50 protein-coding genes and 4 pseudogenes (2 of these 54 only partly in view) are annotated in these 55,780 nt (G+C 69.1%); 25 read left to right on the top strand and 29 right to left on the bottom strand.

Translation table 11 applies throughout. The features are described 5' to 3' along the window. A protein-coding gene (locus G3I78_RS07840) for a LysR family transcriptional regulator (RefSeq protein ID WP_164422055.1) crosses the window boundary here: on the bottom strand, window positions 1-712 show its 5' portion. 242 nt of this gene lie to the left of the window's left edge; the window shows 712 of its 954 coding nt (coding positions 1-712); it begins with the start codon at window positions 710-712; the stop codon falls past the left edge of the window. A gap of 50 nt (window positions 713-762) precedes the next feature. Between G3I78_RS07840 and G3I78_RS07835 the strand changes: the two genes are divergently transcribed. Continuing rightward, entirely contained in the window at window positions 763-1,458 is a 696-nt protein-coding gene (locus tag G3I78_RS07835) for a type 1 glutamine amidotransferase domain-containing protein (RefSeq protein WP_164422054.1), read from the top strand. A 420-nt stretch (window positions 1,459-1,878) separates the two neighbouring features. On the opposite strand, the gene G3I78_RS07830 is transcribed toward G3I78_RS07835, so the two are convergent. Further along, window positions 1,879-2,472 (bottom strand): TetR/AcrR family transcriptional regulator, encoded by a 594-nt coding sequence (locus tag G3I78_RS07830; protein WP_164422053.1) that lies wholly within the window; start codon window positions 2,470-2,472, stop codon window positions 1,879-1,881. Between the two features lie 64 nt (window positions 2,473-2,536). Between G3I78_RS07830 and G3I78_RS07825 the strand changes: the two genes are divergently transcribed. After that, window positions 2,537-3,379, top strand: a complete 843-nt coding sequence (locus G3I78_RS07825; protein ID WP_164422052.1) for an SDR family oxidoreductase — start codon at window positions 2,537-2,539, stop codon at window positions 3,377-3,379. Between the two features lie 46 nt (window positions 3,380-3,425). On the opposite strand, the gene G3I78_RS07820 is transcribed toward G3I78_RS07825, so the two are convergent. After that, on the bottom strand, window positions 3,426-4,040 hold the full coding sequence (locus tag G3I78_RS07820; RefSeq protein ID WP_164422051.1) for a TetR/AcrR family transcriptional regulator: 615 nt from the start codon (window positions 4,038-4,040) through the stop codon (window positions 3,426-3,428). 177 nt (window positions 4,041-4,217) lie between these two features. Here G3I78_RS07820 and G3I78_RS07815 point away from each other — a divergent pair, with 177 nt between their 5' ends. The 3 genes from G3I78_RS07815 to G3I78_RS07805 all read left to right on the top strand — a co-directional run bounded on the left by G3I78_RS07815 (window position 4,218) and on the right by G3I78_RS07805 (window position 8,426). Beyond that, window positions 4,218-4,823, top strand: a complete 606-nt coding sequence (locus G3I78_RS07815; RefSeq protein WP_164422050.1) for a TetR/AcrR family transcriptional regulator — start codon at window positions 4,218-4,220, stop codon at window positions 4,821-4,823. A 74-nt stretch (window positions 4,824-4,897) separates the two neighbouring features. Then, window positions 4,898-5,233, top strand: coding sequence for a hypothetical protein (locus G3I78_RS07810; protein ID WP_164422049.1), 336 nt, complete (start codon window positions 4,898-4,900; stop codon window positions 5,231-5,233). A 214-nt stretch (window positions 5,234-5,447) separates the two neighbouring features. Continuing rightward, the gene (locus tag G3I78_RS07805) at window positions 5,448-8,426 is read left to right on the top strand and encodes a carbohydrate binding domain-containing protein (protein WP_164422048.1); all 2,979 of its coding nucleotides are present in this window, start codon (window positions 5,448-5,450) and stop codon (window positions 8,424-8,426) included. A 60-nt stretch (window positions 8,427-8,486) separates the two neighbouring features. Here the strand turns inward: G3I78_RS07805 and G3I78_RS07800 are convergent, their stop codons facing one another. Further along, entirely contained in the window at window positions 8,487-8,864 is a 378-nt protein-coding gene (locus G3I78_RS07800; RefSeq protein ID WP_239157647.1) for a hypothetical protein, read from the bottom strand. On the opposite strand from G3I78_RS07800, the gene G3I78_RS07795 reads away from it, so the two are divergent. After that, window positions 8,854-9,261 carry an ATP-binding cassette domain-containing protein gene (locus G3I78_RS07795; protein WP_239157646.1) on the top strand — a complete coding sequence of 136 codons (408 nt, stop codon included), beginning with the start codon at window positions 8,854-8,856 and terminating at the stop codon, window positions 9,259-9,261. The two genes, G3I78_RS07800 and G3I78_RS07795, sit on opposite strands and share 11 nt — an antisense overlap. A 154-nt stretch (window positions 9,262-9,415) precedes the next feature. Further along, window positions 9,416-10,438, top strand: coding sequence for a WD40 repeat domain-containing protein (locus tag G3I78_RS07790; protein WP_164422047.1), 1,023 nt, complete (start codon window positions 9,416-9,418; stop codon window positions 10,436-10,438). A 99-nt stretch (window positions 10,439-10,537) separates the two neighbouring features. On the opposite strand, the gene G3I78_RS07785 is transcribed toward G3I78_RS07790, so the two are convergent. The 6 genes from G3I78_RS07785 to G3I78_RS07760 form a co-directional block, all read right to left on the bottom strand. Beyond that, a complete protein-coding gene (locus G3I78_RS07785; RefSeq protein WP_164422046.1) occupies window positions 10,538-12,181 on the bottom strand; it encodes a carboxylesterase family protein in 1,644 nt (547 codons plus the stop codon). A gap of 308 nt (window positions 12,182-12,489) precedes the next feature. Further along, a complete protein-coding gene (locus G3I78_RS07780; RefSeq protein ID WP_164422045.1) occupies window positions 12,490-13,512 on the bottom strand; it encodes a macro domain-containing protein in 1,023 nt (340 codons plus the stop codon). A 25-nt stretch (window positions 13,513-13,537) separates the two neighbouring features. Continuing rightward, the gene (locus G3I78_RS07775) at window positions 13,538-13,861 is read right to left on the bottom strand and encodes a hypothetical protein (protein ID WP_164422044.1); all 324 of its coding nucleotides are present in this window, start codon (window positions 13,859-13,861) and stop codon (window positions 13,538-13,540) included. Between the two features lie 80 nt (window positions 13,862-13,941). Further along, a complete protein-coding gene (locus G3I78_RS07770; RefSeq protein ID WP_164422043.1) occupies window positions 13,942-14,703 on the bottom strand; it encodes a nuclear transport factor 2 family protein in 762 nt (253 codons plus the stop codon). A 212-nt stretch (window positions 14,704-14,915) separates the two neighbouring features. Then, complete coding sequence (locus G3I78_RS07765; protein WP_164422042.1) at window positions 14,916-15,809, bottom strand: SDR family oxidoreductase; 894 nt, start codon at window positions 15,807-15,809, stop codon at window positions 14,916-14,918. Window positions 15,810-15,975: 166 nt separating this feature from the next. Continuing rightward, a complete protein-coding gene (locus G3I78_RS07760; protein ID WP_164422041.1) occupies window positions 15,976-16,845 on the bottom strand; it encodes an NAD-dependent protein deacetylase of SIR2 family in 870 nt (289 codons plus the stop codon). A 157-nt stretch (window positions 16,846-17,002) separates the two neighbouring features. Here G3I78_RS07760 and G3I78_RS07755 point away from each other — a divergent pair, with 157 nt between their 5' ends. The 7 genes from G3I78_RS07755 (at window position 17,003) to G3I78_RS07725 (ending at window position 23,497) form a co-directional block, all read left to right on the top strand. Beyond that, a complete protein-coding gene (locus tag G3I78_RS07755; protein ID WP_203614468.1) occupies window positions 17,003-17,932 on the top strand; it encodes an AraC family transcriptional regulator in 930 nt (309 codons plus the stop codon). A gap of 162 nt (window positions 17,933-18,094) precedes the next feature. Continuing rightward, a complete protein-coding gene (locus tag G3I78_RS07750) occupies window positions 18,095-18,601 on the top strand; it encodes a SigE family RNA polymerase sigma factor (protein WP_164422040.1) in 507 nt (168 codons plus the stop codon). An 11-nt stretch (window positions 18,602-18,612) separates the two neighbouring features. Then, window positions 18,613-19,137 carry a hypothetical protein gene (locus G3I78_RS07745; protein WP_164422039.1) on the top strand — a complete coding sequence of 175 codons (525 nt, stop codon included), beginning with the start codon at window positions 18,613-18,615 and terminating at the stop codon, window positions 19,135-19,137. A 165-nt stretch (window positions 19,138-19,302) separates the two neighbouring features. Then, window positions 19,303-20,541 (top strand): glycosyltransferase, encoded by a 1,239-nt coding sequence (locus G3I78_RS07740; RefSeq protein ID WP_164422038.1) that lies wholly within the window; start codon window positions 19,303-19,305, stop codon window positions 20,539-20,541. A 77-nt stretch (window positions 20,542-20,618) separates the two neighbouring features. Next, complete coding sequence (locus G3I78_RS07735) at window positions 20,619-21,797, top strand: glycosyltransferase family 39 protein (RefSeq protein WP_203614691.1); 1,179 nt, start codon at window positions 20,619-20,621, stop codon at window positions 21,795-21,797. A 118-nt stretch (window positions 21,798-21,915) separates the two neighbouring features. Beyond that, window positions 21,916-22,755 (top strand): RNA polymerase sigma factor SigF, encoded by an 840-nt coding sequence (locus G3I78_RS07730; RefSeq protein WP_164422037.1) that lies wholly within the window; start codon window positions 21,916-21,918, stop codon window positions 22,753-22,755. Between the two features lie 139 nt (window positions 22,756-22,894). Beyond that, on the top strand, window positions 22,895-23,497 hold the full coding sequence (locus G3I78_RS07725; protein ID WP_164422036.1) for a PASTA domain-containing protein: 603 nt from the start codon (window positions 22,895-22,897) through the stop codon (window positions 23,495-23,497). Between the two features lie 34 nt (window positions 23,498-23,531). Here the strand turns inward: G3I78_RS07725 and G3I78_RS07720 are convergent, their stop codons facing one another. The 5 genes and pseudogenes from G3I78_RS07720 to G3I78_RS51760 form a co-directional block, all read right to left on the bottom strand. Then, complete coding sequence (locus tag G3I78_RS07720) at window positions 23,532-24,188, bottom strand: PD40 domain-containing protein (RefSeq protein ID WP_164422140.1); 657 nt, start codon at window positions 24,186-24,188, stop codon at window positions 23,532-23,534. A 93-nt stretch (window positions 24,189-24,281) separates the two neighbouring features. Then, window positions 24,282-24,433, bottom strand: a pseudogene (locus tag G3I78_RS53135) (endonuclease/exonuclease/phosphatase family protein); the annotation flags it as partial. Between the two features lie 287 nt (window positions 24,434-24,720). Next, window positions 24,721-25,947 (bottom strand): metallophosphoesterase, encoded by a 1,227-nt coding sequence (locus tag G3I78_RS07715; RefSeq protein ID WP_164422035.1) that lies wholly within the window; start codon window positions 25,945-25,947, stop codon window positions 24,721-24,723. A 148-nt stretch (window positions 25,948-26,095) separates the two neighbouring features. Next, window positions 26,096-27,313 carry a PucR family transcriptional regulator gene (locus tag G3I78_RS07710; RefSeq protein ID WP_164422034.1) on the bottom strand — a complete coding sequence of 406 codons (1,218 nt, stop codon included), beginning with the start codon at window positions 27,311-27,313 and terminating at the stop codon, window positions 26,096-26,098. Between the two features lie 228 nt (window positions 27,314-27,541). Then, window positions 27,542-27,670 (bottom strand): annotated as a pseudogene (locus G3I78_RS51760) (ABC transporter ATP-binding protein); the annotation flags it as partial. On the opposite strand from G3I78_RS51760, the pseudogene G3I78_RS51755 reads away from it, so the two are divergent. Beyond that, window positions 27,668-27,790: pseudogene (locus G3I78_RS51755) on the top strand (DNA-binding response regulator); the annotation flags it as partial. The pseudogenes G3I78_RS51760 and G3I78_RS51755 overlap by 3 nt on opposite strands. 86 nt (window positions 27,791-27,876) lie before the next feature. Here G3I78_RS51755 and G3I78_RS07695 read toward each other — a convergent pair. The 4 genes from G3I78_RS07695 to G3I78_RS07680 form a co-directional block, all read right to left on the bottom strand. Next, on the bottom strand, window positions 27,877-28,812 hold the full coding sequence (locus tag G3I78_RS07695; protein WP_164422033.1) for an NADP-dependent oxidoreductase: 936 nt from the start codon (window positions 28,810-28,812) through the stop codon (window positions 27,877-27,879). 89 nt (window positions 28,813-28,901) lie between these two features. Beyond that, window positions 28,902-30,488, bottom strand: a complete 1,587-nt coding sequence (locus G3I78_RS07690) for a Na+/H+ antiporter (protein ID WP_164422032.1) — start codon at window positions 30,486-30,488, stop codon at window positions 28,902-28,904. 42 nt (window positions 30,489-30,530) lie between these two features. Continuing rightward, window positions 30,531-30,905 carry a DUF2255 family protein gene (locus G3I78_RS07685; protein WP_164422031.1) on the bottom strand — a complete coding sequence of 125 codons (375 nt, stop codon included), beginning with the start codon at window positions 30,903-30,905 and terminating at the stop codon, window positions 30,531-30,533. Window positions 30,906-30,936: 31 nt separating this feature from the next. Beyond that, entirely contained in the window at window positions 30,937-31,953 is a 1,017-nt protein-coding gene (locus tag G3I78_RS07680; protein WP_164422030.1) for a zinc-dependent alcohol dehydrogenase family protein, read from the bottom strand. 160 nt (window positions 31,954-32,113) lie between these two features. Between G3I78_RS07680 and G3I78_RS07675 the strand changes: the two genes are divergently transcribed. The 7 genes from G3I78_RS07675 to G3I78_RS07645 all read left to right on the top strand — a co-directional run bounded on the left by G3I78_RS07675 (window position 32,114) and on the right by G3I78_RS07645 (window position 38,177). Next, window positions 32,114-32,971, top strand: a complete 858-nt coding sequence (locus tag G3I78_RS07675; RefSeq protein ID WP_164422029.1) for a helix-turn-helix transcriptional regulator — start codon at window positions 32,114-32,116, stop codon at window positions 32,969-32,971. 198 nt (window positions 32,972-33,169) lie between these two features. Further along, on the top strand, window positions 33,170-33,559 hold the full coding sequence (locus G3I78_RS07670; RefSeq protein ID WP_164422028.1) for a nuclear transport factor 2 family protein: 390 nt from the start codon (window positions 33,170-33,172) through the stop codon (window positions 33,557-33,559). Window positions 33,560-33,586: 27 nt separating this feature from the next. Next, entirely contained in the window at window positions 33,587-34,288 is a 702-nt protein-coding gene (locus tag G3I78_RS07665) for a type 1 glutamine amidotransferase domain-containing protein (protein ID WP_164422027.1), read from the top strand. Window positions 34,289-34,327: 39 nt separating this feature from the next. After that, window positions 34,328-34,666 (top strand): MoaF N-terminal domain-containing protein, encoded by a 339-nt coding sequence (locus tag G3I78_RS07660; RefSeq protein ID WP_164422026.1) that lies wholly within the window; start codon window positions 34,328-34,330, stop codon window positions 34,664-34,666. A gap of 99 nt (window positions 34,667-34,765) precedes the next feature. Next, window positions 34,766-35,635 (top strand): helix-turn-helix transcriptional regulator, encoded by an 870-nt coding sequence (locus tag G3I78_RS07655; RefSeq protein ID WP_164422025.1) that lies wholly within the window; start codon window positions 34,766-34,768, stop codon window positions 35,633-35,635. Between the two features lie 178 nt (window positions 35,636-35,813). Continuing rightward, complete coding sequence (locus tag G3I78_RS07650) at window positions 35,814-36,353, top strand: hypothetical protein (protein WP_164422024.1); 540 nt, start codon at window positions 35,814-35,816, stop codon at window positions 36,351-36,353. Window positions 36,354-36,731: 378 nt separating this feature from the next. Further along, window positions 36,732-38,177 carry an MFS transporter gene (locus tag G3I78_RS07645; protein ID WP_164422023.1) on the top strand — a complete coding sequence of 482 codons (1,446 nt, stop codon included), beginning with the start codon at window positions 36,732-36,734 and terminating at the stop codon, window positions 38,175-38,177. Window positions 38,178-38,231: 54 nt separating this feature from the next. Here the strand turns inward: G3I78_RS07645 and G3I78_RS07640 are convergent, their stop codons facing one another. Genes G3I78_RS07640 through G3I78_RS07625 form a run of 4 tightly spaced genes read right to left on the bottom strand, consistent with a single transcriptional unit; the run spans window position 38,232 to window position 43,417 of the window. Beyond that, entirely contained in the window at window positions 38,232-40,232 is a 2,001-nt protein-coding gene (locus tag G3I78_RS07640; protein ID WP_164422022.1) for a beta-galactosidase, read from the bottom strand. A gap of 28 nt (window positions 40,233-40,260) precedes the next feature. Then, entirely contained in the window at window positions 40,261-41,142 is an 882-nt protein-coding gene (locus G3I78_RS07635; RefSeq protein ID WP_164422021.1) for a carbohydrate ABC transporter permease, read from the bottom strand. Further along, window positions 41,139-42,116, bottom strand: coding sequence for a sugar ABC transporter permease (locus G3I78_RS07630; RefSeq protein WP_164422020.1), 978 nt, complete (start codon window positions 42,114-42,116; stop codon window positions 41,139-41,141). Before G3I78_RS07630 ends, G3I78_RS07635 begins: the two co-directional genes overlap by 4 nt. Then, the gene (locus G3I78_RS07625) at window positions 42,113-43,417 is read right to left on the bottom strand and encodes an ABC transporter substrate-binding protein (protein WP_164422019.1); all 1,305 of its coding nucleotides are present in this window, start codon (window positions 43,415-43,417) and stop codon (window positions 42,113-42,115) included. Before G3I78_RS07625 ends, G3I78_RS07630 begins: the two co-directional genes overlap by 4 nt. A 416-nt stretch (window positions 43,418-43,833) precedes the next feature. On the opposite strand from G3I78_RS07625, the gene G3I78_RS07620 reads away from it, so the two are divergent. The 3 genes from G3I78_RS07620 (at window position 43,834) to G3I78_RS07610 (ending at window position 47,972) form a co-directional block, all read left to right on the top strand. Then, window positions 43,834-44,910 carry a LacI family DNA-binding transcriptional regulator gene (locus G3I78_RS07620; RefSeq protein WP_164422018.1) on the top strand — a complete coding sequence of 359 codons (1,077 nt, stop codon included), beginning with the start codon at window positions 43,834-43,836 and terminating at the stop codon, window positions 44,908-44,910. 111 nt (window positions 44,911-45,021) lie between these two features. Further along, window positions 45,022-47,070, top strand: a complete 2,049-nt coding sequence (locus tag G3I78_RS07615) for an RICIN domain-containing protein (RefSeq protein ID WP_164422017.1) — start codon at window positions 45,022-45,024, stop codon at window positions 47,068-47,070. Window positions 47,071-47,294: 224 nt separating this feature from the next. Then, window positions 47,295-47,972 carry a hypothetical protein gene (locus G3I78_RS07610; protein ID WP_164422016.1) on the top strand — a complete coding sequence of 226 codons (678 nt, stop codon included), beginning with the start codon at window positions 47,295-47,297 and terminating at the stop codon, window positions 47,970-47,972. Between the two features lie 69 nt (window positions 47,973-48,041). On the opposite strand, the gene G3I78_RS07605 is transcribed toward G3I78_RS07610, so the two are convergent. The 6 genes and pseudogenes from G3I78_RS07605 to G3I78_RS07580 form a co-directional block, all read right to left on the bottom strand. Next, window positions 48,042-48,962, bottom strand: a complete 921-nt coding sequence (locus tag G3I78_RS07605; RefSeq protein WP_164422015.1) for an NADP-dependent oxidoreductase — start codon at window positions 48,960-48,962, stop codon at window positions 48,042-48,044. Between the two features lie 228 nt (window positions 48,963-49,190). Beyond that, entirely contained in the window at window positions 49,191-50,174 is a 984-nt protein-coding gene (locus tag G3I78_RS07600; RefSeq protein WP_164422014.1) for a GNAT family N-acetyltransferase, read from the bottom strand. A gap of 42 nt (window positions 50,175-50,216) precedes the next feature. Beyond that, window positions 50,217-51,281 (bottom strand): annotated as a pseudogene (locus G3I78_RS07595) (IS256 family transposase). A 170-nt stretch (window positions 51,282-51,451) separates the two neighbouring features. Then, complete coding sequence (locus tag G3I78_RS07590; RefSeq protein ID WP_164422013.1) at window positions 51,452-52,639, bottom strand: fructose-specific PTS transporter subunit EIIC; 1,188 nt, start codon at window positions 52,637-52,639, stop codon at window positions 51,452-51,454. 182 nt (window positions 52,640-52,821) lie between these two features. Next, a complete protein-coding gene (locus tag G3I78_RS07585) occupies window positions 52,822-54,054 on the bottom strand; it encodes a hypothetical protein (protein WP_164422012.1) in 1,233 nt (410 codons plus the stop codon). Between the two features lie 368 nt (window positions 54,055-54,422). Next, window positions 54,423-55,780 carry the 3' portion of a LuxR C-terminal-related transcriptional regulator gene (locus G3I78_RS07580; RefSeq protein ID WP_164422139.1) on the bottom strand. It continues 907 nt past the right edge of the window, so the window shows 1,358 of its 2,265 coding nt (coding positions 908-2,265); its start codon lies off the right edge, out of view — the gene reads right to left on this strand; its stop codon occupies window positions 54,423-54,425.

Genomic DNA, 55,780 nt, shown 5'->3' with positions numbered 1-55,780 from the left:
GCTGCCGTACCAGGCGCCGGCCGAAGACGTGCCGCCAGTACCGGCGCACGATCGGAAGGTCGTCGGCATAGGCGACCAGCGGGACGCCGTGCAGCGCGGCCGCCATCTGCGCCGGTGCGCCGATCCGCTCCGCCCAGGCGGGGGAGGCGACCAGCACGAACTCCTCGTCATTGAGGGGAAGGGCGGTGAGGGCGCGGCCACGGGGCCGGAACGTGGCGATCACCAGGTCATGGCGGCCCGCGCGCAGATCCTCCAGGAGCGGTTCGGTCAGACCCGGTGTGATGCGCAGTCGTACGCCTCGCTCCACCAGGGGCGCGAGACCGGGCAGCACGCAGCGGGAGAGGAGTTCGGCGGGGCCCGCGAGATGCACCGGCTCGGCCGCGGAACCGTCGCCGTTCCCGGCCGGTCCGGCGACCGCGGCGAGCGAGTCCAGCGGCTCCACGATCCGTGCGGCCAGCTCGTCCGCGTACGGCGCCGGAGTCACGCCCCGGGCCTGGCGCTCGAACAGCTCGCGGCCCAACTGCCGTTCCAGGGACCGGATCTGCGTGGTGACCGTGGGCTGGGAGAGGCCCAGCAGACGGGCGGCGGCGGTGAAGGAACCGGTGCGGTACACCGTCAGGAACGTCCGCAGCAGGTTCAGGTCCAGCGAGGCCGCGCCGGTCTGACCCGGCCCGTCGGACCTATCGGACCCATTGGAACCCCTATCCCTCATATGCTTGAGCCTATTGGATTTCTATGAATGGCCGGGACTACGGTTTCACCATGTCGAAGATCCTCTTTGTGCTGACCGGCGCCGACCACTGGACCCTGGCCGACGGTACCCGCCACCCCACCGGCTTCTGGGCCGAGGAGGCCGTCGCCCCGTACGAGGCCTTCAAGGCCGCCGGACACGAGATCGTCGTGGCCACCCCGGGCGGTGTCGTGCCGCCCCTGGACAAGGGCAGCCTCGCGGCCGAGCTCAACGGCGGCCAGGAGAACGCCGACCGCATTGCCGGGGTGCTCGACTCGGCGGCCGAATTCCAGCAGCCGGTGCGGCTGTCGGACGTGAACCTCGACGACTACGACGCCGTCTTCTACCCCGGCGGCCACGGGCCGATGGAGGACCTCGCGGTCGACGCCGACTCCGGCCGACTGCTCACCCGCGCGCTGGCGAGCGGCAAGCCCCTCGGCGTGGTCTGCCACGGCCCGGCGGCCCTGCTCGCGGCGACCGGGGCCGACGGCACGAACGCCTTCGCGGGGCGCCGGGTGGCCGCCTTCACCAACGCCGAGGAGACCCAGGCGGGCTTCGCCGACAAGGCCAAGTGGCTGCTCCAGGACCGGCTCACGGAGGCGGGTGTGCAGGTCGACGAGAGGGAGCCGTGGGCGCCGCATGTCATCGTCGACGGCAACTTGGTGACCGGGCAGAATCCGGCGTCTTCGGCGCCGCTTGCTGTTGAGTTGTTGAAGAAGCTGGGCTGACGGGGTGGGGGTCGGGCCGGCTGTGCCGGGTCGGCGGCCGGCCGGCTGCGCGGGCTGAGCGCTGGTCTCGGCTGGTAGCCGGGCTGAAGCGAGGGGCGGCGGGTCTTCTGGGACTCGCCGCCCTGTTGCGTCAGTCGTTTTGGGTTCCGGTGTTTCGCCGCGTCAGCCGGCCGGGTTCTGCTGTCCGGCCGTGCCGGTCTTCCGGGCCCCGTTGCCCTTGCCCCTCGGCCTCAGGTTCTGCGGCTCTGCCGGGTGAGCCGGCCGGGTCCAACTGCCCTTCCGCGCCAGTCCTCCGAGTCCCCTCGGCCCCGGAGTCCCTCGCCCTGCCGCCTCGGTCCCCGGAGTCCGGCCGCCCCTCCACTTCGGCCCCGGAGTCCCTCGCCCCGCCGCCTCGGCCCCAGAGTCCGGCCGCCCCCCGCCTCAACCCTTCCTGATCCCCGCCAGCAAGATCCCCAGCAACCCCTCACCCCGCCGGACGGCCTCCTCGGCCGGGACCCGGGTCAGGATTCGGTAGACGATCGAGCCGATGAGCGCGTCGACGGCCGCCTCCAGGTCCGCGTCGGCGTCGACCTGCCCCGCCTCGACACCCGCCCGCAGTCGCGCGACCAGCCGGTCCCGTTCCGGGCGGGTGAGGCGGAGGTGGAGGGCGTCGGCGGCGTCAGGGTCCTCCGCCGTCGCGATGGCCAGCGCGCGCACCAGCTCCACGAGGTGCGGGGCCGCCATGAAGGCCTCGCGCTGACGCAGCCACACCGTGAGGTCCGCGTCGAGATCGCCGGTGTCAGGGGGCTCCACCGGCTGATGGAGACGGAAGCCGTCCAGTACGGCCTCGGCCACCAGCGGTGCTTTGGACGGCCAGCGTCGGTAGACCGTCTGCTTGCCGACCCCGGCCCGGGTGGCGACCCGGTCCATGGTCAGGACGCGGTACCCCTGCTCGACGAGCAGATCCCGGGTGGCTTCGAGGATGGCCCGGTGTACGGCCGGGTCGCGCGGGCGGCCTGACGGCTCCGGAGACATACGGCCAGCCTAGGGTATGGTCTCATTACGAGACGAATAGTCTCGTAATGATCGGAGGTGCGGGATGGACTCTGACCTGCTCGTTGTCATCGGCGTGGGCGGCATGGGACAGGCGATCGCCCGCCGCCAGGGAGCCGGGCGCACGGTACTGCTGGCGGACTTCGACGAGACCGGACTGAGTGATACGGCCGCCGCGCTGGCCGGAGACGGTTACGTCGTACGGACCCGGCGAGTCGACGTCTCCGACCCGGCCTCGGTCGACGAACTCGCCAAGGCCGCCGCGGAGTTGGGCCCTGTGACCCAGGTCGCGCACACCGCCGGGCTCTCCCCGGTGCAGGCCCCCGCCGACGCCGTACTGCGGGTGGATCTGCTCGGGGTCGCCCTGGTGCTGGACGCCTTCGGCGGGGTGATCGCCCCGGGCGGGGCGGGTGTGGTCATCTCCAGCATGGCCGGGCATCTGTCCGTGTACCTCACCGCCGAGCAGGAGGAGGCGCTCGCCGACACCCCGGCCGAACGGCTCCTGGAGCTGCCGTTCGTCGACACCGCCGTCGCCGGTGACTCCGCGGCGGCCTACGGGCTGGCCAAGCGCGCCAACCATCTGCGCGTCCGGGCGGCCAGTGTGGCCTGGGGCGAGCGCGGTGCGCGGATCAACTCGATCAGCCCCGGCGTGATCTCCACGCCGATGGGTCAGCAGGAGCTCGCGTCCGAGCACGGTGGGCGGATGCGCGCCATGGTCGAGGCGTCCGCGGCGAAACGCCTGGGCACCCCTGAGGACATCGCCGGGGCCGCGGCCTTCCTGCTCGGCCCGGAGGCGAGCTTCGTCTCCGGAACCGATCTGCTCGTCGACGGGGGTACCGTCGCGGCGATCCACGCGGGCCGGATGGGACGCGGCGCCGGGGTCAACTGAGAGGCACCGGCCGCGCTGTGGGCGCCAGTTCAGGGACGCGCGGCACTCACACGCCGAGGGCGGGCAGCACCACGGCGTCGATGTAGCTCCGCACCAGCGCCGGGTCGGCCGGCCGGTTCTCCAGCAGCTGATGGGCGATGAGGACGCCGATCAGCGAGTGGGAGACGTACGACAGCGCCGGATTGCTCGCGGAGATCTCGCCGCGTTCCATGGCACGCGTCAACAGCACGTTCAGTCCGGTCAGTTCGGGGTCCACGAGCAGTTCGCGCAGTGCCTGGAGGAGGTCGGGGTGGGCGTGGACGGCGGTCAGGAGACCCCGCATCAGGGCGGTGTCCTGCTCCATGCGCAGCTCGCTCATCTGGGCCACCACGGCGGCGAAGTCACCGCGCAGGGAACCGGTGTCGATACCGGCGAGGGTGACGGGCTTCTCGTGGCGCAGTGCCTTGGCGACCAGCTGGGGCTTTCCCGTCCACTGGCGGTAGAGGGTGGCCTTGCTGCACCGGGTGCGGGTGGCGACGGCGTCCATGGTCAGGGCGTCGTACCCGACGGTCCGCAGCAGGTCCAGGACGGCCGCGTACAGCTCGGCCTCCCGGTCCGGCGTCAGCCGGCTGCGCCGCCCGCGCGGGGCGTCGTCCGGCCTCGCCGCTGTCGTCGAGGTCATGTGTCCGCCGCCATTGCCGTCCATGGGTGCCTCATCCAAACGGAACTGTTTCGTTCATGAACAATCTATCCCCTCGACGGATGAATACGAAACCGTTTCGGTAATAAAACCGGCCGGCGACGCTCCCGCCACCCACCTGGGAAACTGGGCGGCGGAGCCGAGCTGGAGGGAACGCACATGGCGAACACGTCACCGGTCGCGGCCGCGGCGAGACCGGGCAGACCGCGGGACCCGCGGGCCGACGAGCGCATCCTCCAGGCCGTGGTCGACGAGCTCGCCGAGGCCGGTGTCGCCGGCTTCCGCATCAACTCCGTCGCCGCCCGCGCCAGGGTCGCCAAGCGCACCCTCTACTCCCGCTGGGACGAGCGCGACGACCTGATCCTCGCGGGCCTGAGCACCCTGTCGGCGAGCCTGTGCCCCCCTCGCACGGGCAGCCTCGACGCGGACATCCGGATCCTGTACGACACCGTCGCGGCGACCCTCGAAAGCCCCCGCTGGCTCATCGCGGCCCGCTGCACCTTCGAGCTCCCCGACCATCCCGAGCTCTACGCCACCTTCCGGCGCGACTGCGTCGACCAGCCGCTCGCCGTCATCGAGGACGTCCTCTTCGACGCCGAGCGGCGCGGCGAACTCCGCACCGGCGTCGACCGTTCCGTGGCCGCGGAGACCTTCGCGGCGGCTCTCGCCTCCTTCAGCACCCACACGGCCCGTCTGCGCGGGGTCAGCGCACGCGGCGCGCGGGACGGGTTCCTCGACCTGTTCCTGAGCGGAGTGCGTGTCTGAGGTCTTGGGGCCGAGCCTCTGAGCTGGCTCAAGTCGGTTGGCGTGCAAAGAACATGCACGTCAGGATGGCTCGCATGCCAGGAATCATGGGACTGAACAAGAAGAACGACTACGTGCTGACGATCCGGGACGCGGACGTGGTCACGGCGACCCTGCGGCAGGCGCTGGCCGAGGCCTCGCCCGAGGAACGCGCGGGACTGGAGCGGGCCGTCGCGCTCGTCGAATCCACCGCCGCCGCCACCGAGGCCGAACTGCGCGCCCGCTGGGTCCGCTCCCGGCTGGCCGCCGTCGGCTTCACGGGTGACGTCACCTCGGTCGCGGCGGTGAAGGCCCTGCGCAAGGCGGAGCCCGGGCTGAGCCTGCTGGCGGCCGTGGAACTGCAGAAGGCGGCGGTGGCGCACCCGGAGTGACACGTCGGGAGTGACACGTCGGGAGTGACGCGGCGAGGGCCCATCCGGAACGACGCGGCGACAGCCCGTCCGGATGGGCCCTGCGTGGCTCCGAACCCTTTACGTGGCTGTCATGTCCCTGTAGCTTCCGCGCTGCAAGAACTTTCAGGAACTTTCCGGCTGGTCTTGCAGGGACGCTCGAACCACCCGGGACACGCCCCGTATTGGAGTCGCCATGAGATCTGCACCCCCGCGCCGGCCACGACGCCCCCTCGTGGCGTTCGTGGCGGCGACCGGACTGTTCGGGCTGCTGTCCTCAACACCGGGCGCGGAAGCCGAGGTCGGCCTTCAGCCGGTGGCCGACTCGGCGAACACGGCGACGGTCTTCTACTACACGAAGACCAAGAACTGGCCGTCGACCTATCTGCACTACGCCCCGGACGGCGGCTCCTGGACGACCGTCCCCGGCACGCTGATGGAGAGCGCCTGCACGGACTGGGTGAAGAGGACCGTCGACCTCGGCTCGGCCACCGGACTCCAGGCCACCTTCAACAACGGCAGCGGCACCTGGGACAACAACGGCGGCAGCAACTACGCGCTGGGCACCGGCACCATCACCGTCAAGGACGGCGTCATCTCCCACAGCGACCCGTGCGCCGACACCGGCACGGGCAGCGGCAACCAGGCCACCGTCTACTACTCGACCGCCACCTCCGGCTGGACCACGGCCAACATCCACTACGCGCCGACGGGCGGCTCCTGGACCACCGTCCCCGGCCTCGGCATGGAGTCAGCTTGCACCGGCTGGTGGAAGAAGACCCTCGACATCGGCACCGCCACCTCCCTCAAGGCCGCCTTCAACAACGGCAACGGCGTCTGGGACAACAACAACAGCGCCGACTACACGATCCCGACCGGCACGACGACCGTGAAGGACAAGGCGGTCACCACCGGCGCCACCGACCCGTGCGCCACCGAGGCACCCGACACCGAGGCGCCCACCGCACCGGCCAAGGTCACCGCGAGCGCCACCGACACGTCCATCGTGGTGAGTTGGGACGCGGCCACCGACAACAAGGCCGTGACCAAGTACCAGGTCACCCGCACCGGCGGCACCAAGGGCACGGTCGTCACGGACGTCGGCTCAACCGTGTACTCAGACACGGGACTTGAGGAGAAGACCACCTACACCTACACCGTGAAGGCGGTCGACGCCGCCGGGAACACCTCGCCCGCCTCCGCCGCGGCGACGGCGACCACCGGCACCGCGGCCCCCGCACCCGCCGCAGGCACCCCGCTCGGCACGGACCCCCGCAAGGACCCCATCTACTTCGTCCTCACCGCCCGCTTCTACGACGGCGACACCTCCAACGACCGCGGCGGCAGCCAGCACACCAAGTCCGGCAACGCGGCGAACAACGACCCCATGTTCCGGGGCGACTTCAAGGGCCTGGTCGAGAAGCTCGACTACATCAAGGCGCTCGGCTTCTCCGCGGTCTGGATCACCCCGGTCGTCCTCAACCGCTCGGACTACGACTACCACGGCTACCACGGATACGACTTCTATAAGGTCGACCCGCGCCTGGAGTCAGTCGGCGCCACCTACCAGGACCTCATCAACGCGGCCCACGCCAAGGGCATGAAGATCTACCAGGACGTCGTCTACAACCACAGCTCCCGCTGGGGCGCCAAGGGCCTGTACACCCCCACCGTCTACGGCGTCCGCGACTCCCAGTGGAGCTGGTACTACGACGAGAGGAACGAGGGCTTCGAGTACGACGGCCTGACCGTCGAGCCCAAGTCCGGGAAGTCGTACTACAACGGCGACCTGTGGTCCACAGCCGAGCCCACCGGCAACACCTGCGTCAACTGGGGCAAGCCGACCGGCGGCAAGAGCGCCGAGGGCTACACGCTCTACAACTGCCAGTGGCCGAGCCCCACTTCGGGCATGTTCCCCAAGGCGTACTACCACCAGTGCTGGATCGGCAACTGGGAGGGCGAGGACTCCCGCTCCTGCTGGCTCCACGAGGACCTCGCCGACTTCGACACCGAGTCGACGCCGGTCCAGAACTACCTGATCGGCGCCTACGACAAGTACATCGACATGGGCGTGGACGGCTTCCGCGTCGATACGGCCGTACACATCCCGCGCGTCACCTGGAACCGCCGCTTCCTGCCCGCCATCTACGACCGCGTCACCCAGAAGTTCGGCACCACGGCCGCCCAGAACTTCTTCGTCTTCGGCGAGGTCGGCGCCTTCGTCAACGACAAGTGGAACCGCGGCTCGGTGAACCACTCCGCGCAGTTCTTCACCTGGAAGGAGCGCAAGGAGTACAGCGCCGACGACGAGACGGCCGCCCTCGAGCAGTTCACCTACGAGAACAACCTCGGCACCGGCAACCAGCCGACCTCGACCAACGCCTTCCTGAACGGCAACAGCTACCACACCCCGGACCGCAGCCAGTTCTCCGGGATGAACATCATCGACATGCGCATGCACATGAACTTCAGCGACGCGCAGAACGCCTACAGCAACGGCAAGGACTCCGACGACAGCGTCAACGACGCCACGTACAACGTCGTCTACGTCGACAGCCACGACTACGGCCCCAACAAGTCGAGCACCCGCTACACCGGCGGCACCGACGCCTGGGCCGAGAATATGTCCCTGATGTGGACGTTCCGCGGCATCCCCACCCTGTACTACGGCTCGGAGATCGAGTTCCAGAAGGGCAAGCAGATCGACTGCGGCCCGACCTGCCCGCTCGCCTCCACCGGACGCGCGTACTACGGCGACCACCTCCAAGGCACCGTCACCGCCTCGCAGTTCGGTACGGCGGACTCGGCGTCCGGCGAGGTGGCCACCACCCTGGCGCAGCCGCTCGTGAAGCACCTCCAGCGGCTGAACCAGATCCGCCGTGCCGTCCCGGCCCTCCAGCTGGGCCAGTACTCGACCGACGGCATCAGCGGCTCGATGGCGTTCAAGCGCCGCTACACCAGCGGGAGCACGGACAGCTTCGCCCTCGTCACCGTCTCCGGAAACGCCACCTACACCGGTGTCCCGAACGGCACTTACCGGGACGCCGTCACCGGTGACGTGAGGACCGTGTCCAACGGCACCCTCTCCGTGGCGGCGCCGGGCAAGGGCAACCTGCGGGTGTACGTGCTGAACGGACCCGGGAAGATCGGGGCCGACGGTCCCTATCTGAAGTAGGTCCCGAGCAGCGCCCTGCGGGGCCCGGGGAGGGTGAACCCCTGGGCCCCGCCAAGGGTGTTACAGAGCAGCCGCCGCGCTGTGGAGGTTCTTCGCGGCCAGGGCGAGCCCCTCCGTCCGGGAGTAGGCGGCGTCCTCGTGCTCGATGTTGACCGCCATGCCGGGGTCGACCTCCGCGAGGGCCCGCAGGAACTCGGTCCAGAACGGGACCTCGCTGCCCGCCCCGACGGCGACGAACTTCCAGGCCGGGTTCTCGGGCCAGGAGTTGCACCAGAAGCCGTAGCCCGTGGGCACCTTGCCGTCCGCGTCGGCGGGCACACGGGCGAAGGAGGTGTCGAGGACACCGCGGATGTCGGCGCCCCGGCAGAGCGTCGCGTCCTTCGCCGCCGCGTGGAGGACCAGCGGGCCCAGCCACTTGATGGACGCGATGACGTCCATGCCCTGCCGCATCAGGTGGGAGGGGTCCAACCGCCTGGTGGGCAGCCTCTCCGGCGGCGAGCGCCAGGCCCTGGCCATCGCCCGCGCGGTCTGCTTCGGCGCCAACGTCCTCATCCTGGACGCGCCTACGGCCGCCCTCGGCGTCAAGGAGGCCGCGCACGTCCTGCGGATCGTCATGCAGGCCCGCGCCAAGGGCGTCGCGGTCATCCTGGTCACCCACAACGTCCGGCACGCGATGATGGTCGGCGAGCACTTCGCCGTCCTGATCCGCGGACAGAAGGCCGACGACTTCTGCAAGGGCGAGCGCACCCGTGAGGAGGTCACCGACCTCATGGCGGGCGGCGAGGCCATGGCCGACCTCGAGACTGAACTCGCCCAACTCCAGCTGGACGCCTGACCGTTCGGCGCGCGGGCTGACGGGTCCGCGCGCCGACGCGTCTCGCGAGGGGGGGCGTGACCGAGTGCTTCAGTCAGCCGGGGAGCGGCTTCGTGCCGCGTCGGACGACTGGGGCAGCCTCGGCCACAGGAACGGCAGCTCTATCATCTCGCTCATGTCCGGTAGTCCGCGTACTGATGTGCCTTCCCGACTCCGTTTCACCCTGACCGGCCACGAACACGGAGTCTGGTCGCTGGCCACCGCCGTGGTGGACGGTCGGCCCGTCGCTGTCACCGGCGGCCAGGACGAGACGGTCCGCATCTGGGACCTTGGCGACGGCCTACCGGTGGGTGGACCCCTGGTGGGCCACAACGGCTTGATCCGCGACGGCGAAGTGTGGTCGGTGGCGACAGCGGTGGTCGACGGTCGTCCCGTCGCCCTGTCCGGCGGCGGCAGCAACCTCCTCCAGATGTGGGACCTGGCCACCGGCCGGCATATCGGTGAGCCACTGGATCAAGGCACCGTCGGCGTGTGCGCGGCGGCGACGACTGTGGTGGACGGGCGCCCCGTTGCCGTCACGGGGCACGCCGATGGCGCCGTACGGCTGTGGGACCTGGCCGGCCGGGAACAGCTCGGCGAGCCCCTGGCAGGTCACACCGACGGGGTGGAGGCAGTGGCCGCAGCCGTGGTGGCCGGCCGGCCCGTCGCTGTCACCGGCGGCAACGACAAGACCGTACGCGTATGGGATTTGACCGACCGGACGCAGATCGGTGAGCCGCTGGCAGGTCACACCGGCGAGGTACGCGCCGCGGCGACAGCCGTGGTCGGTGGTCGTGCCGTCGCCGTCACCGGGGACCTTGACGGGACGGTACGAGTGTGGGACCTGGCCACCGGTCAGCCCGCGGCCGAGACACTGGACGTGCACTCCGAGGTGGGCGCGGTGACGACAGCGGTGGTGGGAAGCCGTCTTATTGCCCTGGTGGGCAGTGGGGATGGGGCGGTACGGATGTGGGACCTGCTTGCGGGACGGCTGATCGGTGAACTGGAAGGTCACAAGGGCATGGTCTGGGGAGTGGCTACGGCGGTGGTGGATGGCCGGCCCGTCGCCGTCACCGGCGGCAACGACAAGACGGTACGCGTATGGGATGTGACCGGGCTCGTGGTGCCCGTCACGGTCGAACACGGTCCTGTCACCTGACCGGCAACAGGACGCCGAAGTACGCCTGCGGCGCCCTGGCCCTTCGCATCGGTGCTCGCCCTCATGCCCCGAAGAACACGGCTGTGCGGCTCTGCGAGTTCAGGCTCGGCTGCGGTTCTCCCAGAACAGTCTCTCGTTCCTGTCCGGATCATTGACGATCCGGCACCTGGCGTCGAGCCACATCGTGGCGCGGTCAGGCAGGGTGTAGGCGGGCCAGCTGGGCACACCGGCCGCCGTGGGGCGGCTCGTGTGGGCGAAGGCGGCCCACAGTTCGCTCATGTGCCGTGCGGTTGCCAGCCGTTGCGGTGACTGGTCCGAGTTGAGGATGGAGCCGGGGTCCTTGTCGGTGTTGGCGAACTTCAGGGGGATGTCCGACGCGTGGGGCGAGCCGATGGGGAAGTCGGTGCCGGGCACCAAGGTCGGGCTCGGGTAGGCGAGTTGATACATGAACACGGGCGCGGCGTGCTGCGCGCGTTTGGCCTCCGCGATTTTGATCGCGTCGCGCCAGATGGGTGAGGTGGTGATCGCGAAGTAGAGCTGGGCGGGCGTCGCACCGGGCCGCGAGGCATGGAAGGTGCGGATGATCTCGTCGAGTTCGGCGCCCTGGTAGGTGCTGCTGAGCCTGGAGCGCAGTCCGGCCTCGTCGATGTTGAAGATGTCGGGCGGCCCGAAGAGGCTGAAGAACACCGTCTCGTCGCGGCAAGTGCCGCACATCAGCGGCTTGTTCGCGGAGAAGGGCGCGGCGCCGTCGGCGAAGGGGTGTCGTGGGATGACGGTGCCGTCGACGAAGGCGCCGAAGCCGGGGAGGGGGCCGGGGTCGCCCCAGGGCGGGGCGCCGTTGGCGGCCTCGGACTGCTGGATCTCCAGGAGCCTTGCCGCCGGGATGTCGTGGAGCCGGGGAATGTCCGCCGTGGTCAGTCCCAGTAACTCCAGCGTGCGTCTGGCCCGGGCGGTGGCACCGTCGCGGGTGGGGAAGCGCAGCGGTGCGGCGCTCTCGATCGAGGCCTTGCGGAACAGCGGCACGGCGGCCGGCATCGTGTACACGGCCGCGGTCTTGGCGCCGCCGCCGCTCTCGCCCCAGACCATGACGTTGTCGGGGTCGCCGCCGAAGTTCTCGATGTTCTCCCGGGTCCAGCGCAGCGCGGCCAGGATGTCCAGCATCCCCTGGTTGGCCGCGTAGTCGCCGTCGGTGAGATCGCCCAGGAAGAGGTAACCCAGCAGGCCCAGCCGGTGGTTGGACTCGACCACGACGACGTCGTAGAGCCGCGCCAGGTGGGTGCCGTCCTGTCCGGTGGCGGAGCCGGAACCGATCATGTAGCCGCCGCCGTGGTTGTAGAACATCACGGGCCGCCGCCGGCGATCGGCGCCGGGAGTCCAGATGTTGAGGTAGAGGCAGTCCTCGGAAGGCTCGGGCATCCGGCCGTTGCCGCCCGGCCCCATCTCTGCGCCCGGCACCTGGAACGCCGGGCTGGGAAAGCTCACCGTGTCGCGTACGCCGGTCCATCTCGTGAGCGGTTTCGGGGCCCTGAACCGGAGTTCACCCAGCGGCGGCGTTGCGTACGGCACGCCGAGGAACTTGGCGATGCCGTCCTCCCGCTTCCCGCGCACCCTGCCGTAACGGGTCGACGCCACGACCGTGCGCCCAGCGGGCCCCGCGTGCGCCGTGGACGGCATGCCCATCGCGGCGATCATGGACAGCGAACTGCCGATCACCGCCCTGCGGTTCATCTCCGAGCCCACCATCAGACCTCCTCCTTCGCAGAGCACAGCGCACTGCGCTCCGGATGGTTCCGCGAACACGTTCTGGAACGTTTCAATTCGTCGCCGTAGCCTGCCGAACGACCTCACCTGAAGCTGGACTTGCTGATTCGCGGCTCTTCCCGCGATGGCGGAGACGGCTGTTCTCCGAGTGCGAGACAGGGAGTAACGAAGCGCGAGGGAACGGCTGTTGTGTACGAGTCTCCTCGCCCCGGGGGGCTCGGGAGAGGGGTGTGCGAAATGTTGGCCGGTTTCGAATTGGGTTCCACGGGGGCTTTCGGGCTTGCGTCGGGTCAGGCGGGGGCGTCCACGCCGAGGGCGTTCCGGTAGGCCCGTTCGTCGGCGTCTTCGGAGACCGTGAACACCACGCGGTCGAACCGTCCGGGATGTGCAGCGATCCAGTCGGCGACGGTGCGCAGTGCGACCGATGCGGCTTCCTCCTTGGGGTAGCCGAAGACGCCGGTGCTGATCGCGCAGAAGGCGAGGGTGCGGATGTCCTCCACCTCGGCGGCCAGGTCCAGGCAGGCCCGGTACGAGGAGGCGAGCGCCTGGGCGTCGGTCGAGTGGGGGCGGCCGTGGATGAGAGGGCCGACGGTGTGCAGGACGTAACGGGCAGGCAGGTGGTAGCCCCGGGTGATCTTGGCCGCTCCGGTGGGTTCAGTCGCTCCTCGCGCCGAGATGATCGTGTGGCAGTCGTCGCGCAGGCGAGATCCGGCGGCGTTGTGCAGCGCGTTGTCGATGCACGGGTGCAGCGGGCGGAAGCAGCCGAGGAGTTGACTGTTGGCGGCGTTGACCACGGCGTCGGCGGCCAGCGTGGTGATGTCTCCCCGCCACAGCACTGCCTCGGCCGGGGACCGGAAGGCCGTTCCGTGGAACTCCTCTTCCATCGTGGGCAGTTCAAGTGCCGAGACGGCGGGGCGTAGCTGCCGCTCCCCGCCGAGGAGCGCGTCCAGGTCCCGGTCGGCTCCCTCCGGCAGCGGACCGGGATCACGTACGGTCAGCAGGGCCCGCAGGAGGCGACGGGCCGTGGCGGCGTCGGCGGAGGTGCCGGCGGGGGCGTCGGCGGGGGCGCCGGTATCGGCGAGGTGCCTCAGTGAGTCGGACCGCAGTCCGAGCCGGGATACGGCCGGATCGGTGCTGAGCAGGCGCAGCGCTGAGCGGACGTGGGCGTCCAGTTGGGCGGCTGTGGCCGGGGGCGCCGTCGGGAGGAAGGGCTCGTCGAGGGCGACGGCCGACCGGTAGGCGGTCAGGGGCAGCGCGGAGAGCTGTGTCTCCGCCCCGGAGAAGGCGTCGGACTCGGCGCGGATCGGGGTCATCAGAGGCTCCGGTGGGGCGGGTCGATCACATCTCTTCGAGTGTGCCGGCGTGCAGTTCGCCGATTCGGCCCTCGGGGGTGTCGTAGGTCCAGAAGGCGTGCACCGTAAGGGTGTTGAGGTTCATCGCGTGGGTGACGGTCATGCCGGACTTCTCCACCCAGCCGAGCAGGAAGACGCCAGGGGTGACTTCGGCCGCGTCCAGCGTGACGTCCTCGCTCGCGCCGGTGCCGGGGCCGGCGACGGTCTCGTAGTGCAGCGTGGTGCCGTCGGGGTTGTAGGTGTTGTGGAAGACGACGCCGTTGTCGACGCTGAACTTGTACGTCTTTCCCGCGTAGGTGAGGTGGCTCATGGCTCTGCGCTCCGTGTACGGGGTCGGCGATCCGCGGAAGGTGTGCCTGGGACGGTGTGCGGGTGCGGTGTGCGGGCCGGTCAGAACAGGCCGTTGCCGTGCGGCAGTTCGGCCGGGATGGGTGCGATGACGTCCCAGTGCTCGACGATCCTGCCGTTCTCGACACGGAACAGGTCGTAGTAGGCGACGGGGACGCCGAACTCGCCCTCGGACTGCGTCAGGACGAACTCGCCCTCGGCGATGACCCGGTGGACCTTCTTGTAGACGAGGTTCTTGCCCTGCTCGGCCCACTTGGCCGCGGCCGCGCCGAAGCCGTCGAGTCCGTCGGCGGCGTCGGTGTTGTGCTGGTGATAGGTCTCGGTGGAGATGTAGTCGGTGAGGACCGAGTAGTCGGCGCCGACGAGCACCTTCTCGGCGAACTCGGCCACCAGGGCGCGGTTGGCGTCGGTCCTGTCGGTCTCGGTGACCTCGGCGGGGCCGTCGGTCTGGGAGCGGCCCGAGAGGGTGTCCTTGACCTGCGGGGTCAGGGCGTCCCAGTGCTCGGCCAGCTTGCCCTCGGCGTCCACGCGGAAGACGTCGAACCCGACGAGCGGGTCAGGACCGAAGCCGTGGTAGGTGCCGTGCAGGGCGACGAGGTCGCCGTCGGAGATGACCCGGGCACCTTCGTAACGGAAGTCCTCGCCCAGGCCGGCGACGAGACCGCGCAGGGCCTCGGGCCCGTCGGCGGCGAGTGCGCTGTGCTGCCTGTAGTCCGCGGCCACCCAGCGGTCCACGGCGGAGGGGTCCTTGTCGCCGAACAACTCGGTGGCGGCCTGAAGGACGGCGTTCTTCACGTGGTTCATGGCTGACTTCCTTGCTTGGGGGCCTGGCCGGGGCGGACCGGTGGTCCAGCGGCGATGTGTTCAAACTATGTCTGCGACGGTCCATGGATCGGCAGGAATGGCGACTCCTGATGGTCAAAAAGCGACACGCTTCTCTTGTTCGGGGTGCCGAGGGTCCCGAGGGCTTCCAGGGGTCTGGTCGGCCGCTCGTCGTACGGGAACCGCTCCGCCGGTCATCCCCTTCTGGCGCGGACGACCTCGGCGAGGGATGTGGCGGGGTGGCCGGTGAGGCGCGGTACGGCGTCGCTGACGCCGTCGAGTTCGCCGGAGGCGATGGCCGTATAGGTGGACACCCAGGCGTCCAGCTGCCACGGCGGTGCGCCGTAGGAGGAGCGGGAGGCATAGGCCTCCTCCACCGTCTCCTGTTGGTAGGTGACGGGGCGTCCGAGCTGCTCGGACAGGATCACGGCCGCTTCGTCCAGCGTCAGTGACTCGGGCCCGGTCAGGTCGTAGGTGAGGCCCGCGTGGTCGTCGGGCCGGGACAGCACCGCGGCAGCGGCGTCGGCGATGTCGTCCTGGCCGACGAACGCGGCGCTCCCGAGCCCGGCCGGGCCGCGGATGGCGCCGTCCTCGCCGACGAGGTCGGGGACGAACTCCGCGTAGAGGTTGTCCCGGAGGAAGGTGTGGGCCAGGCCGCCGGCGCGGATGTGCTGCTCGGTGTGGAAGTGGTCGCGCGCCAGGGTGAAGGTGGCGTCGGGTGCGGCGCCGTAGAAGGAGAGGTACACCAGGTGCCGGACACCCGCCTCCGCGACGGCGTCGACGAACGCCTTGTGCTGGGCGAGTCGGTCGGCGCTCTCGGAGGCGGAGACCATGAAGACGGTGCGGATGCCGGCGAGGGCCTCCCGTACGGCGTCCCGGTCCGCGTACTCGGCTCGTACCGCCACCGAGCCGGGCAGCCGTGGAGCGCGTGCCGGGTCGCGGGCCAGGAGTTTCTGCGGGACGCCCCGCTCGGCCAGTCGCCGGGCGACGCGCCCGCCGAGCCGGCCGGTGGAGCCGGTGACGGCGATGGCGGGAACGGATGCGTCGGGTACCTCGGGTACCTCGGGTACCTCGGAAATCTGGGACATGTGGGGGTTCTCTTCCTGTCGTGGCTTCTCGTCGTGCGGTTGCTTCTCGTCTGTTTCCCGTCCTGCGCGGGCTTCGCATCCTGCGGTGGCGGATGGCCCGCCGCCACCCGCTGCCCGCCGCCCGCCGCCCGCCGCCCGCCGCTCGCCGCTCGCCGCCCGCCGGAGGTCAGGGATCGAGCCCGTCGAGGAGCCGGTCCGCCCCGAGAGGAACGGACAGTGCTCGTTCGCCGAGGTCCGAGGGGACGCCGGGATGGCCGGGGTTGATCCGGACGAGGCGGGCCCGAGGGGTCCGGCGCACGAGGTGCTCCATGGGGTGGCGAATCACGCCGGGAGTATTGAATCCGGCCCCGATTTCCAGCACGAGCAGGGCGCTGTCCGTGGGCGCGTCGTCGAGCCACCGCACCAGCCGCCGCCCCGCGGGCAGATAGGAGTCGTCGACGAACTCCGGACCGACACGGACGTTGGGGAAGACGTCGGCGCCGCAGCGGGGGCAGCACGGCAGGGCCCGAGGGTCGCTCACCCGGCCGGTGTCACGGTCGTACGCGGCGAGGATCGTGTCGAGGAACGGCCTGCTGGGCCAGGTGTCCCGCGAGCAGGGCACCGTGCACTGGAGGCGGCCGTAGTCGCCCTGAGGTGTGAAGATCCGGTCCGTCTCGAAGCCGTTGCGGGCGAAGAGGGCGTCGACGTTGGAGGTCATCACCCAGTGGTCGCGGTCGCCCACCAGCTCCCTCAACTCGCGGTAGAGGGGGCTGGGTTCGGGGTCGTAGCGGATGTCGTCGATGTGGACGGCCCAGTAGCCCCACATCATGTCCGGCGGCAGGGGAACGCCGAGCAGGTAGCGCGAACGCAGGCCGAGGCGGTGCAGCGCCGGGAACAGTTCCCGGAAGCGTTCGGTGTCGCCGTAGTCGTAGCCGGCAGCCGCGCTCAGACCCGCGCCGGCCGCGATCAGGATCCGGTCGGCCTCTTCGGCCCAGGCGCGGATCGTCTCGCGTCGAGGTGCCGTCGGCGCGGGAGTGTTGTTCGTGGTGCTCACCATGCGCGGGTCCTTCCGGTGCCGCGGACAGCCGGTGCGTGTACTCGTCCAGGCTGTGGTCGGTTCCTCGACGACCTCCGCCAGGGAGATGTTCTGTTTCCGCAGCGGCACGACCAACGTACGAAGAGCGCGCAGGGAAAGCCGGATAAACTTCCGACTGATGATGGCCAAAAACCGACACGGCTCCGCGCGCGAGATCCCCGAGGTCGCGTTCGCCGCGCCCGCGGGCACTCCGGCCGGTGTGGAGGTCATGTCGTTGGCGGAGCTGCGGCGGCGGGTCGCCGAGCAGACCCTCGCCCGGCCCCAGCGCCCGGACTTCCATCATCTGCTCGCGCTCACCGCGGGTGGCCTCCGGCATGTCGTCGACTTCACCGGCTACGCCCTGCGGCCCGGCTCGTGGCTGTGGGTGCGCCCGGGGCAGGTGCACCAGTGGGGTGACCTCGCCGAGGCCGAGGGCACTCTGATCCTCTTCCGGGAGGACGTGCTGGACCCCGCCACGGCGACGGCCGCCCGGGTCGACGATCCGCACGCACCGGTCGTCATCACCCCCTGCGACGCCGACGCCGAGGCCGTGACCATGGCCGCGGAACACCTGAGCCGCGAGTTCCGGGCGCTCGGCCAACTCCCTCTCGAGATGCACAGGGCGGCCCTGCGGCACCTCCTGGCCGTCCTCCTGCTGCGCCTGGCCCATCTGACCGTCCCGGCCGGCGGCCCCGCTCCGGAGCCGGACGAGACCTACCTGCGCTTCCGGGACGCGGTCGAACGGCATTTCACCGCCACCCGACGGGTGGAGGACTACGCCCACATGCTCGGCTACTCGGGACGCACCCTCGCCCGCGCGACCCTGGCGGGCGCCGGGCTCAGCGCGAAGGAGTTCATCGACCGCCGGGTCGTGCTGGAGGCGAAGCGGCTGCTGGCGCACGGCGACGAGACCGCCGCCCAGATCTCGGACCGCCTCGGCTTCGTCACGCCCTCCCAGTTCAGCAAGTACTTCGTGCAACGCGCGGGCCGGTCCCCGATCGACTTCCGCAACGGCATCCGGGGACGCGCCGAGGGACTCACGCCGTCGACGGCCCTCGGCCAGGGGTGACGCCGGCGCGCGGAGGCGACTGCCGTACGTCTCCGCAGCCGCAGCCGCAGCCGCCGTCGGCCCCTCGGAGTGATCCACATCACTGCCGGCAGGTGCATCGGGAGAGGTGGTCCACAGCCTTTTCCTAGGTGTAGGCAACTGGTGGGAGCGGAGTCAGTGGGGATGGATCAGGGTCGGTCCGGTGAGTTCGACGCGTTTGTGGCGGCACGCTGGTCGGCGCTGCTCCATCTCGCGCGTCTGCTCGTCGGAGGCGACCGGCACCGGGCCGAGGACCTGGTGCAGGAGTCGCTGGTCAAGCTCTGGTTCGTGTGGCCCAAGGTCGCTCAGGACGCACCGGAGGCGTACGTCCGCAAGGTGATGGTGCGCGCGGCGGCCCGTGCCGGACAGCGGCGGTGGTGGGGCGAACGCCCCGTCGACCAGCTGCCCGAGGTGGCGGAGTTCGGGGACGTGTCCGCGGACGTGGCCGAGCGTTCCCGGCTGGAGGCCGCGCTCGCCCAACTGCCGTCCCGGCAGCGGGTGGCAGTGGTGCTGCGCTACTACCAGGACCTTCCCGAGGGCCAGGTGGCGGAGGTGCTCGGATGCCCGGTCGGCACCGCTCGCTCCCACGCCTCGCGGGGAGTGGCGCGGCTGCGCCGGATCCTGGCCGAAGCGATCGAGACCGCACTGTGAAGGAGGACACCATGGATCAGTTCGAGCGGCAGCTCTCGCAGATGCTGCACGCCACCCACGAGACCGCCTCCTTCGAACCGCGCCATCAGGACCGTCTCCACGCAGGGATCCGTGCGCACCACCGTGTCCGGATCGTACGGCGAGCCGTCGGCTCCGCCGCGCTCGTGGCCGCCGTGGGCCTCGGGCTCGGGCTGATGTACATGCTGCCCGGCAGTACGACCCGGGTCGAGCCCGCCCAGTCACCCCGGCCGCCCTCGACGAGCCTGACCGGCTCCCCCTGGAGTTCGCCTTCGCCGGGCCAGACCCCGAGCGCGCCCTACTCGCCCACCACGGCCACTCCCGGTTACGGCGCAGGCGGTGCGTCCTCGTCGTCGGGCCCGCCCCCGAGCGAGACCTCCACGCCCTCGTCGGCGACTCCCGGTCCCGGGGCTTCCAGCGCGACCGACCCGCCTGACATGGCCGGGAGCCCGAACACCTCGTCTCCGCCCGCAGGGGGGAGCACAAGCGCCACCACGACCAACTCGGCCAGTCCGTAGGCGCCGGCCATGGCGGCCAGGCATTCGGTGCCGACAGCCGACAGCTGACAGCCGACCGCTGACCGCCGACCGACAACGACCGCAAGACATCTCTCACTCCTGAGTGCACCGCCGCCGCGAGTGCCTTCGGTATGCCCCGCGCCAGAGTGCAAAAAGGGACAAGACATGAAAAACGTAAGGTCACTCAAGCCGAAGGAACCTGAGCCCCGGGAGCCGGGTGGTCTGCCGAGACGCGAGCCGGTGACCGCGCGGTACTCGGACCCCGTCGTGGACGTGGTCGTCCCGGTGTTCAACGAGGAGAAGGACCTGGAACCGAGCGTGCGGCGTCTCCACGCTCATCTGAGGGAGACCTTTCCGTACCCCTTCCGCATCACCGTCGCCGACAACGCCAGCACGGACCGCACCCCGCAGATCGCCGCCCGACTGGCGGCCGAACTGCCCGAGATGGAGTGGATGCGACTGCTTGAGAAAGGGCGTGGCCGGGCGCTGCACGCCGCGTGGTCGCACTCCCCGGCCCCGGTGCTCGCGTACGTCGACGTGGACCTGTCCACGGAACTCGCGGCGCTGCTGCCGCTCGTCGCTCCACTGATCTCCGGGCACTCCGACATCGCCATCGGCACTCGGCTGGCCGCGAGTTCCCGTGTGGTCCGCGGGCCCAAACGGGAGATCACCTCCCGCTGCTACAACGCCCTCCTGCGCTCGACCCTGGCCGTCGGGTTCTCCGACGCCCAGTGCGGGTTCAAGGCCGTCCGCCGCGATGTGGCGGACCAGCTGCTGCCGCTGGTCCAGGACACCGGCTGGTTCTTCGACACCGAACTCCTGGTGATCGCCGAGCGCGCCGGACTGCGCATCCACGAGGTGCCGGTCGATTGGGTGGACGACCCCGACAGCCGGGTCGACATCCTGCCCACGGCGCTGGCCGACCTGCGCGGCATCGCCAGGGTCGGGGGAGCGCTCGCTCGCGGGACTCTGCCACCGGCCGGGCTGCGCCGAGGTGACAGCGGCGCGACGCCGGGCGGCTCGTTCACACAACTCGTGCGCTTCGCCGCCGTAGGAGCGGTGAGCACGCTCGGACACCTGCTGCTGTACATGGCCCTGCGCCCGGTGACCGGAGCGCAGGCGGCCAACGCGCTCGCCCTGCTGGTCTGCGCCATGGCCAACACCGCCGCGAACAGACGCCTGACCTTCGGGTTCCGGGGCCGGGGCGGTGCGCTGCGGCACCAGGGCAGGGGACTGGTGGTCTTCCTGATCGGGCTGGCCCTCACCAGCGGAGCACTCGCGGGCCTGCACCAGGCGATGCCCTCGGCCGCGCACCACACCGAACTCGCCGTACTTGTCGTCGCCAACCTGGTCGCGACCCTGCTGCGCTTCCTGCTCTTGCGACTGTGGGTGTTCCGCGCGTGACCTCGACCGTGACGAGCTCGTGGAACGCGAGACTTTCGGAGCCGCCCGCCGCCCAAGGCTCGGACCGGTGGCGGCCGTTGCGCCGTGCCGCCGGGCGAGTGGGTCCCGTGCTGGCCCTGTACGGCACGTTGAAGCTCATCGGCTTCGCCGGCTTCATGTTCCTGCTCCACCTCGCCGGGGACTACCGCAGGAAGAACCCGCGCTTCGGCGGCGGCGAGCACCCGTGGGACGTCCTGACGTCCTGGGACGGCTGGTGGTACCAGAAGATCGCCGCGCACGGATACGACCCCGCGCTGGTCCCGGTCCCCGGAGCCACCGGCCAGATCAGGCTGGAGGGGAACTCGGCGGCGTTCTTCCCCCTCTACCCGGCACTCATCCGGCTGGTCTCCGAGGTCACCGGCCTCGGTCTGTACGGCGCCGGCCTGACGGTCTCCGTCATCGCCTCGTTCGTCGCGGCACTGGGCATCTACGCCGTCACCGAATGCCTCGCCGGGCGGCGGGCCGGGCTCGCCGCGGCCGGACTGTGGGCCGTGTGGCCCGGTTCCGGCGTGGAGTGGGCGGTCTACTCGGACTCGCTCTACGTGGCTCTCGCCGCCTGGACCTGTCATGCCGTCATGCGGCGCAACTGGCTGAGCGCGGGGCTCCTCGCCTTCCTCGCCGGGCTCAACCGGCCGACCGCGGCGGCACTGATCGCGGCCGTCGCCGTGGCGGCGCTGCTCGCACTTCGTCGGCGCCGGGACGGCGTCCTGCGTCCGGTGGCCGCCATGGCCGTGGCACCGCTCGGACTGCTCGGCTACCTCGGCTGGGTGGGGCATCGCATGGGGGACTACGGCGGCTACTTCAAGCTCCAGTCCGGCGCCTGGGCCCATGAGTGGGACTACGGCCGTCAGACCCTCGACGTGCTCACCTCCGTCCCGGTCGGCCACGCCGACTACCACGTTCCGTTCCCGTTCGCGGACATGATCGGGGTCGGGGTCGTCCTGCTGGCCTTCGCGTTGCTGCCGTTGCTCGTCAGGCTGCGGCCGCCGGCCGTACTGACCGTGTACACCGTGCTCACGATCGTCCTCGTCCTGGGCAGCCAGCAGATCTTCAGCAACGTCTCCCGCTATCTGCTCCCGCTGTTCCCCCTCTTCGTCCCGCTCGCCGTCGCGCTGCGCCGCCTGAGCCGCGCCCACTTGTGCACGCTGCTCGGCATGGCGGCCGTGGCCTCCGGCTCGTACGCGGGATACGCCCTCTTCGAACTCGGCGTCCCATAGCCGACGGACGCGAAATCCGACCGGGTCATGTGCATGCGGAACCCGAGCCGGGGTAAGCGGACGATCGTCGGCCGGTGGGCCGGCTGACGTGAAGCCGGAAAAGTGGGAGGGGCACATCATGGCGACGACGGTGCGGACCGCCGGACAGACGGTGGGCATGCCGGAGATCACCGACCCGTCCCAGGTAGCTCCCAAGGACGCACGGGAGTTGTCGAAGCTGTTCTTCAAGCAGCTCGCGGTGCTGGAGGAAGGGACGCCCGAGTACCAGTACGCGCGCAACACGCTGATCGAGATGAACATCTCCCTGGTCCGCTACGCGGCCGGCCGGTTCCGCAGCCGTGGCCGGGAGGAGATGGAGGACATCGTCCAGGTCGGCATGATCGGCCTCATCAAGGCGATCGACCGGTTCGAGCTGTCCCGCGAGGTGGAGTTCACCTCCTTCTCCGTCCCCTACATAGTCGGCGAGATCAAGCGCTTCTTCCGCGACACCTCCTGGGCCGTGCACGTTCCGCGCCGGCTCCAGGAGGCCCGCGTCCAACTCGCCCGCGCGGACGAGGAGTTGAGCAGCCGGCTCGGCCGTACGCCGACCACCCGCGAGCTGTCCGAACTCATGAGCCTGCCCGAAGAGGAGGTCGTCGAGGCGCGACTGGCCTCCAACGGCTACACGTCGGCCTCTCTGGACGCGGCGATCGGCGGCAGCGAGGACGGCGAGACCGCGCTCGCGGACTTCATCGGCAACCCCGACCCGGCACTCGGCCTGGTCGAGGACATGCACGCCCTGGCCCCTCTGATCGCCGAACTCGACGAACGCGACCGGAAGATCATCCACTGGCGCTTCGTCGAGGAACTCACCCAGGCGCAGATCGCGGAACACCTCGGCGTCTCCCAAATGCATGTCTCGCGCCTGATCACCCGTCTGTTGGGGCGGTTGCGGGAAGGGATGCTCAGCACGCACTGAGGCCGGTTGCCGAGGGGGCCGGGATTGACTACGCCACCAACGGAAGAATTGCGGCCCGCATCATGCGGCGTTACATTTACGCGTAGATCAAGTCAAGATCTCGGGGAAATGGAGATTTCGGTCATCCCTGGGAGTCGCCATGACGTTCTCCAGGTTTTCCTCGTTCGTGTGGGATGCCACTGCACCGGCTTCGGACGCCCCGGCGAAGATGGACAGCAAAGGTACCGACGGCCTTCCGTGGGCGTTTTTTGTTCTGCTGGCCGTCGTGGTGCTCGCTGCCGTATTCGCCAAGATCTATCAGATGATCGCGCGAAAACGGAACCCCGAGAAGATCAACAAGGCGATCGATGGTGGGATCGTTCGTGCTGCATTGGCATTGGTCTCTATCAGCGCCCTGATCTTCCTGACGTTCCTCTCTCTATACACCGGGGTAGATGCCGACGAAGAACTGAAGACAGCCGTGATCGCCATTACCGCGGCGGTCACGGCTTTCTATTTCTCGTCAAAGAGCTCTGACTCGGCCCGCAGGGACATCATCCAGGCCGTCATGAAGGACCACCCGTCCGCGCCGGACATCAGAGGTCTCACGGGCACGCAGGCGAAGAAGGTTCTGAGCGGGGTGAACTTGCGACTTCACCTGGCCGAAGGGGTGAAGGAATCGCAGATGATAATCGATCAAGATCCCGCTCCCGGGGCCCTTGTGGCGGAGGGGAAGATCACGGTTACCAAGGCCCGAGAATAGAATCGTTCTGCACGCCTGCTACCGATCTCTCTTCTTATGAAGAGGTGCCGAGGCGGGCGGTGCCGTCCAGGCTGCTGATGGCGACCATGTTGCCGTCGGGGCTGAAGGCCACGGAGATGGCCCCGCTGCCAGCCTTTCCGGCCGCGGAACTGCGATGGGTGGCCACGTCCCAGAGCGTCACGGACGGCCCGCCGCAGGTGATCGCCAGCGTCTTGCTGTCCGGGCTGAACACCACCGAATGGACGTAGCTGTCACAGTCGGTGACCGTGGTGAAGGGGCGGCCGTCGGGCAGGCTCCACAGACGGACGGTCTTGTCGGCGCTGCCGCTGGCGAGGATCCTGCCGCCACGGCTGAACAGCACCGAGGTGACGGGAACGAGCGGTGCTGCCTTGGGCGAGTCGGTGTCATCGGCGTTGCTGTACAGGACGATCGCCGTCGTGACACCACTTGTGGAGGCTACGGCGCCGAGTCCGGCCAAGAGGATCGTGCGGCGCCGTAGGCCTTGTCCCGCCGAGGCCGACGGGTCGGGCGGGGCGTCGACGCGGACCACCGTCGTTGGCGAGCCGCTGCATCTCCTCGTGGACCCGGACGCGGGCGGTGTGGTTGCCGATCCGGCACAGGTGGGCAGGTCCGTCCAGGGCGGCACGCCGATCGGGCTGCCGATCGCGTTCAACAGATGGGTCGGCAGCATCCAGTTGATGTTTCTGGCGATGGCGGTGAATGCCTCAACGTCGTCCTGCGGCCCACTCCTTCAACAAGAGCTGAGCTTTCGGCTGCCGCGAGGTCACAGCATCAGTCGTGCCGCGACCGGCAGGTGGTCGCTGTCGGTCGTGGGCAGTGTCCATGACGCGCCGGGGTCACGCTGCGGACGAGGATGTGGTCGATCCTCGCAACGGGGAACCACGAGGGCCAGGTGAAGCCGAACCCGGCGCCCGCCTCCGTCTGGGCCGATCGCGTGTGAGAGGTCACGGAAGACAGCTCCCGGTCGTCGAGAGTGCCGTTGAAGTCGCCTACGAGGACGGTGCGGCGCAGTGGTTCGGCGCGCAGGGCGGTGGCGAGACAGCGTGCGGAGGCGTCGCGCGCGGCGCTGGTGAAGCCCGAGACAACGGTGACGCGGACCGAGAGCAGGTGGGCGACGTAGACGGCGACCGGTCCCTCGGGCGTGTGGACGACGGCGCGAGGTGACCTTCGGTGATGTCCAGTAAGGGACGTGGTCGATCCGCTCAGTGCTGTCCCGACGCGGACGGGTGCGGCGAGCGGAGCACGAGCAGGGTGATCTCGCTGGGGGCGAAGACGCGGAACGGCGGTCCCCAGAAGCCGGTGCCGCGGCTGGTGTAGAGGAGGGTGCGGGAGCCGTGGTGGCTGAGGCCGGCGAGGGTGGGCTGGTCGATGCGGACCAGGTGGTGGAAGGGCCAGATCTGACCGCCGTGGGTATGGCCGGAGAGCTGGAGGTCGATGCCGGCGGCTGCCGCCCGGTCGACGAACTTGGGCTGGTGCGCCAGGAGCAGAACGGGCAGGTCGGGGTCGGCGCCGTCCAAGGCCCCGGCGAGGTGGGCGCGGTGGCCGGCCAGGCCGGAGGACTCGGCGGTGACGTCGTCCACGCCGGCGACCACGAGGGTGTCGCCACCGCGTTCGAGCAGCAGATGGCGGTTGCGCAGCGGCTCCCAGCCCAGCTCGTCCATCAGGTCGACCCAGCCCTGGGCCTCGCTGTAGTACTCGTGGTTGCCGGTGACGTACACCCGGGCGCGGGTGGCCCGCACGGTGCCGAGCGGGGCGGCCTGGGCGCGGCGGCGTTCGGCCGTGCCGTCCGCGATGTCGCCGGTGTGGCAGACCAGGTCGGCCTCCAGCGTGTTCACCGTCTCGCACACCCTCGCCGACCAGCGGGCGCGATCGAGCGGACCGTAGTGCGTGTCGGTGATGAGGGCGACGCGGGTCCCGTCCAGCCCGGCACCCAGCCGCGGGAGTCGGACATCGAGTCGGCGTACGCGCGGCACACGGCGGGCCTCGGCGTACCCCCAGGCGAGCAGTACGGCGGTTACGCCGAGGACGGCCCAGGTGACGATTCGGGCGCGGTCCTGACTCTCGCCGATGCCGGCCACGGTCAGGGCGAGCCGCAACAGGACGCCGAGCAGAACCGACCAGGTGAACAGCACCCAGCTGGCGCCCAGCAGGGTGTCACCGATGATCGCCGCCCGGTCCTGCTGGCGTCGGCCGTGGCCGCGTGCCATCGCGAACGGCATACCGACGAGACCGAGGGCGAACAGGGCGGTACCGACCAGAGTGACGGCCAGTGGCCAGTGCTGGCCGCCGTACAGGAGCACCCAGCAGGGCACAGTCCACAGCAGAACGGGGGCGATCAGGGGGATGAAGCGCATGAGGAGGCGCAGTGGGCTCTGCCGTGGTGCTCGCGTCTCACCCTCGCTGTGCCGGGTGTCGCTGGTGTCGGTCACGCCTCTCCTCCCTGGCCGGGCTGCCGTCTCGCGCACTGTATCCGGTCGTCCTCGGGCCGCCCGGACCGGCGTTTCACGGTTCGGCCCCGAGAGGGCGAAGGCGGGCGGAGACCGCTACGCGACAAGGGACCGGAGATCGACTCGGGTCTCACCGACTGGACGATTCCGGTTCACGAAGTGATTCGGCGCGCAGGGCGAGGATGAGTTCGAGGCGGGTGTCCGGGTCGTCCAGCGCGTCACCGAAGAGCGGCTTGAGCTGGCGCAGGCGGTAGCGGACCGTTTGCGGGTGGAGGTGGAGACGGTTGGCGACGTCAGGCACGTTGCTGCCGCTGAGCAGCCACGCCAGCAAGGTCTCGGCGTGCCGGGCGCGCTGTCCTTCCGGGACTGTGTCCAGCGGAGCGAGCACATGCGACCGCAGTTCGTCGAGCAGCGGCTCGTCGCTGTGCAGCAGGAGCGTCGACAGGTGGTCCACGCAGCGCACGACTCCCTGCCGGGGCAGAATCCCCCGGCCCATCAGCCCGAGCGCGCGGGTGGCCCACAGCAAGGACCGTGACGCCTGTGTCAGGGACACCGTGGGACCGATCGCGGCCGGGCGGTCGCGCAGGGCCAGGGTGAAGGTCCGCCCCGTGAAGTGGCTCTGGTCGTGCGGATCCGGAACCAGCATGCGGGGTGGCCGGGACTCCATGTCCACGAGGACGTCGGAGGTGGTCAAGGGCCACGTCTCCTCTCGGATGCCAGGCGACGACGCGAGTGCGACCACCGCGACCTGCCGGGGGACCGGCCAGCGTGCGGCGTGCGCCAGATCGTGCACGGCTTCCGGTGACACCGGGCCCTCGCCCAGCAGCAGGCCGATCAGACGGCGTCGGCGTCGCTCCAACTCGTCGGAACCGCGCAGTTGCTCCTCGGCATATCCCCGGGCCGCCGCCTCCGCCACCTCGTGCGCGGTGCGCAACGCCAGCTCACCCAGCGCGGAGACAACCGCCGAGCCCAGCCCCAGGCCCTCCGCCGTGCGGTTCAGCCGACGCCAGGCCTGCATCCCTCCCACCCGCAGCGCGGACTGCAGACCGTCCAGGCTGCGGTCCTGCCTCGCCACCGCCCGCCCCAATTCGTGGTACATCGCCGGGGCGGCGTCACCCTGGCTCCGAGGGTCGGCGATCAGATCGACGAAGAGGGTCAGCGCCTCCACGGCGACGGATCGGAGTTTTCGAGTGGAGGGCCCGGCATACCCGGGCGAGTGCTCGATGATCGCCTGTACCACCTCGTCGGCAACCTCCTCGAGCTCGTTCCGCAGCGGTTCGGCCAGCGCGGGCGGTATCGAACTCGCTTCGGAGCGGCTGGGCGCACCATACGGAGTGGGGACTGCCATGGGGCATTTCCTTTCGGCCCGAGAAGAGTCAACACCTGAGTGTCGCCGGTAGATCGGCCCGGCGGCCTGACATTGGACCACCTGTCAGGGGAGCACTCGGGCTTCCGGTGCACCTTGCTCGACACGGCGAATCTCCCGCGATACGACGATCGGGGCGCGTAGAGGTGAAGCACGGCTCCGGTCACCGCAGCGCACCTGCTCCGCTGTGGCCGACGGTCGCCTACCGCGGAGTTCCGGCTGGAGCCGGCCGGACTGGAAGACGAAGCCGAACGCGGTGCGGCGCAGCTCGCTGCGGGCCGGTTCGCGGAGCTGGTCGATCCGTTCGCCGTCCAGGAGGACCTGCCTGGAGTCGGGCTGATGGTGTCCCTGTCCACCGTCAAGACACACTCGGCCAGCATCCGGCAGAAGACCGCCGCCCGTATCGGGGTCGAGATCGCCGCCTGGGCGGGCGAGACCGGGATGGTCCGGGAGCGATAGGCGCGGCTGCACAGCCGTTGGCCGCCGATGCACAGGGCCGGCTGATGGACGGTTCGCCCGTTGTAGGTCGCAGTTGCGGTACCGGTTCAGAAAGTGAGGACCACGCGCCCTCGCAGGCCACCCGCCTCCACCAACCGGTGTGCTTCGTCGGCCTGTTCGGCCGGCAGTGTCCGTGCCACGCGCAGGGTCAGCCGGCCTTCCTCCGCCAAGTGACGGAGCCGGTCGAGCTTGGCGTGTTCGCGTGCGTACTGCGGAACGAACGTGTGCTGGACGGTGATGCCACGCTCCTCGGGGACGTCGACACCGCCGACCGATGTCACCAACCGTCCGCCGTCGCGCACCGCGTGGAGGGCGAGGCCGGCGACCCCCGCCGTGTCGACGAGCCCGTCGATGCCGTCAGGCACCACCTTGCGCACCAGCTCAGGGAAGTCGCTCCCGCGCGGCAGCACGACGTCGGCGCCCAGGGCCCGCACCGACTGCTCGTCCTTCGGCGCCGCGTCGGCGATCACCCGGAACCCGTCCGCCTTGGCCAGTTGGACGACGTAACCGCCGACCGCACCGGCCGCTCCGGTGACGGCGATGGTGGCGCCGAGGCGGAGTTCGAGCAGGTCCAGCGCCATGCGGGCCGTCAGACCGTTCATCGGCAGGGTCGCGGCCTCCGTATGTGTCGTGCCCGCCGGGGCCCGGACCACCGACTCGGCGGGGACGACCAGGTGCTCCGCGTACGCGCCGTGCGTTCCGGACACGACCGCGACGGCCATGACCCGGTCGCCGACCCGGAGTTCGGTCTCCACCGCCTCACCCATCCGCTCGATCACGCCCGCCGCGTCCATACCCGGGACATAGGGCGGCTCGGCGTCGGAGACGAAGGCGATGCCCCGGCGGACCAGCGCGTCGACCGGGTTGACCGCAGCCGCGCACACCCGGATGCGTATCTCGCCCGGTCCGGGCTCGGGAACGGGAAGGTCCAGGGCACGCAGTACTTCGGGTCCGCCGAATTCGGTCAGGCCTATGGCTTTCATGGAAGGCAGCACTCCTGCTGATCTTGGGCGTACAAGGCGCAATGAGGTCGTACGCGGTAAACGGGATGGTGTGGTGCGGACCTGACCGGTCACTCCACGTTCGCGCCTCCGGCCAGGCGGATCTCCTCGCTGTCGAGGTCGGCCTGGAGGCGGCGCAGGACGGTGTCGTCGATGTGGCGTTCGTCGCGGAGCCGGACGACGGTGGCGCGTTTGTGGCCGATGAGGGCCAGCCGCAGGGCGACGTAGTCGCGGTGCTGGAGCAGGGCTGGAGCGTCCGCGTCGCCCGCGCTTCTGGCCCGTACGCTCGACAGGTGCGCCTCGTACTCCTGGCGCAGCCACTCGGCGATCTTCGGGTCGGCGCGCAGGTCGGCGGCCAGCCGCGGCATCGCCTTGATCGCCTCCTCGACGGCGGTGGTCTCGGCGAGGCCGTGTTCCTCGTCGACGGAGGTGTCGGGAGGCAGGTTCGCCCAGCGCACCGCCACCGGCAGAAGCAGCCCCTGGACCACCAGCGTCACGAGGATGACGCCCGAGGTGACGAAGACGATGAAGCTGCGATCGGGGAAGGGCTCGCCGGAGTCGAGGCTCTGCGGTACGGAGAGCACCATCGCGAGTGACACCGCGCCCCGGAAACCGGCCAGCCCGTTGACCACACGGCTACGGTGGCCGACCCGCAGCGTGCGCTGTCGGGGCCGGCGGTCGAGCGCGCGGACGAGGTAGGTGGAGGCGTACAGGAACGCGAAGCGTACGGCGATGAGCGCCACGCAGATGGCCCCGACAGCGATCAGCGCGTCCCGGAGGTCGGCACGGTCCAAGTCGCGGACGGCGTACTGGAGTTCCACTCCGACCAGGACGAACAGCGCGCCGTTGATGAGGAACGTGGCCAGCGGCCAGAACGCCAGTGCCTGGGTTCGGTGTTCGGCCCGGATGATGCGCGGGGCGACCTGGGACATGATCAGGCCGCTGACGACCACCGCGAGGACGCCGGAGGCCTCGATGAACTCCGCGAGCAGGTACGCGGTGAAGGGCGCCAGGATCATGACGAGGTTGCCCAGCAGGGGGTCGGACAGGCGGCGCCGCAGGTTCATGTTGACCCACGCGACCGCCACACCGACAGCGGCCCCGCCGCCGTAGGCGAGGAGGAACAGGCCGCCGACGTGCGGGAAGCCGAGATGTTCCGCGCCGACCGTGATGCCGACGGCCAGGCCGTAGACCACGAGGGCGGTGCCGTCGTTGACCAGGCTCTCCGCGCGCAGGATGGTGACCTGGCGGCGGGGCAGGGCGACGGCGAGGACGCCGACCGCGGTGGCGTCCGTGGGCGCCATGGCCGCGCCGAGCACCCAGGCGGGTCCCCAAGGCAGCCCGAGAGCGTGTCCGGTTGCCGCGACGGCCCAGGCGGTCAGGATGACGAGGACCGTGCTCAGTTGCAGGATGCCGCGCAGGTTGGTGCGGATCTCCCGCAGTGAGGTGGTCAGGCTCTCCCAGTACAGGAGTACCGGCAGGAAGAGCAACAACACGACTTCCGGTGGCAGTTGGGCCTGCCGTACCTGTGGGATGAAGCCCAGGAGCACACCGACGGTGAGCAGCACGACGGGTGGGGCGATGCCGAGCCGCTGGCCGACGGCGTTGCCCACCAGCACGGCCACGCCCAAGAGCACGACGAGTTCGAGACCGAGCAAGGTGTTTCTCCTGGAGGGAACCAAAGGGGGAGGCAGGTGGGTTCAGCCGGCGGGGACGAGCTTGAGCGTGGTGTCCCGTGCGGCCACCAGCGGGTCGACGTAACTCGCCCCGTACCGCCCGTACTTGGTGCGGTAGGCAGCGTCGATGCGGTCGTTGACGTCGGTGTCCGGGACCTCGGCGAAAATGACGTCCTTGGCCACGCCACCGCAGCGGATGCGGCCCGCAAGGCTTGACCGGGCCGCCCGGTACCAGGACCCGGCGCCGCCCCGGAAGGAGCGGACGTAGAGGTCGTCACCGTCGCGGACGACCCAGACGGGCAGGGGCTCGCGCGGTGTTCCGTTGCTGCGCAGCGGGGAGATCCGCAGCTCCTCGGCGCCTTCGATACGGGTCAGTTCGTCGTTGGTCCAGATGGTCATCAGGTACCTCCTTCGAAGGCGTGGTGCTCGGTCACGGCTTGAGGAGGGTTTTGATGGCGTGGCGTTCGTCCATGGCTTTGTAGCCTTCGGCGATCTGGTCGAGGGGGAGGGTGAGGTCGAAGACCTTGCCGGGGTTGATGCGGCCGGTCAGGACGCGGTCGATGAGGTCGGGCAGGTAGGCGCGGACCAGCGCGGGGCCGCCGCGCAGGCCGACGTGGGAGAAGAAGAGTTCCTGGCCGTCGACGGCGACGTCGTGGGGAACGCCGACGAAGCCGACGTTGCCGCCGGGCCGGGTGGAGGCGAGGGCCTGCTGCATGGACTCCTTGGTGCCCACGCACTCCAGCACGGACTCGGCGCCCACCCCGTCGGTGAGGTCCTTGATCCGGGCGATGCCCTCCGCGCCGCGCTCGGCGACGATGTCGGTGGCCCCGAACTCGACCGCGAGCTTCTGCCGCGACTCGTGCCGGGACATCGCGATGATGCGCTCGGCGCCGAGTTCCTTCGCGGCGATCACCCCGCACAGGCCGACCGCCCCGTCCCCGACCACCACCGCCGTCGAGCCCGGCCGGACCTCGGCGGCCTTCGCGGCCCACCAGCCGGTGCCCATCACGTCCGAGAGGGCCAGCAGGCTGGGCACGAACTCCTCGCCGGGCAGCTCGTCGGTGGCGACCAGGGTGCCGTGCGCGTTGGGGATCCGCACGTACTCGGCCTGGCAGGTCGACATGAACTCCCGGTGCACACAGTTGGACTGGTAGCCATTGAGGCAGTTGGGGCAGGTGTTGTCGGAGGTCGCGAAGGAGCCGATGACGAACTGGCCCGGCTTGACGTTCGTGACCCCGGCTCCGACCTCCTCCACGATCCCGACGTACTCATGCCCCATCGGGGTGGGCCCGGTGACCGGATCGGTGCCCCGAAACGCCCACAGGTCCGAACCGCACACACACGTGACCACCGTCCGGATCACCGCATCCGTCGGCGCGACAATCCGCGGGTCCTCCCGCTCCTCGAAACGGACATCACCCGGGCCGTACAACACAGCTCCACGCATACTCATTCTCCTACTTCAGGAATTCCATCGACGGCCGGATTTCTGGCCTGGTAATTCAGGCAGATGCCCTCATGAAGCAGAATTACAGTTCTGGCGGGCGGTATCCAGGGACAGAACTCTCCTACCCTGCCGACTTGCCGACGGTGCGAGACTCGGCAGCATGACCGACAGGGCACATCTCGACGAGCTGGGTGAATTCCTCAGGGCCCGCCGGGCCGAGCTCAGCCCGCGCATGGTCGGACTGCCCGACCCCGACGGGCGGCGGCGCGTGGCAGGGCTGCGCCGTGAGGAGGTGGCCGTGCTCGCTTCCATCAGCACCCGTCACTACACCCGCCTGGAGCAGGGCCGCATCGCCCCGTCTGGCTCCGTAGTGCGCGCTCTCGTCCGTGCTCTGCGGCTGAGCGATGACCAGCGGGACCACTTGTTCGGGCTGGTGGGGCATGAGGTCAACCCGCCGCGGCGACGGGCTGCGCAGAAGGTGCAGCCCCAGCTGCGCACGGTCCTGGACGACCTCACCGTCGCGCCCGCCATGATCCTGGGCAGGAACCTGGACGTCCTGGCGTGGAACCCGATGGCCACCGCCCTGTTCGGCATCGACTTCACGCAGATCCCCGAGCGGCGGCGCAACTACGTCCGCCAGCTCTTCACGGATCCGGGGATGAGGACGCTGTACGCGGACTGGGAGAACTCCGCCCGCAACGCCATCGCGCTGCTGCGGCGGTGTGCCGCGGCCTGCCCTGACGACCTGGGGCTCACCACCCTCGTGGGTGAGCTGTCGGTGCGGGACGAGCAGTTCTGCCGATGGTGGGGCGGGCGCCAGATCGCTCCCCGCACCAGTGGCAGCAAGGTGTTCCACCATCCGGTCGCCGGTGAACTCGTCCTCGACTGGGACGTCCTCAGCTGTGAGGCCGACCCGGAGCAGCGATTGGTCGTGTGGATCGCCGAGGCCCACTCGCGCTCGTACGAGGGCTTGCGCTTCCTCTCCTCATGGACAGGAAAAGAGCCGAGCGCGAATTAGTGGAGACGTCTGGATTCGGCAGGGATCTGGCAGGGACGAATCCTTCCTACCTTCTTGCCTGAATTCCGTGCGACGATTCCAGTGCGGTTTCCTCCGGGCCTTCCCTCTGGGTCTTACTCCGGGTCTTTCGTCCTGGCCTTTCCTCAGAGGCAGCGGCTTCCTTTCCGCGTAACTGTCAAATTCCCTAGGAGTACCCTCATGTCCGATTCCCCGAACGTCGCCCTCGCCCGTCGGCTCTACGACTCCGGCATGGCACCGGACGTGGTCGCCGAGGTCATCGACCCCGACATCGTCTGGGACATCACCCCCGGTTTCCCCTACGGCGGTGTCTACAAGACCTGGGCGAGTGCCGGTGGCGACTTCTTCGCCCGGCTCGCGCCCAACTTCTCTTCCTTCGGCGCGGTCGCCGAGGAGTTCTACGACGCCGGCGAGCACGTCTTCGTGCGCGGCGCCTACCACGCCGTGTCCAAGTCCGGTCAGGAGTCGGACGCGCGCTTCATCCACCTGTGGACGGTCGCCGGCGGCAAGCTCACCCACCTGATCCAGGCAGCCGACAGCCACGTCGTCCAGCAGGCCGCGGCCAACTGATCGCGCTCACCCTCACGGAGCACAACCATGACGAAGATCCTCTTCCTCATCACCGCCGCCGACCACTGGACCCTGGCCGACGGGTTCCAGCAGCCCGCGGGCTTCTGGGCCGAGGAGGCCATCGGCCCGTACGGCGTCTTCAAGGAGGCCGGCTACGAGGTCGCCGCGGCCACCCCCGGCGGCGTACCGCCGACCCCCGACGCACTCAGCCTGACCCCGGACTTCAACGGAGGACCCGAGGGCGCGGAGCGCATGAAGGCCACCCTGCGCGAGGCCACCGAACTGGCGAACCCGGTCCGCATAGAGGACGTCGACATCGACGACTACGACGCCGTCTTCGTCCCCGGCGGCTGGGGACCGATGGAGGACCTCGCCGTCGACCGCGCGGCCGGCAAGCTGCTCAGCGACTGGCTCGCCTCCGGCAAGATCGTCTCGCTGGTGTGCCACGGCCCGGCCGCCCTGCTGCCGACGGTGGACGCCGACGGCAGGTCCCCGTTCGCCGGCTACCGCCTCACCGGGCTGTCCAACTCCGAGGAGATCCAGAACGGCCTCGCCGGCCGCGCGAAATGGCTGCTCCAGGACCGTCTCGTCTCGGACGTGGGCGCGGACTACCGCAAGGGCGTGGAGAACTTCGCCCCCCACGTCGAGGTGGACCGCACCCTCATCACCGGCCAGAACCCTGCTTCAGCCGTTCCGCTGGCCCACGAGGTCGTCAAGGCCCTCGGCTGACACCCACCCCAGCAGCAATCACAGAACGAGGTAGTACCGATGGACAGCAACGCGACCCTTCCCAGCGTGGGACAGACCTGGCTGGCGGACCTCGGTCCGGACACGCCGCTCGGCCACTTCACGGTGGAGATCACCTTCGACTCGGCGACCCAGGTCAGCTTCGAGGTGACGAGCGGTGCCATCAAGGGCCGGAAGCAGACGATGGAGTACACCACCACCCAGCTCCGCGACGGCCTCTTCGTCGTGCGCTGGACCGAGCCCGACGCCGGTGACCACGTCACCCACATCGAGGACTACACGGAGGGGACCTGCATGGCCAGCTCCGTCGTCGGAGGCCAGTTCGTCCAGCTCCACGGGGCGTGGACCCGCGTCCGCTGACCGCGGGGCGGACGGGCAGCCCGTCAACCCGGCGGTGAGGACTGCCAGGGACAGATCTCTCCCCCTGACAACACCGCTACCCGGTGTCAGGCTGAGGGCATGAACAGCGATCCTCACCGCCATGACCTGGGAGAATTCCTCAAGGCGCGTCGAGCCGAGCTCGACCCGGCCGCCGTCGGCCTGCCCGACGGCGGCCCGCGGCGCGTGGCGGGCCTGCGCCGTGAGGAGGTCGCGGTGCTGGCCGCCATCAGCACCGACTACTACGCCCGACTCGAACAGGGCCGTATCCAGCCGTCCCCGTCCGTGCTGGAGTCCCTGGCCCGGGTGCTGCGTCTCGACGACGACCAGCGCGCCTATCTGTGCGAGCTGGCGGACCGCAGCGAGTACCGGCCGGCCCGGCGTCGGCCCCGCCCGAAGACCCAGGTGCAGTTGCAGCGCATGATCGACGACATGGCCCACACCCCGGCCTTCGTGATCGGCCCGCGCACCGAGATCGTCGCCTGGAACGCGATGGGCGCGGCCCTGATCACGGAGTTCGACAGGATTCCCGAGAAGCAGCGCTACTACATCAGGCTGCTGATCACCGACCCGGCGATGAGGGAGCTGTACGCGGACTGGGAGGGCGTCACCCGGCTGGCCATCGCCCAGATGCGCATGCACAACGCGAACAACCCCGGTGACGTACAACTGGCCGCCCTCGTGGGCGAACTCTCGGTCCGGGACGACCAGTTCCGCCAGTGGTGGGCCGCGCACGACGTCGCCGTCAGGGACACCGGGACCAAGCACCTGCGCCACCCCGTCGTAGGCGACCTCCACCTCGACTGGAACGCCGTCACCTGGGCCGCCGACCCCGACCTCCAGATCATCGTCTGGACCGCCGAGGCGGGCAGCCCCACATACGACAGCCTGCGCATGCTGGCCTCCTGGGCGGCGGACCCGACCCATCTGCGCACCGGCAGCTCTGCCTGAGCGTTCTCCGGGCCTATTCCCCCTGAGAGCCTGTGTCACATCCTCTTTCCGCAGGTCATGATGCATTTGGTGAACGGCAGACCCCGCCCCTCTCGTCATCCGTCCCCGGTCCGACTGCTCGGTCCACGTGAATCAGCCAGCCGGGTTATAGACCATTAAAAATACTCATAACCCTCATATGGATGCAGCAGTTGTGGGGGTACTGGGGACCATCGTCGGGGCCTTGGGAGGGCTGGGAGGAGGGTGGATATCGATTCGCGGCCAGAGACAGCATCAGCGGGAGCAGCTCGAAGAGGAGCGCTACAGGAACCTGCACAACGTACGTATCGAGGCGTACTCGGGCTATCTGTCCGCCGTGCGCGTGCTCAACGGGCAGCTGTGGAAGCTCTTTGACGAACTGACCGCTCCGGACAGCTCTCCCGCAGTGTGGAAGGACCACCTTTCCGAGATGCATCAGTGCTGGGTAACCCTCAGTGCCACAGCATCACGAGTGAGCATGATCGGCCCAAGGGATGTGGCCACAGAGGCAGAACTGCTGCATCACTCCATGAGGGAATGGCATGTCCTCTGCTCCGAGTGGGCACGCACCGCGATCCGCGTCGGCAGCCCGCCTCAAGGAAATGAGGAAGCATGCTTCCGAGAGGCAGCCGATGCGAAACGAGTCCGCATCGGAGTCTTTCAGGAAGCGGCTCGGCAGGCGCTGCGCACCAACGTCTGACGGACTGTTAGCGTCTGTGTACGTCCTCTTTCCGCAGGTCATTAGGTATGAGGTGAACGGTGATTGGGGTCTGCCGTTCGGTTCGGCATCCACAGGACGCCGAACCGAACGGCAACGACGATCGCCCCTCATATGCATATGCCATGGCCTGCGGAAAGAGGATGTGACACAGGCACTGAGAGGGGGAGTCACTTCTCCTACGCTGCGCACGCATAGGAACAGGCTCTCCCTTCTTCAGGTACGACACTCCTGGCACGCTCGTCGCGAGGCCGACCGCGCCGTGCGCTTCCGCTCCCCGGTCCGGCTCTCCCGCGACCGGTTCCTCAGCGCCGAGGCGTCCACCGGCCCGCTCAGTTGCCAGGAAAGAGATCCTCCCGCATGTCCCTGACCGAGTCCCGCCCCGGGACCTCGCTTCCGCCTGTCGCCGATCCGCGCTGGACCGCCCGCCTGTGGAGCGTGCTCGCCGTCCTGTGCCTCGTGCTCTTCCTCGACGGCCTCGACGTCTCGATGGTCGGCATCGCCCTGCCCTCCATCGGCCACGATCTGGGCCTCGCCACCGGCTCCCTTCAGTGGATCATCAACGGCTACGTCCTCGGCTACGGCGGCCTGATGCTGCTCGGCGGCCGTACCGCGGACCTCCTCGGCCGCCGCCGGGTCTTCCTGATCGCCCTGGGCGTCTTCGCCGCCGCCTCACTCCTCGGCGGACTCGTCGACGACGGCACGTTGTTGATCGCCACCCGCTTCGTCAAGGGCGTGGCCGCCGCGTTCACCGCGCCCGCGGGGCTGTCCATCCTCACCACGACCTTCCCGGAGGGCCCGCAGCGCAACAGGGCCCTGTCGGTCTTCAGCCTCTTCGGAGCCCTGGGCTACTCCTCCGGCCTGATCCTCGGCGGCCTGCTCACCGGGATCGGCTGGCGCTGGACGTTCTTCATGCCCGTACCCCTCGCGCTGCTCGCCCTGGCCGTCGGCCTGACCCTGATCCCGCGCGACCGCCGCGCCGGGACGGGCGGCCAGGACCCGGCCGGCGCGGTCACCCTCACCGCGGGCATGCTGCTCGCCGTGTACGCCGTGGTCACCGCACCCGACCGCGGCTGGGCCTCCCTGACGACCCTCGCCACCTTCGGCGCGGCCGTCGCCCTGCTGCTCGCCTTCGTCATGATCGAACGGCGGGTCCGTCACCCCCTCGTCCGCTTCGGCATCCTGCGCCAGGCCACCACGGTCCGGGCCAACCTCAGCATGGTCGCGCTGATGGGCTCCTACCTCAGCTTCCAGTTCATGATGACGCTGTTCCTCCAGGACGGGCGCGGCTGGTCGCCCCTGCGGATGGCCTTCGCGCTGCTGCCCGTCGGCTTGATCGTCGCCATCGGCTCACCGCTCGCCGGACGACTCGTCAACCGTTTCGGCACCGCACCCCTGATCGTCACGGCGATGGTCTCGATGACCCTCGGCTACGTCTGGTTCCTGATCTCGGCCGGCTCGTCACCCGACTACCTGCTGAGCATGTTCCCGTCCCTGGTGCTCCTCGGCGGAGGCTTCGCCTTCGGCTACGGCGCGATCATGGCCCAGGCCACCGAAGGCATCGACGACTCCGAACAGGGCCTGGCCTCCGGCCTGGTGCAGACCTCCGGCCAGGTCGGAGGCGCCCTCGTCCTCGCCGTCCTCACCGCCGTCCTCGCTCAAGCGGGCGACAGCGGGGCCGACTTCACCGTCTACCGCCCCGGACTGAACCTGGTCACCGGCGTCGCGACGATCGGACTGCTCCTGAACGTGGTCCCCTTGCTGCGCCTTCGGCGGGCTGAGCCTGTGGAGTCCGGCCGGAGCTGACGCTCCCTCACTGCCCGGTCCGCCCGCACCGGTGGCCCGCGTCGCCCTCTCTGGTCAGCGTGCCTGGCGTACGACCGCGACACCCCCGGGCGGGACGCTGACCGAACCGATGACCTCCTTGCCGGTGAGGAGGTCGACGCCGTCGGCGGGAACCTCGGCGCCGCTCCCGCCGTGATCGATCAGGAACAGGTAGTCGGCGTCGGACCCGTTGCGCCGGACCGCCTCGACGCCAGCAACCGGGGCGGTGAGGACGGGCTGGACGCCGGCTTCGTCGCAGACGCGGGCGAGGAGGGCGGCAAGGGTGGCGGGGTCGGGCCGTGTGGCCAGGTACCAGGCCGTGCCCTCGCCGTAGGTGTGCCGGGTCACCGCCGGGGTCCCGGCCAGCGGGCCCGAGGTGTACGACGTGAAGGCTTCGGCGCCTTCGAGGCGTACCCGTTCCGACCACAGGGAGGCCGTGCCGCCGTCGCTGAGTGCGAGGGACTCGCCGGGCAGCAGGGGGAACAGTTCGTCGGTGCGGACGCCGAGGGAGTCACGGAAGGCGCCCGGGTAACCGCCAAGGCGGACATGGCAGTTGGTGTCGACCGCACCACTGTGAAAACCGACGGCCAGTGTCCCCCCGCGCTCGGCGAAGCCGGTGAGGTTCGCCGCGCCCGCGTCGTCGACCAGATAGAGACTCGGCACAAGGACCAGACGATACGACGACAGGTCCGCGTCGGGGCGTACGAAGTCCACGGCCACGCCGGCGTGCCACAGTGGCCGGTACCAGTCCAGCACGAGGTCCACGAAGCGCAGCTCGCCGCTGGGTTGGGACGGCTGCTCCAGCGCCCAGCGGGCGTTCCAGTCCCACACCACCGCCACGTGGGCGTGCGTGACGCTTCCCCGTACTTCGGCCAATGCCTCAAGATCCGCGCCGAGTTGGACGACGTCCCGCCAGATCTGGCTGTCCGTGCCGGCGTGCGGCAGCATCGCCGAGTGCCACTGTTCAGCGCCCGCCTTCGCGGCCCGCCACTGGAAGAAGGCGATGCCGTCGGCGCCGTGCGCGACGTGGGCGAGCGCGTTGCGGCGCATCTCGCCGGGGAGCTTCGCGCGGTTGACGGGCTGCCAGTTGACGGCCCCGGTGGAGTGCTCCATGAGCAGCCACGGCCCGCCGGCCATGGAGCGCACCAGGTCGCCGCTGAGGGCGACGTCGATCTCGGACTCGGGGTCGGTGGAGCGCAGGTAGTGGTCGTTGGAGACGATGTCCAACTCCGGTGCCCAGCGCCAGTAGTCGAGCGCCTCGATGCTGAAGTTCACCATGAAGTTGGTGGTGGCGGGGATCGAGGGGGCGGCTTCCCGGAGTACGTCCCGTTCGGCCTTGTACAGCGACAGCAGTTCGTCGGAGCAGAAGCGGCGCCAGTCCAGCCGGTGCGTGGGGTTGGGGACGGCTCCGGTGGCGCGGGGCGGGATGATCTCGTCCCAGTCGTAGTACCACTGGCTCCAGAAGGCCGTGCCCCAGGCGTCGTTGAGGGTCGCGAGGTCGCCGTAGCGCTCGCGCAGCCAGCGCCGGAAGGCCGCCGCGCTGACGTCGCAGTAGCACTCGGCGTTGTGGCAGCCGTACTCGTTGTGGATGTGCCACATCACGACGGCCGGGTGGTCGGCGTACCGCTCCCCGAGCACCCGCGCGATGCGGAGCGCTGCCTCGCGGTACTCGGGGCTGGAGGGGCAGAAGGTCTGGCGGCTGCCGTACGACAGTCCCCGGCCGTCCCTGTCGACGGGCAGGGCTTGCGGGTGTGCGCGGAAGAACCAGGCCGGCGGGGCGGCGGTCGGGGTCGCGAGGTCGGCGGCGATGCCGTTCTCGTGGAGCAGTTCCAGCAACCGGTCCATGCGGGAGAAGTCGTAGCGCCCCTCGCCGGGCTCCATGAGCGCCCAGGAGAAGATGCCGACGCTCACCATGTTCACCCCGGCCTCGCGCATGAGGCGTACGTCCTCGGCCCAGACCTCCTCGGGCCACTGCTCGGGGTTGTAGTCACCGCCGTAGGCGATTCCGGGAAGGCGAAGACGGCGTGCGGTAGTCATGCAGAGTCACTTTCGAACGGGGCTGGTGTCAGCCCTTGTTGGCGCCGAGGGTCAGTCCGCTGACGAACTGGCGCTGGAGCACGAAGTACACGATCAGGGTGGGGATCGCGGTGAGCAGGGCGCCCGCGGCGACGAGGTTGGGGTCGGTGAAGTACTGGCCGGAGAGGTTGTTGAGGGCGGAGGTGATCGGCATGTTCTCGCCGGTGGAGATCAGCACGATGGCCCAGAAGAAGTCGTTGTAGATCCAGATCGACAACAGGGTTCCCAGGGCCGCCATCGCCGGTTTGCACAGCGGCAGGACGATCTGCCAGTACATCCGCCACACCGAGGCGCCGTCGACGAGGGCGGCCTCGGTCAGCTCATGCGGCAGCATCCGCATGTAGTTGGACAGGACGAAGGCGCAGAACCCGGACTGGAAGGCGACGTGGATCAGCACGAGCCCGAGTGCGGAGTCGTAGAGCTTGCCGCTCATGGTGATGCCGGGCAGGTCGATGAGGAGGTACAGCCGGTACAGCGGGGTGATGATGACCTGCTGGGGCAGCAGGTTGCCCGCGGTGAACACCAGGAGCAGGGCGATGTTGAGGCGGAAGTCGAAGCGGCTGACGTAGAACGCGACCATCGAGGAGAGCAGCAGGGTGATCAGGACGGCCGGGACCGCGATGATCAGGGTGTTGACGAAGTAGTGGATCATGTCGGACTGGACGAAGGCGTTCTTGAAGTTGTCGAACGTCAGCTTGTCCGGCCAGGAGACATAGCCCTTGTTGCTGGTCTCGGAGTACGGGCGCATGGCCGCGAAGATCGCCCAGAGCAGCGGGGCGAGCCAGGCCAGTGCGGTGCCGGCGAGGAAGACGTGCAGCAGGACCCTCGCCGGGCGCAGGGGCGTCTTGGTCTTGAGAGCCAGGCTGCTCACGCTTGCCGCTCCTTCCGGAAGGTCGCGATCAGGTAGGGGATGATGACGACGAGGGAGATGACCAGCAGGACCACGGCGATCGCGGAGCCGTAACCGATCCGGCTGGACTCACCGATGATGTTGTTGGTGATCAGGATCGACAGCAACTCCGTGCCCTGGGCACCCTTGTTGAAGACGAACACCAGGTCGAAGGCGCGCAGCGCCTCGATGATCGTGACGACCAGGACGACCGTGTTGGTCGGGCGCAGGGTCGGGAAGATGACGTTCTTGAACGTCTGCCACTCGTTGGCGCCGTCCAGCGAGGAGGCCTCGCGCAGCGACGGGTCGACGCCCTTGAGGCCGGCCAGGTAGAGGATCATCATGTAGCCGGTGTGCCGCCAGGACGCGGCGATCAGCACGGCCCACAGGTTCAGGTCCGGGTCGCCGATCCAGTCGATGTAGTGGCCGGGCTTGTTGGCCCCGATGAGGCTGTTGATCAGGCCGGTGTCGGGGTTGTAGACCAGCTGCCACACGAACCCGGTCACCGCCAGGGAGACCACGACCGGCAGGAAGAACGCCGTCTGGTAGACCCGGGAGAAGCGGATGCTCTTGTCCAGCTGCACGGCCAGGAACAGGCCGAACGGCGTGGGGATCAGGATGAGCACGACGAACCAGATGACGTTGTGCTCGACGGCGGGCCAGAACTGCGGGTTGTCGGTGAACAGCTGACGGAAGTTGTCCAGTCCGACCCACTTGATGGAGTCGAAGCCGATGCCGTCCCAGCTGGTGAAGGCCAGCAGGATCGAGGCGAGGGCGGTGACCCAGACCAGGGCCACGTGCAGGACCGTGGGCACGCCGGCCATGAAGCCGAGCGTGATGCGGTCACGGCGGGTGAGGAGTCGGCGGTGCCCTTGGGGCACTTTGCGAGGGCGGGGGGTGGCGCCCGAAGGTGACTCGGCGGGTGCTGCCTTCGGGGTCTCGATGTCGATACTCATGACGATGCGAAGATCGTCTTCTTCTGGCGTTCGATCGAGGACAGCAGACTGTCCACGCCCTTGGGGTTCTGGAGGAACTTCTGCAGCGAAGGCTGCATCACCGTCGAGGTGAAGTCCGGACGCGAATCACGGTCCATGAACTGCGTCAGGCTCTTCGCGCCCGAGATCATCTCGAACGCCTTCTTCTGCAAGGCGGTGTAGGAAGAGGTGTCGGCCTTGTTGGAGGCGGCCACCACACTCGTGTCCGACTTCAGGTAGATCTGCTCGGCCTCCGGAGTGCCCAGGTACTCCATCAGCTTGGTGACACCGGCCTTGTTCTTCGGCGACTTGGAGACCATGAAGCCGTCGGTGGGGGCCTCCACGGTGTCCTGCCCGAAGGACGGGTTGATCTCTGGGAAAGCGAAGAAGTCCAGATCGTCCAGGTCGGCTTTGTTCGTGAACTGCTGGGCCACGAACGAGCCGAGCACATACATGCCGGCCTTCTTCGACACCAGCGTCTGAGCCGCGTCCTGCCAGGTACGGCCCATGAAACCGTCCTGGTGGTAGGGCAGGATCTCCGCCCAGTGATCGAAGACCGTCTTGACCTTCGCATCCGTCCAGGACGCCTTGCCCGCCATCAGCTCGACATGGAAGTCGTAGCCGTTGACACGGAAGTTGAGCTGGTCGAAGGTGCCCATCGCCGGCCACGCGTCCTTGTCACCGAACGCGATCGGCACCAGGCCGTCCTTCTTCATCTGCTTGCACAGCGCGAGGAAGGCGTCCCAGTCGGCGGGAACCGTGTAGCCCTTCTCCTGGAAGACGCTCTTGCGGTAAAAGATCGCCCACGGGTACGTCACCAGCGGCACGAAGTAGTACTTGCCGTCCGCACCCTTGGACAGCTTCTTCATCGCGTCCGGGAAGTTGCCCCCGATCTTCTCCCACACCTCGTCGACCGGCGACGCCAGGCCCTTCTGCGCGAAGAACTGCATGCGGTACCCGGCGAACCAGTTGAACACGTCGTCCGGCGTGCCCTGGAGGTAGGAGTTGATCTGCTCCTGGAAGGTGTTGTGGTCCTTGGTGTTGACCTTGACGGTGAGGCCGGACTGCTTCGTGAACGCCGTGTAGATCTCCCCGTAGGCCTTCTTCGGCACCGCGTCGGACTGGTTCGAACCCAGGGTCACGGTCTTCGGGTCCGAAGAACTGCCGCTGTCACCACAGGCGCTCAGCAGGGGGATCCCGGCCCCGAGCAGGGCCGCACCGCCGACGCCCTTGAGGACACCACGACGGCTGGGGACAGGGAGGGAGGAGAAGGGGTCGAGCATGTGCGGCTCCTGGCAGGACAGCGGTCGTACCTGTCGCTGGTACGCCGACCTGAAGGGACAGAGATGAGAGAGGTCGGCAAGCGACCATAATCCAACGTGATCGAACAAACGCGACCGGCGGATGCCAGGAAGAGTGGGTCTTGCGTGGGGTCGGTGTCAAGGCTGTGCGGCGAGCGTCTTTGCTGGAGGCCTTGGACGAGCTACTTGTTCGAAGCCGTGAGGTCAGCTGCTCATCCATGGCGTGAGCTGCGAGAACTTCTTGATTGAGGGCGCCTTTCGGTATCGGCGCCACCTGTCGCTGGGGGAGAAGCCGGGCGATATGTCTTGACACGCGTCCCGACGGCCGCGTAGATATGACCGCGCGATCAGACCGCGCGGTCAGAGTCGCTGACCTCGTTCGTTGCAGAGCCGCAGCCATGGGAGACCTCGTGACACCAGGACCAGAAGGCGGTACGGCGTCCCCCGTGCCCCGCAGCGCCGACGTCGCGCGGTTGGCCGGTGTGTCGCGCAAGACGGTCTCCCGGGTGCTCAACGACGAGCCGTACGTTTCCGAGGAGGCCCGGCGCCGTGTCCTTGCGGCAGCGGAGGAGCTCGGATATCGGCTGAACCACGCGGCCAGGGCTCTGGCGTCCGGGCGTACGCGTTCCCTCGGCGTCGTCGCCCTGGGAACCGCGGGGTACGGAACCGCTTCCCTGCTGGTCCACATCGAACAGGCCGTACGGGACGCCGGATACGCGCTGCGCGTGATCAACACCCCGGACGGCGACCCCGAAGGCATCGTCGGCGCTCTCGAGTCACTTCTCGAACAGGGCGTGGACGGCGTCATCGTCTCCGAACCCGTCGTGAGGGGAGAGGTTCCGCTTCGAGTGGACGTACCGGTCCTGTTCCTCGGTGCGCCGCCCTCCTTCGCCGCCAGCCGGACGCTGACCGTGAGCGTGGGGGCCCAGGAACTGGCGCGGGCGGCCACCGAGCATCTGCTGGACCTGGGACACGAGACCGTCCACCACCTCGCGGGACCGCGAAAGTGGTACGCCACCAAGGACCGCATCGAGGGCTGGCGTGCGGCACTCGCCGCCCGTGGCGCCCACGAGCCCCCGCTCCTGAACGGCGACTGGTCCGCCGCCTCCGGCTATGAGGCCGGGCGGGCGTTGGCCTCGGACAGCTCCGTGACCGCGGTGTTCGCGGCGGGCGACGAAATGGCCATCGGCCTGGTCCACGCCCTGCGGGAGGCCGGGCGACGGGTACCGGAGGACATCAGCGTCGTCGGGTTCGACGGCAACCCGGTCTTCGCCTACGTCACCCCGCCGCTGACCACCGTGCGCCAGCCCTTCGAGGCCGCCGCGCGGGAAGGCGTCAAACTGCTCGTGCACGCCGTCGAGCAACCAGGCGCCGAGCTGTCACAGCCGGACGCGCCCCCGGTCGAACTCGTCGTCCGCGGCTCGACCGCGCCCCCGCCCCCGCACCGAGGCCGGCCGAAGCTCCGCACCACCTGAGCACAGCCCCGCACGGCACACGCTCACTGGACTCCGCCGCTCCCCGGCCGCCCCGTGCCGGCAAGCGGCGGGAACCGAAATGCCTTCCCCTTCCCCTTTGGAGAGCCGCACATGTCTCCTGCCCTGACACATCCCAGACCCGGCGCCGCTCCGCGCCCCCGGCCGCTTCTCGCACTGCTGCTCGCCCTGGTCGCGGCGGTCGCCACCGTCCTCCTCCCCGCTGCTGGCAAGGCCGACGCCCTCGCCCGCCCCTCGCAGACCATGTACACCCCGCCGTCCGGCACCCCCGCGCCGGGCTCCCTCTACCCGAGGGCGATACGGCTGGAGCACAGCGGCTCCGCGAACGGCACCGTGCTCGCCACGTTCGAGCAGTACACGTCCGGCAAGCCCGTCTTCCCGATCTACCGCAGCACCGACAACGGCAACTCCTGGACCAAGCTCTCCGACGTCGCCGACACCCGGAACGGCTGGGGCATGCGCTGGGAGCCGCAGCTGTTCGAACTGCCCACCGCGGTCGGCAACTTCCCGGCCGGGACCCTGCTGATCGCGGGAGACTCGGTCCCCGGCGACCGGTCCGCGACGAAGATCGACATGTACGCCAGCACCGACCACGGCGTGACCTGGAGCTTCGTCAGCAACATCGCCACCGGCGGCGAAGCCAACGCCAGCAACGGCTTCACGCCGGTGTGGGAGCCGTTCTTCCTGATGAACGGCAACAGGCTCGTCGTGTACTACTCCGACCAGCGTGATCCCGCCCACGGCCAGAAGCTCGTCCACCAGGTCAGCACAGACGGGGTGAACTGGGGACCGGTCGTGGACGACGTGGCGTCGCCCAAGTACAGCGACCGTCCCGGTATGGCGACCGTCGTGCAGCTGCCCAACGGCAAGTACGTGATGACCTACGAGCACGGGGGTGCCCCTGAGGGGAACTTCGCCGTCTACTACAAGATCTCCTCCGACCCGGAGGCGTTCGGTTCCGTCACCGGCATCCCACTGAGGACGACGGACGGCAACGTCCCGTGCTGCAATCCGTTCGTTGCCTGGCTGCCCACCGGCGGCGCCAACGGCACGCTCGTGGTCAGCGCCCAGAGCAGCACGGACCTGTTCCTCAACACCCAGAACGGCGCCGCGAACGCGTGGACCCGCATCCAGTCGACCGTCGCGGGCGGTTACAGCCGAGGGATGCTCCCGCTGCCCGACGGCCACAGCCTGCTGGTGCTCAGCGGCGGCTACAACGGCAACTCCCTCAACCCCGTCACCTACGGCACCATCGATCTGGGCGGCGGCATCAACGACGGCGCCACCTACACGGTCTCCAACGCGGGCAGCAACCTGCCGCTGACCATCGCGGGCGGTACGACCGCCAACGGCACCTACGCCACCCAGCAGAACGCCGACAACGCCACCGACCAGCGCTGGAAGTTCGTCCTCCAGCCGTCCGGCTACTTCAAGATCTTCAACGTGGCCAGCGGCAAGGTGCTGGGTGTCGAGAACACGTCCACCGCCAACGGCGCCAAGGTCCTCCAGTGGGACGACAACGGCACCCTCGACCACGAATGGGCCGTCGCCCCCAGCCCGTCCGGCGGCTTCACCGCCGTCAACCGTCTGACCAACAAGTACCTGGAGATTCCCGGCGGTTCCACCAGCGTGGGCACCGTCGCGGGTCAGTGGGGCGGCACCGGCTGCGCCTGCCAGCGGTGGAACCTCACCCAGACCGCGCTGCCGTCCCTGTCGAGCGGCCAGTACGTGCTGGTGAACAAGAACAGCGGCAAGTACCTGGAGATCCCCGCAGCCTCCACCACCGCCGGAACAGCGGCCGACCAGTGGCAGAACTCCGCCTGCGACTGCCAGTTGTGGACCTTCCAGACCCAGAGCGGCGGCGCGTGGTCACTCCAGAACGTCCACAGTGGCCTGAGACTCGACGTCGGCAACTCCTCGACCACCGCGGGAGCGGCCGTCGTCCAGAACACCACCTCAAGTGGCAACTCCCAGAAGTGGACCCTGACCAGCGCGGGCGACGGCTACTACAAGCTCACCAACGTCGGCAGCGGCCTGCTGGCCGGCGTGGCCCAGTCCTCCACCGCCAACGGCGCGTCCGTCGTCCAGTGGAACGACGTGAGCGTCGACGACCAGCTCTGGAAGATCGTCCGCGTGAACTGACCCGAACACGGGAAGGTTGACCGACCGGTCCAGGTCGGGCCCGCCGACACGTCGGCGGGCCCGACCTGCTTGAGCTTCGTGCCTCCCGCGTGCGTCCGCTCGTCGGGGCTCGACCACGTCGTGATGCGGCAGGCGGCCCGGTCACCAGCTCCAGCCGGGCGGTTGCGAAACTGCCGGGTGAGAGCGCCAACCGTCGGCGCAGACCACCCGCCTCGGGGGGACACATGGGCACATTCGAGCGCGTCAACCTGTTCTACGGCGTCGACCACCAGCAGGTGTACGGCGCGTTGGAGGAGTTCTGGCACCAGGAGGAGCACACGCTCGATCCGGAGGACATCCACGACGTCAACCTCGACTCCTACGCCCTGCACGAGCGTCGCGGCGACTGGACCGTGCTGTATTGGACCCGGGGCTGGGAGTGGGACCTGCGCCGACGCGCCCAACTCCACGTTTCACGCGCCTACGACTGCCCGGGGCTCCTGGTCTTCATCTACGACGACGACTTCTGGGGCTGCGAGCTGTTCCACCACGGCACGGTGATCGACCAGTTCCAGCAGGAGACCGGCGACAGCGGCTCGTTCTTCGGTGACCTTCCGTGCCAGGGGCGCCCCGACCTCCTGCTGGCCCAGTTCCCGGCTCTGGACCTCGACATCGAGCATGCCCGGGGTTACCTGACCCAGTACAGCATCGACGACCCCGGGTACCAGGACATCGACTGGGAGAACGACCACGACCCTCTCAACACCCCGGTCCGCCCGAGCGACGGGTACGGCCGCTTTGAAGGAGGCGTCTACTGGGACTTCCAGAACTTCCTCGGCGTCGACCACCACGCCCCCGTCTGGCGGAGGTTCACCACCTCGCAGTACACCCGGGACTCTGCCGAGGCGGGACGGTGCTCGTAGTCCCGCACCAGCCGCCGGCCGTGATCGTCGTACGGCCCTCGGTCATGTCTTCGAAGAGGCCCGCCCGGCTCAGTCCTCGGTGACGCGGATGATCGTCTTGCCGTGGGTCCGCTTGGCCGGAGTGAACGCGGCGATGGCTTCGGTGAGCGGCAGCACGTCGCCGATGATCGGCTTGAGGCGTCCGTCCCGTACCCGTTGGGCGAGGTCGCCGAGGCGGTCGCGGTCGGGTTCGACGACGAAGAAGACGGCGCGTCCGTCGCGGGGGTGGAGGGTGACGGGCTCGGCGATGGTGACCAGGGTGCCGCCGGGGCGGACCAGGGCGGTGGAACGTTCGAGGATCTCGCCGCCGATCACGTCGAACACCACGTCGACGTCGCCGACGTCCTCCAGCTTCTCGGCCTGGAGGTCGAGGAAGGCGTGGGCGCCCAGACCCAGCGCGGTGTCGCGGTCGTCGGCACGTCCGGTGCCGATCACGTGGGCGCCCGCTGAGCGGGCCAGCTGCACGGCGATGGAGCCTACGCCGCCCGCGGCGCCGTGGATGAGGACGCTCTGCCCGGTCCGGAGGTGCGCGTGGTCGAACAGGGCCTGCCAGGCGGTGAGTCCGGAGATGGGCAGTGCGGCGGCCGTGACGTGGTCGACGTCGGCGGGGAGCGGGGCGAGGTTGCGGGCTTCGACGGCGGTGTACTGGGCCAGGGTGCCGTTGCGGGCCCAGTCGGTCAGGCCGTACACGCGCTGCCCGACGGTCAGGCCGGTGGTGCCGTAGCCGAGTTCGGTGACGACACCGGACAGCTCGTGGCCGGGCACGCTCGGGGTCCGGTCGCGTCCGGCCCGGTCGGTCCAGGTGCCGGGCCAGTCCAGCTCGCCCGGCGTGAAGCCGGCGGCGTGGACCTTCACGATCACGTCGTTCTCCGCGGCGTGCGGATGGGGCAGCTCGGCGAGGGCCAGGCCGCCGGCGCCGGCCTCGCGGTCCTGGACGGTGATGGCTTGCATGAGGGGTTCCTCCGAGGTGCGGGAAGTGGGGGCTGGCGTGGGCCGCGGTGGTCACCTTCTACCTTTCACTCTAGGATCCAGGCAGCCCAGGTATGTGGGCCATTCCTTCCCGCGTGGGGTGGGCCATTTGCTCAAGGGGGCGCACTGAGTCGTCGGCACCAGGGCTGGCTTAATCCCGAGGCATCGTCAAATCCTGTGGACTGACCCGACAGCCCAATGGCCGGTCGATCAAACAAGCGGCTTGCGGTAACGGACGTACTCGTTCCGTCGCTGGAACCCCACGCTCTCGTAAAGGTCGTAGGACCGATGCGGATTTGCCGTGCCCGTGAACAGCCGCGCGGTCGTTGCACCCTGCTCGCGAAGGCTCCGCAGCCCGTCCAGCAGCAGGACCCGGCCGATTCCGAGGCGTCGCTGGTCCGTCCGGACACTCAGCTCTTCCACCTCGCCCACGGTGTGGTCGTGACGGCGGATGGAGCAGAGGGCGACGCCGACCATGTCCTGCCCGTTCCAGGCAGCTCTCCAGCATGCCGGGTCGGCGGTGTCGACGAAGTCCTGGAAAGGCCATCTCTGAGTGAAACCGCGGTCCGCGTACGAATCGACGACCGTCCTCCAGGCTGCACGGTAGTGGCTTGTCCCGATCGGCCCGGTCCGTATCCCGGCCGGCAACTCGCTGCCCGGCTCGGGCACCTGCTGCAGATCGCCCAGCTCCAGCTCGACCAGGCTGAAGACACGTCGGTAGCCGGCTGCGCGCAGAAGTGCCGTGGCGTCCCGCTCGGAGGCCATGGCGTTCGCGCCGATCACTGCCGTCCGCGCCGTTCCATGCTCTTTGACGAGCTGGCGGATCCGTTCTTCGGCCCAGCTCAGCATGGCTGAACCGATGCCCTGGCCGCGATGCCCGGGTAAGAGGTAGCCCCGGTGCAGATACAGCCACGTATCGTCCCGCTCTTGCCACCACCGGATCGTCGAGTAGCCGACGACGCTCCCGTCGAGCATCACCAGGCTCTGGTTCTTGGACGGCTCCTTCAACTTGGCAGAAGCTTCGGCGATCTCGGGCGCTGTCGGGAGCCCTTCCATTACCGAGTGGACATCGACCCGGTCCCGTTCAACACACCCCAGCCGCACCGCGGCCATGGCGCCGTGGTCTTCGTCGCCGCGATACGGTCGGAACCCGAGGCCGACCGGAAGGTCCTGTCCTGCCGTGCCATCCAACATGACCGGATGTTCTCGAACTTCGAGGCAGGTCCGCCACCCTATTCACGCCGCGGTCGTCTGCGACCGTTCAATGAGCTGGCCGCGTTCAAAGTGGGCTCCAGCGCGGACGAGGGCAACGAGGTGGCGGTGCATTGACGGTTCGCCAGCGGGCCTGGGCGGACGCGAAGGTCGACTCGATGGGTGGGTTGTCCGCAGGCGGATCCAGTGCTCGGTGGGGAAGTCGTAGAACGCCGGCAACTCATCTTCGTCATCGACGATCTTCTTGACGGCCTTGGGGAACTTCGCGCCGTATTGCCTGGCGAACGCCTTGACCCCGGCGGCTGTGTGCTCCTTGGCCTCGGCGTTGTAGATGTCCTGGACGGCCCTCTTCGCCGCGGGCGGAGCTGACTTCGGGAGGCTGTCGAGGCAGTTGGCCGTCTTGTGAACCCAGCACCTTTGGTGGCGGGCTTCCGGGAAGACCTCGTTCAACGCGTTCCAGAAGCCCAGGGCTCCGTCGCCGATGGCGAGGACGGGAGCGCGCATGCCGCGCCGCTGGCAGTCCCGCAGCAGGCTCGCCCAGGAGTCCGAGGACTCGCGGTAGCCGTCGGCCATCGCGATCAGCTCCTTGGTTCCGTCCGCGCGCACGCCCATGACGACCAGGACCGCAGGCTTCGCCTCCTCCAGCCGTATGCGCAGGTGGATACCGTCGGCCCAGACGTGGACGTTCCGTGGCGGACAGGTCGCGCTCGCTGAACGCCTTGTGGTCGGCCTGCCATTGGGCGGTCAGCCGGATGACGCTGGCCGTCGACAGGCCGTGGAGGTAGAGGAGCGGCAGCACCTCGCTGGTCTTCGGGGACTTGCGGCACCACGGCGGCAGGATCACCGAGGAGAACCGCTTGTGCTCGCCGCTTGCCTCGTCGACGCGCTTGTCGTTGACGCGCGGGGCCTTCACCTCGACCGTTCCAGGCGGCGCCCACTCTCGTCTCGCTGGTCGGCCAACTCCGCGAAACAGGAGTTGACTTCAGCCTCCAGAGCGGCGGTCGGCATCCGTCTCGCGCCCTTGCGGACGATGTCGTCGATCAGAGAACCGGTCTCGGTCGTTCCATCGGCTTTCACTACACCCAGCACGGGCGTGCCTTCCCAACCCACGGTGCAACGTCGGCCTACTCGATGACCAGAAGTCGATCACTTGGGAAGCTGAGTCCTGGAGAGTGTTCTTCGCGTGGTGCACGGCCTTCTTTCTCTGTGTTCAGCATGCCAACCCCGGGATGGGGGTGGTCCGCAGGGTGGTCCGTCACTCAGCCGGACATGGGCTGTCTGGTGCGGACGCGGGTGCGCGTGGTGATGTGTGCGGCTGCGGTGGCTTGTGCCTTGCGCAGGCACTTGAGGGCGATGGTGAGGCCGGCGGTGACGAGGGTGCCCGCGGCGATGGCGGCCACCATCAGCAGGGGTTTGCCGATCTGGTCGATCGCGAAGAAGCCGCCGTGGGGGACGGCCATGGTGGGGCCGAAGGTCATGGTGAGAACACCGGTGACGGCACCGCCGGCCAGGGTGGCCGGAATCACCCTCAGCGGGTCGCGCAGGGCGAAGGGGAACGCGCCTTGCGGGATGCCCGTCACGCCGAGCAGCCAGGCCACCTTGCCGTAGTTCCGCTCGGCCTCGGTGAACGCCGTGCGGCGTACCAGGGTGGCCAGGGAGAGGCCCAGTGACGGGACCATTCCGGCGGCCACCGTTGCGGCCATGAAGGCCATGTGGTCCGGCGTGGGCGAGTATGCGTTCACGCCCGCGAGGGCGTAGGCGTAGGCGATCTTGTAGAGGGCGCCGCCGAAGTCACAGCAGACGAGCAGACCGAGCAGTACCCCGAGCCAGAGATGGTGGTCGGTGAGTTCCAGTACGACCAGCTTGTCGGACAGCCACGAGCCGAGGTGCGCGAGAAGGGGGGCGGCGACGGCCGAGAAGAACACCACCGCGGTGATCACGGTGGCCAGCAGCGGGACGACGACGTTGGCCATCAGGGCACGCCACCTGGCCGGGACGGTGATCTTCCGCAGCACGGTGATGGAAGCGCCGGTCAGCAGGCCGGCGGCAAGGCCGCCCAGGTAGCCGGTGTCCATGGTCACCGCGGTGAGACCGCCGGCGAAGGCGGGCAGCAGGCCGGGCCTGCCGACGATTCCGTAGGCGGTGTACAGGGCGACGGCCAGACCCAGGATGTCCAGGGTCAGGTTGCCCGACTGAAGGAGTGCCATGGCCCAGCTGGCGGGCCGTAGCCATGAGAAGTCCTGCCCCGTGACGCTGACCGAGGAGGCGGTGATCTTCCAGCCGCCGATGGCGTAGGCGAGGGCGACGAGCAGGCCGCCGAGCGTGGTGAGGATGGCGAGGTGACCGGTTCCGGCGGTCAGCCAGCGGCCGAGCCGGGTGGCGGCATGGTCGCCTGGCGCGGCGTGCTCGTCCATCGGGGTCGGAATGGTGGAAGTGGGTGACGGCATGGTCGGGCTCCATGGGTGAGTGCGAGGACTGCGGTCCTGTGTGGGGAGAGAAGAGATGCGTGGTCGACGGACCGTCAGGGGGGAGGGCCGACAAGGGTGCGCCCGGGCGCCGGCTGCCCGGGCTGGGCAGCCGGCAGTTTCGGATCTCGGCCGAGGCACTTCCCGACCGCCGGGCAGGGCTGCTAGCCCAGAGTGGCGGACCAGGCACTGAGGACGGAGCTGAGCTTGACCCCGTACATCCGCTTCTGAAGGCAATTGCAGCTCCCGTACCACTGGATGGTGCCGGAGAGACTGCCGACGGCCATGGCGTCGTAGGCGGTGTACGCCACGTAGACCGGTGCCCCGGAGTCGCCGCCCGCGGCGGCAGGGCCGTTGTCGTAGTCGGGCGCGTTCGTTCCGCCTCGGTCGAAGGTGAATCCAGCCGAGGAACTGGTGTAGTGCTTGACTCCCCGGGCGTCGTTCCAGTTGAAGGCGTACGAGATGTTGCTGACGGGATGTCCGCAGTGGTTGTACGTCGTCTGCCCGCTCATGCAGACCTTCAGGCCCTTGTACGGCGCCATGGAGCCCGCGGTCCTCATGATCGATGTACTGCTGGCGGTCCCACCGGAGAAGATGTTGCCGGAGTAGCGGGAGCCCGTGAATGCTTCGACGTCGAAGTCTCCCAGCTTCTTGACTTGGCCCATGTAGTTGCCGTTCGCGTTCTCGACGGCTGAACCGGTCGTGTAGCAGTGTCCGGCTGTGGTCATCCAGGTCGCGGTCGCTCTCTGCGACGGGTCGTACATGTCGAGCTTCCAGGCGGACGTGCACTTGCCGGTGCCGTTGGGAGACTTGAGGGAGTCACCTCCGTTGAAGTACTCCACGTCGTTGAACCGCGTGTACTGCTGTTCCATGCGGGACCGGAGCACTTCGACCTTGTCGCCGAAGGTCTTCTTCAGTGATGCCGTGACGGACGCCGGGGCGTCGGTGGTGACCATCAGCTTGTCCGTCTGGCCGTCGTAGAAGGAGCCGAGGCTGTACTTGCCGGCATCTTTGTCCCATTTGGCTTCCTGGACCTGTTTCTGGATGCGGTCCACTTCGTTCTCCGTGAACCTGCTGGTCTTGACCGCGACCTTCGTCCCGTCCGGGACGTCCGCCGCGGCCTTGTCCTGATCCGCGACGGAGGTGCCCGCAGGCAGGCGCAGCACCTGGGAGCCGCCACTGTCGTCGCCGAAGACTCCGAGGCCGGAGTACTTCTTCACGGTCGTGTCGAGCTTCTTCCACTGCGCCTGGCTCGGCTCCTTGTCGCTGACGGCGGCCTGCCCGGCGGGTGTCTCCGCTGCCCACGACGAGGTGGGAATCGCGAACGATGCGACCATGACGGCGGCGCTCGCGACGAGCGCCACCCTGCGGTGCTTCGGTCTGATCAGTGGTCTCATGTTCATCCTTCCGGTCACGGGCAAGTCGGCAACTCCGACCGGCCCGGTTTCTCCTCCGAGGGGGGTACAGGCGGCAGGAGGCACTGAGACCGTCTTGGTCACTTGTGGGAGCGCTCCCGGCAACGTGCGGGGTTCGGCTGTGCCTGCTGCGTCCGCGCTCGGGTATCAGTTCTCGCCGGCGGGGAGGAGTCGGTCGGCGACCTCAGAAAGAGGGGCCCTGTGACGCGTGCCCATGAGAGCAGGGCCTCGCTCCGCTCGGGGGTTCGCGCACGGTAGTGGCGAATCGCCGCCTGTGTGTCTCACGTAAGGATCATCACGGTTTGGGCCCTGCGGTCGCCATGGGTGGTTCTACCCAAAAGTCGGGATGCCTAGGAAGTGGGTAGCTCCTGCGCGGTCCACCACGACGCGATCTGGGCACGAGAGCCGAAACCGAGTTTGGACAGGATGTTCTCGACGTGCCGGTCTGCCGTGCGCGGCGACAGCACGAGCGTGGAAGCGATCTGACGGTTGGTCATGCCCTGGGCCACCAGGGAGGCCACTTCCCGCTCTCGTCGGGTGAGCAGCCCCAAGCCGGTGGTCTTGGACGCCGGCTTAGCCTCGGTGTTCAGGGCCATCTGTGCAGACCGGTCGGGGCTGTCATGACGGCCACCGTCGGCGTAAGCCTTCCCGTACGCTGCCCGGCCCAGCGAGGCCAGGACTACTTCCTCGCACTGCGCGTGTTGTTCCGTCATGTACGGGCCGAACGCGGAGACGGAGGTGCCGGCATCCCGCCAGAGAGCGTCTGCCGCGCCCAGCAGCCGGGCCGCCCGTTCATGATCGCCGCCGGAAGCGGTGGCCCAGGCGAGCACTTCGAGAATTCTGGCGACCATGACGTGGTCGTGGAAGCCCAGCACGTTCTTCAGCGCCGACAGGGCCAGCGCCTTGGCCGATTCCCAGTCGCCGAGTTGCCAGGCGTTGTGTCCGAGCGCAATCAGCAGCTGGGCGCAGCCCCACCGCTCTCCGCTCGCTTCGGCGGCGGCAAGCAACGGACGGCCCGCCACTGCCGCGCCGGGGTCACCCGCGTACGCCTGTACGCAAACCACAGCCCTGCGCCATGACGCCGCCGCGCGTCCATAGCCCAGCGCTGTCAGACCTACCGCCGCTTCTTCGTACCAGCGGATGCTTTCCTCCTGGCGGCCCGCGTAGTTCGCCGACAGACCGCGCAAGCCTCGCACGTGTGCACGCAGCGACGGATCACTCAACCGCTCATCCAGGGCCTCTGCTTCGCCCAGGTACCGTTCGGCTGCCGTGCGGTCACCTTGATTGAGCGCCATCCAGATCGCAGCACTCAGAGCCCAGGCGCGGGCGGGTGTGGGCCGAGGTGCGGCGGCGAGTGCCCGGTCGAACTGGCGCCGTCCTTCGGTCAGGAACCCACCGACGCCCCAGTGATAGGTCAGCGCGGTCACCAGCTTGAGTCTGCTCTCGGGGTCCGGGGCGTGGTCCAGGGCTGTCAGCAGATCGGTGTGGTCGATGCGCAGCCTCGTCAGGTCCTCCGCCTGGTCGGGGCCGTACCAACGTTCGTAGACGCGTTCGGCGAGGGCGAGGAAGAAGTCATGATGGCGCCGCAGAAGCCTGTTCTCCTCCCCGGACTCATGCAGCTGATGTCGTCCGTACTGGCGGATGCTTTCGAGCAGCCGGTAGCGAGGCTGGCCTTCTGCCTCGGCGACCAGTACGACCGACTGCGCCA

This window comes from Streptomyces sp. SID13726 (genome assembly GCF_010548375.1).
GTDB lineage: Bacteria > Actinomycetota > Actinomycetes > Streptomycetales > Streptomycetaceae > Streptomyces.
Note: the sequence above shows the minus strand (reverse complement) of the source record. Positions and strands in the feature narration are given on the sequence as shown.

Excerpts from the sequence above, each read along its gene's own strand:
- G3I78_RS07835 (WP_164422054.1), top strand. The coding sequence starts at position 763 with ATGTCGAAGATCCTCTTTGTGCTGACCGGCGCCGACCACTGGACCCTG.
- G3I78_RS07685 (WP_164422031.1), bottom strand. The coding sequence starts at position 30,905 with ATGACCATCTGGACCAACGACGAACTGACCCGTATCGAAGGCGCCGAG.
- G3I78_RS07780 (WP_164422045.1), bottom strand. The coding sequence starts at position 13,512 with ATGACCCCGATCCGCGCCGAGTCCGACGCCTTCTCCGGGGCGGAGACA.
- G3I78_RS07630 (WP_164422020.1), bottom strand. The coding sequence starts at position 42,116 with ATGAGTATCGACATCGAGACCCCGAAGGCAGCACCCGCCGAGTCACCT.
- G3I78_RS07785 (WP_164422046.1), bottom strand. The coding sequence starts at position 12,181 with ATGGTGGGCTCGGAGATGAACCGCAGGGCGGTGATCGGCAGTTCGCTG.
- G3I78_RS07795 (WP_239157646.1), top strand. The coding sequence starts at position 8,854 with ATGACGTCCATGCCCTGCCGCATCAGGTGGGAGGGGTCCAACCGCCTG.
- G3I78_RS07660 (WP_164422026.1), top strand. The coding sequence starts at position 34,328 with ATGGACAGCAACGCGACCCTTCCCAGCGTGGGACAGACCTGGCTGGCG.
- G3I78_RS07760 (WP_164422041.1), bottom strand. The coding sequence starts at position 16,845 with ATGGTGAGCACCACGAACAACACTCCCGCGCCGACGGCACCTCGACGC.
- G3I78_RS07740 (WP_164422038.1), top strand. The coding sequence starts at position 19,303 with ATGAAAAACGTAAGGTCACTCAAGCCGAAGGAACCTGAGCCCCGGGAG.
- G3I78_RS07755 (WP_203614468.1), top strand. The coding sequence starts at position 17,003 with ATGATGGCCAAAAACCGACACGGCTCCGCGCGCGAGATCCCCGAGGTC.
- G3I78_RS07620 (WP_164422018.1), top strand. The coding sequence starts at position 43,834 with ATGGGAGACCTCGTGACACCAGGACCAGAAGGCGGTACGGCGTCCCCC.
- G3I78_RS07605 (WP_164422015.1), bottom strand. The coding sequence starts at position 48,962 with ATGCAAGCCATCACCGTCCAGGACCGCGAGGCCGGCGCCGGCGGCCTG.
- G3I78_RS07720 (WP_164422140.1), bottom strand. The coding sequence starts at position 24,188 with ATGCTGCCGACCCATCTGTTGAACGCGATCGGCAGCCCGATCGGCGTG.
- G3I78_RS07820 (WP_164422051.1), bottom strand. The coding sequence starts at position 4,040 with ATGACCTCGACGACAGCGGCGAGGCCGGACGACGCCCCGCGCGGGCGG.
- G3I78_RS07830 (WP_164422053.1), bottom strand. The coding sequence starts at position 2,472 with ATGTCTCCGGAGCCGTCAGGCCGCCCGCGCGACCCGGCCGTACACCGG.
- G3I78_RS07730 (WP_164422037.1), top strand. The coding sequence starts at position 21,916 with ATGGCGACGACGGTGCGGACCGCCGGACAGACGGTGGGCATGCCGGAG.
- G3I78_RS07775 (WP_164422044.1), bottom strand. The coding sequence starts at position 13,861 with ATGAGCCACCTCACCTACGCGGGAAAGACGTACAAGTTCAGCGTCGAC.
- G3I78_RS07650 (WP_164422024.1), top strand. The coding sequence starts at position 35,814 with ATGGATGCAGCAGTTGTGGGGGTACTGGGGACCATCGTCGGGGCCTTG.
- G3I78_RS07640 (WP_164422022.1), bottom strand. The coding sequence starts at position 40,232 with ATGACTACCGCACGCCGTCTTCGCCTTCCCGGAATCGCCTACGGCGGT.
- G3I78_RS07645 (WP_164422023.1), top strand. The coding sequence starts at position 36,732 with ATGTCCCTGACCGAGTCCCGCCCCGGGACCTCGCTTCCGCCTGTCGCC.
- G3I78_RS07600 (WP_164422014.1), bottom strand. The coding sequence starts at position 50,174 with ATGTTGGATGGCACGGCAGGACAGGACCTTCCGGTCGGCCTCGGGTTC.
- G3I78_RS07585 (WP_164422012.1), bottom strand. The coding sequence starts at position 54,054 with ATGAGACCACTGATCAGACCGAAGCACCGCAGGGTGGCGCTCGTCGCG.
- G3I78_RS07655 (WP_164422025.1), top strand. The coding sequence starts at position 34,766 with ATGAACAGCGATCCTCACCGCCATGACCTGGGAGAATTCCTCAAGGCG.
- G3I78_RS07695 (WP_164422033.1), bottom strand. The coding sequence starts at position 28,812 with ATGAAAGCCATAGGCCTGACCGAATTCGGCGGACCCGAAGTACTGCGT.
- G3I78_RS07710 (WP_164422034.1), bottom strand. The coding sequence starts at position 27,313 with ATGGCAGTCCCCACTCCGTATGGTGCGCCCAGCCGCTCCGAAGCGAGT.
- G3I78_RS07810 (WP_164422049.1), top strand. The coding sequence starts at position 4,898 with ATGCCAGGAATCATGGGACTGAACAAGAAGAACGACTACGTGCTGACG.
- G3I78_RS07770 (WP_164422043.1), bottom strand. The coding sequence starts at position 14,703 with ATGAACCACGTGAAGAACGCCGTCCTTCAGGCCGCCACCGAGTTGTTC.
- G3I78_RS07625 (WP_164422019.1), bottom strand. The coding sequence starts at position 43,417 with ATGCTCGACCCCTTCTCCTCCCTCCCTGTCCCCAGCCGTCGTGGTGTC.
- G3I78_RS07805 (WP_164422048.1), top strand. The coding sequence starts at position 5,448 with ATGAGATCTGCACCCCCGCGCCGGCCACGACGCCCCCTCGTGGCGTTC.
- G3I78_RS07765 (WP_164422042.1), bottom strand. The coding sequence starts at position 15,809 with ATGTCCCAGATTTCCGAGGTACCCGAGGTACCCGAGGTACCCGACGCA.
- G3I78_RS07670 (WP_164422028.1), top strand. The coding sequence starts at position 33,170 with ATGTCCGATTCCCCGAACGTCGCCCTCGCCCGTCGGCTCTACGACTCC.
- G3I78_RS07745 (WP_164422039.1), top strand. The coding sequence starts at position 18,613 with ATGGATCAGTTCGAGCGGCAGCTCTCGCAGATGCTGCACGCCACCCAC.
- G3I78_RS07725 (WP_164422036.1), top strand. The coding sequence starts at position 22,895 with ATGACGTTCTCCAGGTTTTCCTCGTTCGTGTGGGATGCCACTGCACCG.
- G3I78_RS07665 (WP_164422027.1), top strand. The coding sequence starts at position 33,587 with ATGACGAAGATCCTCTTCCTCATCACCGCCGCCGACCACTGGACCCTG.
- G3I78_RS07675 (WP_164422029.1), top strand. The coding sequence starts at position 32,114 with ATGACCGACAGGGCACATCTCGACGAGCTGGGTGAATTCCTCAGGGCC.
- G3I78_RS07750 (WP_164422040.1), top strand. The coding sequence starts at position 18,095 with ATGGATCAGGGTCGGTCCGGTGAGTTCGACGCGTTTGTGGCGGCACGC.
- G3I78_RS07815 (WP_164422050.1), top strand. The coding sequence starts at position 4,218 with ATGGCGAACACGTCACCGGTCGCGGCCGCGGCGAGACCGGGCAGACCG.
- G3I78_RS07790 (WP_164422047.1), top strand. The coding sequence starts at position 9,416 with ATGTCCGGTAGTCCGCGTACTGATGTGCCTTCCCGACTCCGTTTCACC.
- G3I78_RS07825 (WP_164422052.1), top strand. The coding sequence starts at position 2,537 with ATGGACTCTGACCTGCTCGTTGTCATCGGCGTGGGCGGCATGGGACAG.
- G3I78_RS07610 (WP_164422016.1), top strand. The coding sequence starts at position 47,295 with ATGGGCACATTCGAGCGCGTCAACCTGTTCTACGGCGTCGACCACCAG.
- G3I78_RS07590 (WP_164422013.1), bottom strand. The coding sequence starts at position 52,639 with ATGCCGTCACCCACTTCCACCATTCCGACCCCGATGGACGAGCACGCC.
- G3I78_RS07800 (WP_239157647.1), bottom strand. The coding sequence starts at position 8,864 with ATGGACGTCATCGCGTCCATCAAGTGGCTGGGCCCGCTGGTCCTCCAC.
- G3I78_RS07615 (WP_164422017.1), top strand. The coding sequence starts at position 45,022 with ATGTCTCCTGCCCTGACACATCCCAGACCCGGCGCCGCTCCGCGCCCC.
- G3I78_RS07680 (WP_164422030.1), bottom strand. The coding sequence starts at position 31,953 with ATGCGTGGAGCTGTGTTGTACGGCCCGGGTGATGTCCGTTTCGAGGAG.